The following is a 57,671-nucleotide window of genomic DNA, read 5'->3' on the forward strand; positions in this document are numbered from 1 at the left end:
TTCTTTGGATGTTGGAACACAGGACTGAATTCATATGTACAGGTTGACAGAAAGGAAAGCTGCAGGTATATTTTATTGAGAATAGTTATCATTTTCATTCTATAATGAATATCTAGTCGTTGTACCTGTGAAGGAGGATTTACGTGACAAAGCATACCTTTAGTGAACATGTCATAGATGTAATTCAGGAACGCCGGACGATTAAACGATTTAAACCTGACTCTATCCCGGTAGATACGATTAAAGAACTACTGAACGTCGCTGTATGGGCTCCTAATCATAAAATGCGTGAGCCGTGGCGTTTTCTGTTGTTTGCTGGTGAGGGACGGAAAAAGCTTGCAAAAGCCATTGCAGCCGATATTGGTAAAGACAACAAGTTTGAGAGTGGAATTCTGCACAACCCGATTCAGCTTTTAGTGGTGATGGAAGAAGATCCGCGTCAAGCGGTTTGGGATGAGGATCTTGCAGCAGTCAGTGCGCTTGTTCAAAACTTTATGCTTGCTGCATGGAGCAAAGGGATCGGAACGTTTTGGGTGACAAAACCATTTCTGTATTCGCCTAAATTCCGTGATTGCTTGGGAATTCAACCAGGTGAGAAGGTAATTGGAATGATATATGCAGGCTATCCTGAAGTTATCCCGGAATCAAGACCACGTACTCCAGTAGCCGATAAGCTAACCTTAATTGACAAATAATCTGTCGGCAGATAAGCTTAGTTGAGGATTTGAAATTAGGGTTGAGAGCTAATTTAGAACATTATATTTGCAATAAATGAAGATTTGGAAGCACCTTTTTTCATATAGGCAATGATTCCCGAGAGGGACATTTCAATATGAGGAGAGGTGCTTTTTTGATATGTATGGAAAATTACATGAAGCTTGTCTATATGGATAGATGGCGTTCTGACCGGACGGCCAAGCGACCAATCAAAATTGTACTGCCAATGAACAAGTCATAATCCATTCCTATGACCATTATCCCAAGCAGAGCATATACCGTTGCGTGAGCAAGAAGCGCTGATCAGTAATAATGGAGGATTACAGCGATGTATTGGGTCAGCTACACGCCAAACGTGCGTTAGTTATCGCTGCAGCAAGAATGCATAATATTCTGCTGATCCATAAAAGCGTCAAATTTACGGTCAGCGGATCTTCTCCAATCGTGCAGCTCTCGGTAATTCTATTCGTTCTCACGGAGTTCCTTGATCTTCATTTGTAGCGTGGCAATCCGCTTGAGCAGCTCTCCGTCGTTTTTCGTTCGCTCACTTCAATCAAGTTTTAGACCATAGCCCTGACATCGCGGGGCTTTTTTTATTGCCTAGTGATAAAGATAGTCACTTTTTCCAATCCGTTTGTCTGTTTCGATTCTATAAAAACTAGCATATTCTATATTATCAAAAAAGAAGGGAAGTTGATTCGAATGGGAAAAGTAAATTCTTCTAGAAAAATTCTGAAACCTACGCGTCGCCTAAGAACTAAAGCAGGTACCGCATTCATTTTTAATATCAGCAATGTAGGTCCGTTTTTATTCCAAAGGCGCTTGAACCTGACTGGGTTTGTTAATTCCTCAAGTAGGGTACTTGTCTCGATCTCGGAAATTGGCATTTTTAGCGGTCAAGTTAAACCGTTTCAGGGAGATGCTACCATGACGATCCATAACGTCGTTCCGAACGACGACGGTATAGTAATTGTACGTGGGAATACTGGCTGGGGTAGTCCCCTCAATATACGACTTTCAGTCGTGGTTTTCTAATCGTTCAGACCTGCCAAACGCACTTCTCACGGGTGAAAACTGAGAACTCCCACCACTACGCGGAAATAAAATGTTGAATTCGCGGCAGCGCACAGAGCAAAAAAAGTCCTGACATCTCAGGATTTTTTTTGTTTCTTCAATTTCTCATCAGACTTACATAGCCTTCGGCTTCTTCTCTTCTTTTTAGAGTTACATCATCGTGGAAAGTAAACTCGACAATACATCGTTCCTGATAAATTTAAAATTGATAGTATTTATGAAATTATAAGAAAATCACAAATGTGTTTAATAGAGCCTAAAAGAAAAAAGCAATCTCCCGCCGAAAGAAAAACCGCTTAGTATTGTCAAACCCTTGATATTACTTGGTTTTTCAATGCGTGACAATGTATCATAATATCCTTCTTATGGGACCGCCGGGTGCTGGAAAAACGATGCTCTCCAGGAGAGCCCTTAGAACCTTCTTCTCCTTCCATGAAGAAGGCGGTCGCCCTTAAATATACGCCTGGTGAGAGCGAAGCGCCGATCGTCGTTGCCAAGGGGAGCGGCCCATTGCGGATAGCATTTTAGAAAAAGCCAAAGAACATGGTGTTCCTGTTCAGGAGGATGCTGCGCTAGTTAAAGTGCTGTCCAAGCTGGATTTGGGCGAGTCCCGGAATCAAGACCAGGTACCCCAGCAGTCGATAAGCTAACCTTAATTGACAAATAATCTGTCGTCAGATAAGCTTAGTTGAGGATTTGAAATTAGGGTTGAGAGCTAAATTTAGAATATTATATATGCAATAAATGAAAATTTGGAAGCACCTTTTTTCATATAGGCAATGATTCCCGAGAGGGACATTTCAATATGAGGAGAGGTGCTTTTTTGATATGTATGGAAAATTACATGGAGCTTGTCTATATGGGATAGATGGCGTTCTGATCGAAGTTGAGACTGATTTGTCCAATGGCTTGCCTCAGACCGCGATTATCGGATTACCGGATTCAGCGATTCGAGAGGCAGTAGAGCGTGTGAGAGCAGCAATCAAAAACTGCGGTTTCAAATATCCGTCCCAGCGTGTCACGATTAACTTAGCTCCTGCAGATTTGCGTAAGGAAGGCTCATCTTTCGATCTTGCTATCGCTTTAGGCTTGCTGACAACCAGTGGACAGGTTGTCTTACCAGTAGGGGAACGAACGCTGTTTATTGGCGAGCTGGCACTAGATGGCAGCATTCGTCCTGTAAATGGGGTGTTGTCTATGGTTGATCTGGCCAAGCGAGAAGGATTCGATTCCGTGCTGCTTCCTCAAGAAAACGCAAGCGAGGCTCGTCTAATTGCGGATATACGTATTTACGCTATACGCCATCTGGTGGATCTTATCCCGGTTAATGATCATGCACAAGCCACCCCGGACGGCCAAGTGACCAATCAAAATTGTACTGCCAGTGAACAAGTCATAATCCATTCCTATGACCATTTACCCCGAGCAGAGCATATACCGTTGTGTGAGCAAGAAGCGCTAATCAGTAATATGGAAGATTACAGCGATGTATTGGGTCAGCTACACGCCAAACGTGCGTTAGTTATCGCTGCAGCAGGAATGCATAATATTCTTCTTATGGGACCGCCGGGTGCTGGAAAAACGATGCTCATCCGCAGGTTGCCCTCGATCCTGCCGCCTTTGACTGAAAAGGAGTCGCTAGAAGTGACCAAGGTATACAGCGCAGCAGGAAAATGGAAGGACTCATCGCCCCATCTCATGCATGTTCGTCCCTTCCGTGCGCCTCATCATACGATCTCTGCTGCTGGATTGGTGGGCGGAGGAGGCATACCCAAACCAGGAGAAATCAGTCTTGCACACCGAGGGATTTTATTTCTCGATGAGCTGCCTGAGTTTAGCCGTCATGTACTAGAAGTGCTGCGGCAGCCTCTGGAAGACCACCATGTTACAATCAGTCGTTCACGTGCAGTGTTTAAGTATCCGGCGCATTTTTTACTTGCAGCTTCTTTGAATCCGTGTCACTGTGGCTTTTTCGGCAATAACACGGAACATCAGCGCTGTACCTGTTCACCTGCAGCAGTAGCTCGATACCGCTCACGTATTTCCGGTCCATTGCTGGATCGAATTGATCTTCAGCTTGAGGTATCACAACCGAAGGATTGGCGGGAGGAAAAAGAATCACTGTCGTCTGCTGATATGAGAAAGCAGGTGTTGGCTGCTCGAGTAATACAAATCCGCAGATACAGCAAGCTTCCTTTTTCATGGAATAGTGAGCTGTCCGGTCAGATGCTGCGTAAATATGCGGTTTTAGAACAAAATGCAGCGGAGTTGCTTGACCAGACGATGGATGCACTTGGTTTAAGCATGCGTGCGTATGATCGAATTCTCAAGCTGTCCCGCACCATTGCAGACTTACAGGAGTCAGAGAAAATTACGACTTCACATGTGGCTGAAGCTATTCAATACCGCCAGATGGATAGAGCAAATTCCAATTTTCCCGAAATGTAAAAAGGCGATAAAATAGCAGATACAGTACATCATTTTTATGAAAAAGTTTTTCCAAAGGGTATGTATACGAGAGAAAACGGAAATAAGGACAAAAAAAAGCTCCAGGCAAAAAGACCTGGAGAAGCAAAAAAGATTATGACAATAGTGATTATACTATGAGTATATCAATTTCGTATATACGATTATGCATCATCTCCCATGTTACTTGATGGAAAAACAACAAGCCCCTCGACCAATATGGTTGAGGGGCTTGTTGTGAAATTCATTCTAACTCTATGTTACAAAACGTTCAGCTTCACTTCAATATTACCGCGGGTAGCGCGGGAGTATGGACATTGTTCATGTGCGCCTTCCACCAGTTTTACCGCAGTTTCATGATCAACGCCTTTGACCAGAACGTCGAGGTTTACTCCGATTCCGAAGCCGCCGTCTTCGACTTTGCCAAAATGGACCGTAGCTGTGACTTCGGTACCTTCATGTTTAACACGTTGCATGCGAGCGACCATATTTAAAGCACTGTCAAAGCAAGCAGAATAGCCTGCTGCGAATAGCTGCTCTGGATTCGTACCTGTACCGCCGGCGCCACCCATTTCTTTTGGAGTATCAATATCTAAACGAAGTTCAGGGGAAGAAGACTCGATATAACCGTTACGTCCACCAACTGCTTTTACTGTTGTTTCATACATTTTTTGTTGAATGGTCATCATAATCCAATCACTGCCTCTCGCTCAATTTGTATTTTACACAATTTAATTTATCAAAATAATTATTTTTTGTAAAGTATTTTATGCAATTAGAATGTACTTTGCTATATAATGTGCTAAAATAATGACGAAAGTAGGTGACTAGACAGCATGGAAAACAATTCTAATGAACACGCGGCGTTGAAACTTGATAATCAGTTATGCTTTGCCATATATGCATGCTCCAGAGAGATTACAAAGCTGTACCAGCCTTATCTAGAAAAGCTTGGTGTAACGTACTCACAATATTTGGTACTTATCGTGCTCTGGGAGCGTGAAGAGTGTACAGTGAAGGAATTGGGTGAGGCGTTATATTTGGATTCCGGCACACTAACTCCACTATTAAAGAGGTTGCAGAATGCCGGGCTGATCGATCGAAAGCGTTCCACTCAAGATGAGCGTAAGGTGCTGATTTCTTTAACGACAGAGGGAAGAGCGTTGCGGGATAAAGCCCTGTCTGTACCAGGATGCATACAGGAAAAAACAAGTATGACTCATGATCAATTTGGGTCGCTTCTGCTTCAGTTTAATGATCTGCTCGATCGTGTTCATCAAGCGAATGTACAAATTGAAAAATCATAACAGGTACTTTCGGTTGCTCTTGTGAATTTATGACATGAGTTGTTCTTAACTGAAAGAAAAAATGCTATTTAAAGTCTAATGAAATAAAGTGCCTCTCATTGCGGATTAGGTAATCCCATTTTGTGGAGGTGCTTTTTTGTGTGAATTTGTATTAAAAAGCAAAATCCAATAATATCCAAACATTCGATTTTGGGAATGATAATGATATCAAAATACTGTAATTCATGAGGTTGAATTATAAGGAAAGCGTTTTAAAAACATGTTACAATGATGTAGGTTTAGTATAGATTTCCTTGTGAACCGCCCTTGTTGCAGTCATGTTGATAGGAGGATTCCAGAATGAATATCCATGAATATCAGGGTAAAGAAGTATTAAAGCAGTACGGAGTGGCTGTACCGAACGGCAAGGTTGCCTACACGGTGGAAGAAGCCGTTGCTGCGGCAGAATCGCTTGGAAGCGCTGTTACGGTCGTAAAAGCACAAATTCATGCTGGTGGACGCGGTAAAGCGGGTGGCGTAAAAGTTGCCAAAGGCTTGGATGAGGTGCGGACTATTGCTTCTGAAATTTTGGGTAAGGTGCTAGTGACACATCAGACCGGAGCTGAAGGTAAAGAGGTCAAACGTCTTTTGATTGAGGAAGGCTGTGATATTCGCAAAGAATATTACGTAGGCGTTGTCGTGGATCGCGCGACTGGACGCATCGTATTGATGGCCTCCGAAGAAGGCGGTACGGAAATCGAAGAGGTGGCTGCGGCTACTCCGGAGAAGATTTTTAAAGCAGTTGTTGATCCAGCAATTGGGCTTCAGGTGCATCAAGCTCGTAAGCTGGCGTATGAGATTAATATTCCCAATGAGCTGGTGAATAAAGCGGTCAAGTTTATGCTGGCGCTTTACGAAGCTTTTGTGGACAAGGACTGTTCGATTGCAGAAATTAATCCCCTAGTCGTTACGGGTGATGGGAATGTACTGGCGCTGGATGCCAAATTGAATTTCGATTCTAATGCGTTGTTCCGTCACAAGGATATTTTGGAATTACGTGATTTGGATGAAGAAGATGAGAAGGAAATTGAGGCATCTAAATATGATCTAAGCTATATCGCTCTGGACGGAAATATTGGCTGTATGGTCAATGGTGCGGGGTTGGCAATGGCCACGATGGATATTATCAAATATTACGGTGGTGATCCGGCCAATTTCCTGGACGTTGGTGGCGGTGCAACGACGGAAAAAGTAACCGAAGCGTTCAAAATCATTTTGTCCGATCCGAAGGTAGAAGGTATTTTCGTCAACATTTTCGGCGGGATTATGCAGTGCGACATCATTGCGAACGGCGTCGTGGAGGCTGCCAAACAGTTGGGGCTGACTCGTCCGCTTGTTGTCCGTCTTGAAGGGACAAATGTTGAGCTCGGCAAACAGATTTTAGCGGAATCCGGTTTGAATATTGTGGCAGCCGATTCCATGGCCGATGGTGCCCAAAAAATCGTTGAACTTGTTCAATAGCCTGTTTGCATTCCGATATGCCGAATAAACGATAGGGGATGTGAAGATCGTGAGTATTTTGGTCGATAAGCATACAAAGGTGATTACACAGGGGATTACGGGAAAAACGGCGTTGTTCCATGCCAAAGGTGCACTTGATTACGGTACACAGATGGTAGGTGGCACCTCTCCAGGTAAGGGAGGCACCGAGGTAGAAATTACACTGGAAAACGGACAACAGGTCAAACTGCCAGTGTTTAACACAGTAAGCGAAGCCAAGGAAGCTACGGGCGCAACTGCTAGCGTCATTTATGTGCCGCCGGCTTTCGCAGCGGATTCCATTTTGGAGGCTGTGGATGCGGAACTGGACCTCGTGATTTGTATCACAGAGGGGATTCCGGTACTTGATATGATCAAGGTCAAACGTTTTATGGAAGGTAAAAAGACCGTTCTGATTGGCCCTAACTGTCCGGGCGTTATTACGCCAGGAGAGTGTAAGATTGGTATCATGCCAGGTTACATTCATCTGCCTGGTCATGTAGGCGTTGTGTCACGTAGTGGTACTTTGACCTATGAGGCAGTGCATCAGTTAACCACTCGAGGTATAGGTCAATCTTCAGCGGTTGGTATTGGCGGTGACCCAGTTAAAGGTTCGGAATTCATCGATATTTTACATCGCTTCAATGAGGACCCCAACACTCACGCTGTCATTATGATCGGAGAAATCGGTGGTACAGCTGAGGAAGAGGCTGCCGAGTGGATCAGGGATAATATGACGAAGCCAGTCGTTGGTTTTATCGGTGGTGTGACTGCGCCTCCAGGCAAACGGATGGGGCATGCAGGCGCCATTATTTCTGGCGGAAAAGGAACGGCAAAAGAGAAGATTGCAACGCTTGAAGCCTGCGGGATCAAGGTGGCACCGACTCCTTCCGAAATGGGCTCGACACTGGTAAGTGTGTTGGAAGCACGTGGTATTTTGAACTTGTGTACAACACATTAAATCGTGTTTCTTCATTAATATACAGGCTGTAAATCAACATCGAAATTTGCTGCTGGCTAGTGTATAATGAAAGAAAGGTAAGCAACCTTTTTATCTTCTGAAACAGGGGATGAAAAGGTTGCTTTTTTTTTGCGTTGATACAGGCTTATCAGGGAAACGCTTGCAAAATGATCCGTTGTGCCACAAAATAAGGAAGGGTTCACTCTTCCATGAATGGGGGAACCACAGTTTGGAAGAAAGATGGCTTTTATTAGGTCTACATGAGTTAGAGGGAATCGGAAGAAGAACTATTCAGCGTATTTGGTCGAGTGATTATCGATTGCATGAGCTACTGCATTTTAGCGAACAAAAGTGGATTGAGATAGGCTTAAGTCCCACACAGGCACGCATTGCGGCACAGTGTTACGATGAAGAATGGGTGCATGAACGATATCAGCGAATTCAATCCAGTGATATTGGTACGGTAACTTATGTGGACAAAGATTACCCCTTATTAATGAAGGAAACAGTTGACCCTCCTTGGGTGATGTATACAAAAGGGGATAAATCACTTTTGCACACATGTTCTGTAGCCATGGTAGGAACTCGCGTTCCTACTGCGTATGGTCGTAGAGCAGCGGAGATACTAACTGAGGAATTATGTAATGCAGGGATTACAGTGGTTAGTGGATTGGCGAGAGGGATTGACAGTATTTGTCACGAAACAGCCCTGCGCCAGGGAGGCAACACGATTGGTGTACTTGGAACAGCAATTGACCAAATTTATCCTCCCCAAAATGCCTCTTTGTTTGCAGAGATGGCTAGTAAAGGTCTAATCGTATCGGAGTATCCTCCAGGTACGAGGTCTCATCCGGGGATGTTTCCACAACGTAATCGCATTATTGCCGGTTTAACGAAGGGGACGCTCGTTGTAGAAGCAGACGCTAGAAGCGGTTCCTTGATTACAGCGGATGCTGCGCTGGAGGCAAATCGAGATGTGTTTGCTGTTCCTGGACCCATTACGTCACCGAAGAGTAAAGGCACGCTGAACTTGATTAAGCAAGGAGCCAAAACGGTCACTGAAGCTTCGGATATTATTGAGGAGTATGAAGCAGATTTGCGTACAAGGCAGGTTTCTTCATACAATAGAGAACAGAGTCTTAATCTTAAGAAAGTCTCCAAAGCATCAGAAAGTGAGACTTCTGAGGAAAAGCGCGTAGTGCTGCTGCTGGAACAAGGAACCATGACACTGGATGAACTGCTTGATGCTACGGCATGGGATTTTGGACTTTTACACGCAGTTCTGTTATCGTTAATCATAAAAAAAAGGATCGCTCAGCTAGCGGGCACAAAATACAAGCTTATTTAGTCATTGTTTTTGTCAAATCCTTAGTTAGTAAATGCGTAAAATTCAATTTTAAACATAGGTGGAGGGAAATTAGCGTTTATTCGCATCGCGGATTCCTACTCCTTCCCCACTTCCTGAAATGTGTTGAATTTATAGCTCGTATTAACGAACTATAGCTCACCACATTTCAGGAAGTTTATCATATTCATGTGTGTAATTGAGAGGAGGAAGAGCCTATGGCGGATTCACTCGTCATCGTGGAATCGCCTTCCAAGGCGAAGACGATCGGCAAATACTTAGGCAGCAAATATATCGTCAAGGCTTCCATGGGTCATATCAGGGATTTACCTAAGAGCCAGATCGGTGTAGAGGTTGAAAATGATTTTAATCCCAAATATATTACCATTCGAGGTAAAGGCTCAATACTAAAAGAGTTAAAGGATGCCCGAAAAAAAGTAAAAAAAGTATATCTGGCGGCTGACCCGGATCGCGAAGGCGAGGCTATTGCTTGGCATCTGGCGCATGCGCTGGAACTGGACGATACGGCGGATTGTCGTGTGGTGTTTAATGAAATAACGAAGCAGGCTGTCAAAGATGCTTTTAAAACCCCCCGCAAGATCAACATGGATTTGGTCAATGCGCAGCAGGCACGACGGATATTGGATCGGCTTGTCGGTTATAAAATAAGTCCATTGCTCTGGAAAAAGGTAAAGAAGGGTCTGTCTGCTGGGCGTGTACAGTCGGTTGCAGTGAAAATTATTCTGGACCGGGAAAACGAGATCAATGAGTTTGTACCGGAAGAATACTGGACGATCACAGCTAAATTAGCTATTAAAGACAGCACTTTTGAAGCGAAATTCCATAAGCTACACGGCGAAAAGAAAGAGCTCTCTAGCGAAGCGGATGTACAAGAAGTGTTAGAAGCTATCGGAAAATCGTCTTACAAGGTGCGCGATGTGAAAGAGAAGGAGCGTTTACGCAATCCGTCTCCTCCATTCACAACAAGTTCCTTGCAGCAAGAGGCGGCTCGAAAGCTCAACTTCCGGGCATCTAAAACGATGTCTGTAGCGCAGCAGCTGTATGAGGGTGTGGATTTAGGAAAAGAAGGGACTGTGGGTCTGATTACGTATATGCGTACGGATTCCACACGGATCGCCACTTCGGCTCAAGAGGAAGCGAAAGAGGTCATCGTTCAAAAATATGGCGAAGATTTTGTGCCTGAAAGTCCTCGTCAGTATTCAAAAAAGTCGGCTAATGCTCAGGATGCGCATGAAGCGATTCGTCCAACCTCCGCCTTGCGTGATCCGGAAACTGTTAAGCCTTTTATGAGTAGAGATCAGTTCCGATTGTACAAACTGATATGGGAACGTTTTATGGCGAGTCAGATGGCTTCCGCTATTATGGATACTTTGTCCGTTGATATTGAAGCAGGCGAGGCGATATTCCGAGCAGCCGGTTCAAAGGTTCGCTTTCCAGGCTTCATGAAAGTGTATGTGGAGGGGAATGACGACGGTAAAACCGAAGAAGATAAGCTGTTGCCGCCACTCCAACCCGGCGATAAGCTGAAAAAGGAATCGGTTGAACCAAAGCAGCATTTTACACAACCGCCTCCTCGCTATACGGAAGCACGACTGGTGAAGACGCTGGAGGAACTGGGTATAGGACGCCCGAGTACGTATGCACCGACGCTGGAAACCATTCAGAAGCGCGGTTACGTCGCTATTGAGGAGAAGAAATTCTTCCCTACCGAGCTGGGAGAGTTGGTCATCGAGCAGATGGAAGAATTTTTTCCAGAGATTCTGAATGTAGAATTTACAGCCAATATGGAAGGTGATCTTGACCACGTCGAAGAAGGCGAAGGTGATTGGGTCAAGGTGTTGAGTGACTTTTACGAGTCATTCGAGAAGCGTCTCGAAGTGGCTGAAGAAGAAATGAAAGAAATTGAAATTAAGGATGAAGTATCCGACGTCATCTGTGACAAGTGTGGCAGCCCCATGGTGTATAAGCTGGGCCGCTTTGGTAAATTTCTGGCCTGCTCTGCTTTCCCGGATTGCCGTAACACCAAGCCAATTGTCAAGGATATCGGGATGAATTGTCCTACATGCGGTGAGGGACATGTCGTCGAACGACGAAGTAAAAAAGGACGTGTCTTTTACGGATGTGACCGTTACCCAGAATGTGATTTTGTATCCTGGGATAAACCGTCCATCAAGCCTTGTCCAAGTTGCAGTGGCCTAATGGTCGAAAAACGTACTAAACAGGGAACGAAGCTCAACTGTACCGTCTGCGATCACAGCGAAATGCTGGAGGAGAGCGATGAGAGTGTAGAGACTTCTTAAGAACAAAGATAGCAGGGGGATTTAAAAGTGAGTGAACTACAAAAGGTAACGGTCATCGGAGCAGGTTTGGCGGGCAGCGAAGCTGCCTGGCAAATTGCAAGCCGTGGAGTGCCAGTTAAGTTATATGAAATGAGACCGGTTGTAAAAACACCCGCGCATCATACGGATAAATTTGCCGAATTAGTATGTAGTAATTCCTTGCGCGCGAACGGTCTGACGAATGCAGTAGGCGTACTGAAGGAAGAGATGAGAATACTAAACTCTTTGGTTCTGAGTGCGGCAGATCGCCATGCTGTTCCGGCTGGTGGGGCATTGGCAGTGGATCGTGATGGATTTTCCGGTCATATTACAGATACGCTTCATCAACATCCTTTGATCGAGGTCGTTAATGAAGAACTCCAGGAACTCCCGCAGGACGGTATCGTGGTCGTTGCAACGGGACCATTAACTTCTCCAGCTTTGTCAGAACAGATCAAAACGCTGATGGGAGAGGAGTATTTTTATTTCTACGATGCGGCAGCTCCGATTGTAGAGAAGGACTCCATCGATATGAGCAAGGTCTATCTGGCTTCCCGTTATGATAAAGGAGAAGCAGCTTACTTAAATTGTCCGATGAACGAAGCGGAATTTGATGCTTTCTATGAGGCTTTGATTACTGCTGAGGTGGCACAAGTCAAGGAGTTCGAAAAAGAAATCTACTTCGAAGGATGTATGCCTATCGAAGTAATGATGCAACGTGGGAAACAAACGGCATTGTTTGGACCGATGAAACCTGTAGGCCTCGTAAATCCACATACAGGAGAACTACCCTATGCAGTTGTTCAGCTTCGACAAGACAACGCTGCAGGTACGCTATATAATCTGGTTGGTTTCCAGACTCACCTCAAATGGGGGGAGCAAAAGCGTGTGTTTTCAATGATTCCGGGACTTGAAGAGGCAGAGTTTGTACGTTATGGCGTGATGCATCGCAATACCTTCATTAATTCTCCACAGCAGCTTCACCCAACTTATCAGTTCAAGGGAAGAAGTAATCTGTTCTTTGCCGGACAAATGACTGGTGTAGAGGGTTATGTAGAGTCGGCGGCCTCAGGTCTGCTGGCTGGTATAAATGCGGCACGAGCAGCACGTGGGCAGGAAATGTTCGTATTTCCTGCGGAAACGACACTAGGCAGCATGGCACGATATATTACAACTGCTGATTTCAAACATTTCCAACCGATGAATGCAAACTTTGGTCTGCTCCCAAAGCTGGAGACACGCATTCGTAACAAAAAGGAAAAAAATGAAGCTCTCGCTAATCGCGCGTTGGAAAGTTTGCGCGGTTATATCAACCAAACGGGAGTTATGTCAACAGAAGTACAGGCATAAGGATGAAGGAAAAGGAGGAGCGCGTTATGGATATGTCCTTTCATGCTACCACCATCTGTGCTGTACGCCATAATGGCAAAGGAGCTATTGCGGGTGATGGGCAGGTAACGTTCGGCAACAGTGTTGTGATGAAGCAAACGGCTAAAAAAGTGCGCAGATTGTATCGTGGGCAGGTCGTTGCGGGATTTGCGGGTTCGGTGGCCGATGCTATCACATTGTTTGAAAAGTTTGAAAATAAGCTGGAGGAACATCACGGCAATCTTCAAAGGGCTGCTGTAGAACTGGCCAAAGACTGGCGGCAGGATCGTGTACTACGCAAGCTGGAAGCGCTGATGATTGTGATGGACTCATCCGGGATGCTGCTCATTTCTGGAGGCGGAGAAATTATTGAACCTGACGATGATGTGTTGGCCATTGGCTCAGGTGGTAATTTTGCATTGGCAGCTGCCCGTGCTTTCAAACGTCATGGCTCTGGTATGGAAGCAAAGGACATGGCACGGGAAGCGTTAGAGGTTGCTTCGGAAATATGTGTGTATACGAACAGTCAGATTATCGTGGAAGAATTGTAAGTCGGCTCTGAGTATTCAAGGGTGGAGGAGTGCAAAATGAATAATCAATCGTTGACGCCCAGACAAGTGGTATCCGAGCTGGATAAGTATATTGTCGGACAAAAGGAAGCTAAAAAATCAGTTGCTGTTGCCTTGCGTAATCGTTATCGGCGTAGTAAACTGCCGGATGATATTCGGGATGAAATTGTGCCTAAAAATATTTTGATGATCGGACCGACAGGTGTGGGTAAAACTGAAATTGCACGTAGACTTGCACGGCTCGTGGGAGCTCCTTTTGTCAAGGTAGAGGCCACCAAATTTACAGAAGTGGGTTACGTCGGTCGTGATGTAGAATCCATGGTGCGGGATCTAATGGAAACCTCTATCCGTATCGTCAAGTCGGAACGAACAGAGAATGTGAAAGACAAAGCGGAGGACATGGCAAATGAACGGATTGTCAATATCCTTGTACCTGCAGAAAAGTCAAATAAATCGCAACGTAATCCTTTTGAAATGCTGTTTGGCAATAACACAGGGACTTCGGTAGAAGAAGAACCACCACAACAGGACGGAACCTTAGCAGAGAAGCGACGCAAGGCTAAATTTGATCTGTTGTCCGGTAAACTTGAGGATGATGTCATAGAGATTGATGTGGAGGATACCGCACCCAATATGCTCGATATGTTTGCTGGGCAAGGGAATGAACAAATGGGTATGAATATGCAGGAGATGTTCGGAAGTTTCCTTCCTAAGCGGACGAAGAAGCGCAAGCTACCAATCAAGGAAGCCCGCAAGGTACTGATTCAAGATGAAGCAGCCAAGTTGATCGATATGGATGATGTGATTCAGGAGTCTGTGAAGCGTGCTGAGCAATCCGGTATTATTTTTATTGATGAAATAGATAAGATTGCCAGCCAAGGCAAGGGAAGTGGCCCTGATGTGTCGAGAGAAGGAGTCCAACGCGATATTTTACCTATTGTCGAGGGCTCTACCATTATGACCAAATACGGCCCGGTAAGAACAGACTACATTCTGTTTATTGCCGCTGGGGCTTTTCATGTGGCTAAACCGTCAGACCTGATCCCAGAGCTTCAAGGTCGTTTTCCAATCCGTGTGGAGCTAAGTAGTCTGACCTTGGATGAGTTTGTGTCGATATTGACGGAGCCTAAAAATGCGCTGACCAAGCAATACACCGAGTTGCTCCGCACCGAGGAAATAGAAGTCGAATTTTCTGCGGAAGCGATCCGTGAGATCGCTAGTATTGCCGAGTCCGTTAATCGCAACACCGAAAATATCGGCGCACGGCGTTTGCATACCATCTTAGAGAAGCTGCTGGAGGATCTGTCATTTGAAGCCCCAGAGCTTACATTGGATCGTATGATCATCACCCCGGAATATGTGCGTGAGAAGCTGGGAGATATTGCCCAAAACAGGGACCTTAGTCAGTATATTTTATGAACAGGGTGTCTAAAAATAGGGTGTGTGGTCCAGAATAACACTATCTTGCACCGTCGTTTAGTCCTAGACACAGGTTAAGTTGATGATTTTTCTGTCTATTCCAAAAGTAGGACGTATAATCTTTTACAGGTGTAAAGTGCTAAGAAAACATTCTTTTTCTTGAAAAAAACCTGAAAAATTTAACATTTTATGCATCTAAAGCCCTCTTTTTTAAAAAAGATAGGGCTTTTTTCTTATTGTAATTAGGTCCCAACTCTACGAAACTTAGAATATATGACAGAAAGTTAAGATTTTCTACTTAAGACCTAAAAGAAATGTATAATTATGAAATTTTATTGTCGAAAAAAAGTGAAAAATCTTGTTTTATTGAATCTTACTTTGGAGTAGACGCTGGAGGGAGGAGCTAAATGAATCTGCTGGGTGATGTAAGCTTTCAAAAGCTTCAGGCAGGTGTACAGGCGGCCAATACGAGACAACGTGTGATGGCCGATAATATTTCCAATGCGGATACCCCGTATTTCAAGCGTTCGGAGGTTTCATTTGAAGAACTGCTTCAGCAGCAAATGGACGGTGATGTTACGCCATTGCGTGGAAAAGTAACCAATTCAAGACATTTTCAAATAGGACCTGTGAACTCCATTCCTGATGCCACGGTCATCAAAGATGGGTACTCAGTCATGAATAACAACATGAACAACGTAGATATAGACAGGGAAATGAGTCTTATGGCTGAAAATCAACTAAGATATAATACCTACATCCAAGAAATTAATGAGCGCATCAAAATGATGAGAACAGCGGTAGAAGGGAGATAGGACGAGGTGAAGATTAACAACGGCTTTGATATTAGTGCATCTGCTCTTACGGCCCAACGGTTGCGGATGGACGTTATATCGAGCAACATTGCCAACGCAGAGACAACTCGGGCGAAGGTGGAGAATGGACAAGCAATTCCATATCGGAGAAAAACGGTTGTTTTGGAGCCTAACCAATCTGGCTTTGCCGATGTTTTGAAGGCTCAAATGGAAGGAAGTAGTACAAGCGCCGCTGGCGTTAAAGTTTCGCAAATTCAGGAAGATCAGTCACCTTTGAAACCAGTGTACAATCCGGGTCATCCGGACGCTGATAAAGATGGCTATGTATATATGCCTAATGTAGACATAATGAAAGAAATGGTCGACATGATTTCCGCAACACGCTCATACGAAGCCAATGTAACAGCTCTGAATGCTTCAAAGGCGATGGTTTCCAAAGCGCTTGAAATCGGTCGCTAAGTTCCAGGACTACTAACTACTTAATAGGGAGAGTAAAACATGATTCAGAACGCCATGTTTAACGTACAGACACCGGTAATACAGCAGATTCAATCGCCTAACAATGAGTTGACGAAAGCGACGCCTTCCGAATCCTTGAAGGATTTTGGCTCCTTCTTAAAGGATGCTCTCAATGAAGTAGGGCAGCAGGAAGCCGCTACACACCAGATGTCCGACCAATTCATGGCAGGCAAAGTTGATGTAGATCAGGTCATGATCACTTCACAACAAGCGCTGCTTTCCCTGCAGCTTACTACACAGGTCCGAAACAAAGCGATCGAAGCCTATCAGGAGATCATGCGTACACAGATGTAAAGTGAGGGTTTAGCAAAGTTTCGGATGGGGTGACGGAGTGAACGAGAGAATCGCCCAATACCGGGATAAAATTTCCGGATATTGGAATAATTTCAGCAAAAAACAGAAGATATTACTTGTTTCGACATTAGCATTCATCATTATCGCCATTGTAGTGCTAACGATGCAGTTTACCAAAACTGAGTATGAAGTGGCCTTCCAGGATCTAAATGCAAATGATGCCGCTGGGGTCATTAAATATCTCGATTCTGCGGGTATACCGTATCAGCTTAATGCTGGTGGGACACAAATTTCAGTCCCAACCGCAAATGCAGATAAGGCGAAGGTAGATGTTGGGTCTCAAGGCCTGATACAGAAAGGGTCAATCGGCATGAGCGCCTTTGACCAGTCCTCCTCGGCCATAGGTATGACGGAGAACGAGTTCAATGTGAAGTACAATAACGCATTGAACGGCGAAGTACAGCAACTGTTGGAACGGATGGATGGTGTCCAAAGCTCCAAAGCCGTCATTAATATGCCAAAGGAAAATATCTTTGCCGGACTTGAAGAAAAGGACAAAGCATCTGCTTCGGTTCAAATGGAATTTGAACCTGGCTTTACTCCCAATCAACAAGCGATCGACGGATATTTTAACCTGGTAAAAACGGCTGTACCGAATTTGCCAGTAGAAAATATTACGATCACGAATAAGGAATATGAGTTGATTCCAACGGCCAAGGGCGGCCAAGGTGGACTCACAAGTGGTGTTCAGGAAAACATGGCTCTACAGAAGAAGTTTGAGAGCGATGTAAGGAATAATGTTCAACAATTTTTGTCGAAAATTGTTGGAGACGACAAGGTAAACGTGCTGGTTATGTCCCAGCTAAATTTCGACAAAGTAACATCAAAGGAACAAATGGTCACACCTGTTGACCAAACGAAAATGAAGGGTATTGAAATTAGTGCCCAACAAATCCAGGAAAGTTATACGGGCAGTAGTGGACAAACCGGAGGAGTTGCAGGGACAGGAACGCAGGATGTCCCGGGTTACCCTGGAGGAGCCAATTCCGGCAATACCAGCTCGGATAAGAGCTCAAGTACGATTAACTACGAAGTTAACCGAATTGCAAGGGATATTATCCAAAGTCCATACACTGTAAAAGATTTAACCATTAATGTAGCAGTTGAACCACCAACAGGTCAGCAAACGTTGGATACTGCAACTCAGACAGCAATTCAAAATATCTTGGTTAATATTGTAAGAGCATCACTGGCGAATTCCGGTACTACTTTTACAGACGCTGATTTGGCTAAAAAGGTTTCAGTGTTCTCGCAAGCTGCTCCGGCGCCTACGAGTACCAATACATTCTTCTCAGCTTCCAACCCGTGGATGTGGGGCATCGGAGCTGCAGTTCTGGCACTGTTGGCGGGTGTAATCTTCTTCATCGTACGCAGTCGTCGTAATCAGGAAGAAGAGTTGGATGAAGAATTGCAACTCATGCCAACGCCGACGGAATTCCCGTCCATTACCATGGAAAGTGTGACAAATGAAAGTCAAGTGCGTAAACAGCTTGAAAGTCTGGCGAAAAAGAAACCCGACGAATTCGTCAATCTGCTTCGTACATGGCTGGCTGACGAATAGAGGTGAGTTCATTGGCAAAGGCAAGCAGTCAAGGTTTAACGGGAAGACAGAAAGCAGCTATTCTTTTGATCACAATGGGGCCAGAAGTATCTGCTCAAATATTCAAGCATTTGCGTGATGAAGAGATCGAGCAACTTACATTGGAAATTGCCAATGTACGGAAGGTCGATGCCATTGAAAAGGACTCCATTATGGCCGAGTTTCATCAAATTTGTCTGGCTCAGGAGTACATTTCCCAAGGCGGTATTAATTACGCTAAAGAAATATTGGAAAAAGCGCTTGGATCGCAAAAAGCAGTTGAGGTCATTAACCGTTTGACAGCGACATTACAGGTGAGACCTTTCGATTTTGCTCGTAAGGCTGATCCGAACCAAATATTGAATTTTATACAAAATGAGAATCCGCAAACCATTGCTCTCGTGCTTTCATACTTGCAGTTTGAGCAAGCGGCGGCAATTCTATCGTCCTTACCACAAGAAAAGCAGGCAGATGTGGCCCGGCGTGTTGCTGTCATGGACAGTACATCTCCGGAAGTCATCTCTCAAGTGGAGAGAGTATTGGAGCAAAAGCTCTCGGCAACTGCGACGCAGGATTACACGAATGCAGGCGGTATCGAGTCTATCGTTCAGATTTTGAATGGCGTAGACCGCGGAACCGAGCGTACAATTCTCGACTCGCTTGAAATTCAAGACCCTGAACTGGCTGAGGAAATCAAGAAAAGAATGTTCGTATTCGAGGATATTGTCAACGTGGACAACCGGTCCATTCAACGCATTATCCGCGATATCGACAATGCAGACTTGCAATTGGCACTTAAAGTGTCCAGTGAAGAAGTACGCGATGTGATTTTCCGAAATATGTCGAAACGTATGGCAGAAACCTTCAAAGAGGAAATGGAGTACATGGGACCGGTGCGGCTGCGTGATGTGGAAGAAGCACAAACACGTATCGTTTCAACGATCCGCAGATTGGAAGAGGCCGGTGAGATTATAATCGCACGCGGCGGAGGAGATGACATCATTGTCTAACTTGATTAAATCTTTCCAATATGTGCCTGTAGAGGCTTTGAAAACGATTGATGTGGCACATACGTACGTGCCAGAAACGACGGATGAAGAAATTACAACTGAATATACGGAGCCAGAGCCTCAGCGAGATTATGAGGCAGAACGGCTCCGAGATGAAATGTTGAATGATGCTAAGGACTTTGCCGAACGTCAGGTACGCGAGGCGGCTGAAGAAGCGGAACGAATGCTTCAGGAAGCACAGCAGCAGATTGAAGATTGGTGGCAGGAACGACGCGAGCATGACGATCAGTTGATTCAGTCGATAAAAGCAGATGGATTTCAACAAGGATATGAAGAAGGCCAGAAGCTGGCTGAGGCTGAGCTTCAGACGAAATCGGAGCAGATGATGGAAGAAGCACAAGATATTCTGCGTCAGGCCTATGAGATTAAGGAACAACTGATTCAGGAAGCAGAGCCTTTTTTGGTTGAACTGAGTAGTGCGATTGCCGAGAAGGTCATTGAAAAACAGCTTAGTCTTGAACCGGAATATACAATTGAGTTAATTCGCAAAAATTTGGCTCGTAAGCGAGAAAAAGGAATCATTACATTGTGTGTGTCGCCTCAGCATTTCGCATTTGTGCAAGGTGCGCGGGAAGAATTGTCATTAACTGTCGATTCGCAGGCAGAACTGCAAATTATTCCGGATGGTACCGTAAAGGATCGCGGTTGCGTCATCCGTTCTTCCTTTGGAAGCGTGGACGCCCGGATCGATACGCAATTAGCTGAGATTAAAAAGGAACTACTGCGTCTGGCACATGAAAATGAGGAGCGAAGACATGAAGGGGCTTAATGCACAGCGCTACATGGATCATTTGCGACAGCTGGACCCAGTTCGGGTGAATGGCAAGGTTACACAGGTTATCGGCTTGATGGTTGAGTCGGAAGGTCCAGACGCGAGTATCGGGGATGTTTGTTATATTTATCCGGGCAAAGCGGCAAAGCCATTGCAGGCAGAGGTTGTTGGCTTCAGAGACAATAAAGTGCTTCTGATGCCACTTGGAGAACTACAATCCATTGGTCCTGGTTGTGATGTCGTAGGAACAGGGAAGCCGCTGAATGTGCAGGTTGGTTCGGAACTGTTAGGCAAAGTGCTCGATGGTTTGGGTCAGCCTTTGGACGGATCACTGATTCCCTCGCGAATGGCGAGATATTCAACCTTCAATATACCGTCCAATCCGCTGAATCGTCCGCGTGTGCAGGAACCCATTAGTATCGGAGTACGTGCAATTGACGGGTTGCTTACGATTGGCAAAGGACAACGGGTTGGTATTTTTGCGGGTTCGGGTGTAGGTAAGAGTACTTTGATGGGTATGATTGCCCGTAATACGGAAGCAGATGTGAACGTAATTGCCTTGATCGGAGAACGTGGACGCGAGGTGCTGGACTTTATTGAACGGGATTTGGGTCCTGAGGGACTAGAACGCTCTGTAGTCATTGTGGCCACTTCCGACCAACCTGCGTTGATCCGCATTAAGGGTGCACTTATTGCAACGACGATAGCGGAATATTTTCGGGATCGCGGGTTGAATGTCATGTTAATGATGGATTCAGTTACCCGATATGCGATGGCCCAGCGTGAAGTCGGTCTAGCGGTGGGTGAGCCACCAGCAATGAGAGGATACACTCCATCTGTGTTTGCTAGTCTGCCTAAGCTTCTGGAACGCGCAGGGACAGGTCCTACTGGCTCCATAACCGCTTTTTATACAGTGCTGGTTGATGGTGACGACATGAACGAACCCATCGCGGATGCGGTGCGCGGGATATTGGATGGACACATTGTCTTGAACCGCGGGATTGCGAACAAAGGACATTTTCCCGCAATTGATGTTTTAGCAAGTATTAGCCGGGTCATGAAGGACATTGCAACACGAGATCAGATAGACGCTGCCGAAAACATTAAGCGCTTGATGGCCATTTACAAAGATTCAGAGGACCTGATTAACATTGGGGCTTATCAACAGGGTTCGAATGCAGAAATTGACGAATCTATGGAGCGCATACGGGATATATGGGATTTTACAAGACAAAGAACCGATGAAAAGGCTGAGCTGGACGAAGTACGAGAACGTTTGATTTCTGAATTTACGAGGAGATGAAGGTTGAACGATGAGATTTCAGTATTCCTTTCAAAAAGTTGTAGACTTGAAAACGAACGAAAAGTCACAGGCCGAATGGCTGCTTTCCAGTGCTGTTGGACAATTGCAGGTTGAGGAGCAGACATTAACACAGCTTATAGGCGAAAGGAATCGGGTCATATCAGCCATTCAAAAGGCTGCCGAAGATTGCGCGCCACTCTCTAGCATTCAGGAATTACAAGCTTATGTCAATCATCTGGACCAATGTATTACACGCAAGCATAGGGATGTTCAATATGCGCAGCAAAATGTGCAAAGCAAACAAACCGTTTTGACCGATAAAATGCTGGATGAACAAGTTTGGCTGAAAGCAAGAGAGAAGGCCAACGTGAAATTCCAACAGGAAATGCTCCTGCGCGAGCAGAATGAGCTGGATGAAATGGCTTCCGTGCGATTTGCCATGAAAGCCCGGTAAGCGGAACGTCATAGGATACGCATATCAGCTGCCTGAGGAGGAAGACGATGGCACAGAAGTTAGCAGAAAATGAACTGGATATGGATTTAGGAAAAGAATCAGGCGGGGGATTTGAGCGGTTTATGTTTTTCCTGATTCCGATTGTTTTCACAATCGTTCTGGTCGGGGTCTTGCTTACACTGTTCAATATGGACTTCAGAAGCGAAATGATCTCATTAGGGAACAAAATACCAATTGTTAAAAATTGGATTCCTGAACCGAAGGATAAGGCAACCCAGACAAAAGAAGCGGATCAGAAGGCACAGTCTGAAAGTTCTGAAGCAACCATTCAACAGTTAAAAGCGGATTTAGCTAAGCAGACGGAAGAACTCAAAAAGGCTACCGCTGCTAAGACGACACAAGATAAAAAGGTTACTGAACTTCAGAATCAGGTCAATACACTGCAAACGCAACAGGAACAACAGTCGCAGACGGGTCAACAGGGACAGGCCGGGCAGCAGGGACAAGCAGGTACGCAAACTACAGACGGAACAACAAATGAAGATCCTTATGTAAAACAGACCAGAGAACTTGCCAGCATGTATGAAGGAATGACGGCAAGTAAAGCTGCACCGATCATGGAGAATCTGACCACGGAAGAGACCGTACAGCTCTTAAGCTACATGGACCCTGCCAACAGTGCGAAGATTTTGCAAAAGATGGACGCTAAAAAAGCAGCAGATATTACGATGGCTCTGAAAAACGTAACGCCATCTACGGATTTATCGGTAGCTGCGTTGCAGTCTCGTCTGAAGAAGGATCAAGGTACTACAGCCGGAACGACGAGTAAAAGTCTGCAAAGCACTCAAATCAGTAGCACATTTGCTTCCATGGACAAGAAAAGCGGTGCCGAACTTATTTTACAAACTTACAAAATCAGTCCGGATAAGGCATTAAACATATTAAATACAGTAGATGATTCGACACGTGCTTCTTTACTGCAATATATGTCTGCCAAGGATGCAGGTCAGACCGCGAAAATTTTGAATAAATTGATGGGTAGTAAGTAATTTGAATTGAAGGGAGGTGAAAAATATATGACCCTTATTTCTCAAAGTGTATCTCTTAGCTCTAGTCAAACAGCTAACAGTACGACAGCATCAACAACAAGTACAGCCACGGCTGCTGGAGCAACCACGGGTGCCTTTAATCAAACACTGACGCAAATGATGACAGGCGGGCAAACGGACTCAGCAGGAACAGATGCAAATGGTTCTCCATTAGTTATGGTACTACCACTTATTGCAAGCGGAGAATCTGCGGAAGCTCCAACCGAGCCGCTGGTTGAAACATTAGCTCCTTTGCTGCAAAATCTCGAGAAGTTGGATGATCAGGTAGTTGCCGATCCTGCGCTGCTTGCAACTCTGCAATCGTGGATTCAGCAAGTACAACAGTTTTTGCAAGGCAATGGAACAAATCAACAGGCAGATGGTGGGGAAACGGCAGAGACTACAGGCTTGACAGCTTTGGCAGCTAATCCGGCAACTCTTCGTTTTGCATTGCAGGACGCTTTGTCACAACTTGCCAATGTAGCAGAACAGGCTTCGGGAGACCAAAAGACTAAGGTGACACAGTTACTACAATCGCTGCAAAGCGCAACGGCTGGGACGGGAGCTATTTCCGATGAGCAGTGGCATGGAGTATTGAAAGCTGTGGAACTTGCTGATAGTGGAGATTCACAAGCAGCCCAGCCTTCTGCACAACGAGCAAATGGTGCTCAGACGTTAACTGCAGCATCTACAAACAAACAGGTTACTCCTCAGCAGCAAGCAAGTCAGGGTGAAACTAGCCAGCAAGGCTCAGAAGGACAGCGTTCATCAACGAATCTTCTCGTTCAGTCCGCAGTTAAACCTACTGTAACGGATGAAGCAGGTACATTCGTAGATGCAGCTGAGCAAGCGGATCCGGCATCAACTGATAATCAGACTCCAGTGATCACGACTGCGGGGCAGCTTTCAGTACAAGCGCAGGGAACAACACCTTCGGCTCCAGCTCAACCAGTCGTACATGTACGGCAATTTGCCAAGGAGATGACTGAGTTTGTAGTACAAAAACTTGATATTGTAAAACACACTGGTTTGACAGAAGCGACCATCATGCTTCGTCCAGATCATCTGGGCCAGCTGGAGGTTAAGCTAACGATGCAAAATGGTCATCTGGTTGCCCAGTTCATGACTGAGCATAGCGGAGCGAAGGATTTGCTGGAACAGCAAATGTCGCAGTTGCGCACGAGTCTTCAGAGCCAAGGTATTCAAGTGGATAAAGTAGAAGTTACGCACAATGAGTCGCTATCCTCCCATATGTATCAGGATGGACGTGGATCTGGGGCTAATCAGCAGCAGCAATCCAACCAACGTTCTAAAGCTCGAGGTAGAGAAGAGAGCGAGGATGCTGTGAAGGTAGCTGAAATGACAGAAGAGCTTCGTAACTGGACAGTAGAACAACGCGCAGATGACATGAATCGGACAGGCTCCTTTACAGCACAAGCGTAATGATGGAGGTGAGAACACAATGACGACTACAGACAACAATGTATCCACCAGTAACGTCTGGCCGAATTACAATGTGAATAATGTCAAAACAGCAAGTGCCAAGGATACTAAAACGATGGGTAAAGATCAATTTTTAAAAATCTTGATCACTCAACTACAAAATCAGGATCCAATGCAGCCTTTGGAGGATAAAGAATTCATCGCCCAAATGGCACAGTTTTCCTCAGTGGAACAACTGATGAACATTTCTACGCAGTTGAATGCATTGGGACAGTCTTTGGGTACAGCTTCTGGTTTGATAGGAAAAGAAGTCAGTTGGATTGAGCCGGGGAAAAAAGATTCTATTACAGGTGAGACAGGCGCAGGTACGGTGAAAAGTGGAATCGTAGATTCCATCGTTATTCGCGACGGTGTGCAGTATGCCAAAATGGGAGCGGCTGAGGTGGCATTAAAAGATGTAACATCAGTAAGCCAGGCTAATACAACGGCTCCTGTTACAGAGACGTCAGATACTTCATCTTCTTCCTCTACTGGAAGCGGTGAGAACTCATGAATGACAGGATAACGGTCGGACGCCTTTTTCCTACCAACGTTCCCCCGGCAGCGATTTCTCAAAACCGATTAAATTCGGTAACAAAGGATACCAAACCATTTGGTCAGGTGTTGCAGGAACAGGTGCTCAAGCTCAGCAACCATGCAGCCAAGCGACTGGAGCAGCGAGGAATAGAGTTGAGAAGTGACCAAATGGCGAAAATTAACTCTGCTGTGGATAAGGCTGCTGCCAAAGGCGCTAAAGAATCTTTAATTTTAATGCAGGATATGGCTTTGATTGTTAGTGTGCCTAATCGAACGGTTGTTACTGCGATGGACAAGCAGTCCATGGAGGATAACGTATTTACGCAGATAGATAGTGCTGTAATTATTTCATAAAAAAATATACGAAGTGGCTGGCCCGAATAGGAAAGCCATGAAAAAGCCGCGGATCGACTGATGCGGTCAACTAAGCAACCAATCAGAGGAGGATTTATACTCAATGTTGAGATCAATGTATTCAGGTGTATCGGGCATGAAGGGCTTTCAAACAAAGCTGGACGTTATCGGTAACAACATTGCAAACGTAAATACTACAGGCTTCAAGTCCAGCCGAGTAATGTTCAAGGATATTTTGAGCCAAACAAGCTCGGGCGCAAGTGCGTCTGGAGAAGAAACGGCAGGAAGTAACGCAAAGCAAATTGGTTTGGGTTCGACTGTGTCCTCCATTGACACGCTCCATTTGCCAGGAAGTGCCATGACAACAAATAATCCAACAGATTTACGCCTTAATGGTGATGGTTTCTTTTTGGTTAAAATGAATGCGGATCAAGAGGCTCCATACTTGACTAGAGCAGGAGATTTTCATATTGACGGAAATAGGCATTTGGTAACTTCGGACGGTTTTTTTGTTGCTGATTCAGGTGGTGGAGTTCCCATTACGTTAGCAGACGATGTTACTGCTTTCTCAATTTCTCAGGATGGAACCATTGTACAAACTTTGGCATCTGGTGAAACAGATAATGCTACCAAAATTGGAGTAACTAAAGTAATCAATCCTGAAGGATTGGAAAAAATCGGAGGTAGTCTGTATCGTGCTACAGTTAACTCTGGAAACGAGGGTGAAATCACTGCTATGGAAGCAAACAGCGCTGATGATGGCACCGGTGCTATCATCTCGGGTCAGCTGGAAATGTCCAACGTTGATCTGACAGGCGAATTTACCGAAATGATCGTAGCTCAGCGCGGATTCCAAGCGAACTCGCGTATCATTACGACTTCGGATGAAGTGCTTCAGGAAGTTGTAAACTTGAAACGATAATCTCATTTAAACGCGGAGGAGTAGAGGCTCCTCCGCACCTATCAGGAGGTTGGTGTTACGATGATCCCGTTAACGCGGCTGAACGGCTCGCCTATGTGGCTTAATGCGCTGCTCATTGAGACTGTGGAGGAAACACCGGATACATACGTCACTTTGGTGACGGGGAAACGGTTGATTGTATTGGAAAAAGCGGCAGATGTCGTCTCCTTGATCAAGAGTTACAGCCGTGAAATCGGCATGCATGCCGCCACGATAAAAGTGCAACAAATGGAGGAAGACGAATGAAGAAGATGCTGCCATGGCTCATTACAATTTTACTCGCGATTACTTTGATTGCAGGCGCGGCCTTTGTACTTATACCAGCGCTTAGCGGGAAGAAGTCGGAAGTCATACCGAATGCGCAAGCCGCTCAAGCAGAACAACTTCCAAGATTGTCAGCAGATGAATTGGTGGAAGTAAGCTCTGAAATTACCGGTATCAAAACAAATTTGGCAGACGCAGATTACATTGTGCAGATGAATCTTGCTTTTCAATTGAACGATGCCAAAGCCAAAGAAGCTTTTGAAAAAATCAAGGACATTAGTATTAAGCCTATCGTTATTCAATTACTTGCAGACACCAAACCTGATGAGCTCAGAACGGCTAAAGGCCGGGATCAGTTCAGTGACAAGCTGACGGATCTCATCAATAAGTCGCTCCCTGAAGGTCACCTGGGGAACGCCAAAATTACAGACTTTTTGCTGGCAGCCATTTGATTCCAGGTGATCTTGTCAGGAACACGTAAGGGGGTGAATAACATTGGTGGATGTACTGTCACAAGGGGAAATTGATGCCCTTTTAGCAGCTCTCTCGTCCGGTGAAATGGATGCGGAAGAACTCAAAAAGGAAGAAACCCAAAAGAAAGTTCGCGCTTATGATTTCAAGAGGGCGCTTAGGTTTTCCAAGGACCATATACGAAGTCTGACGCGGATACACGAGAACTTTGCACGGTATCTGACCACTTATTTTTCAGCACAGCTTCGTACTTTTGTCCAGATTAATGTCGTTCAGGTGGAGCAGCTTCCATATGATGAATTCATTCGCTCCATTCCGAAAATGACCATTCTAAACATTTTTGAAGCTGAACCACTGGAAGGCCGAATGGTGCTTGAGGTTCACCCGAACGTAGCTTATGCCATGCTGGACAGGCTTCTCGGAGGAACAGGTTCGGCACCAACTAAGGTTACCGCGTTGACCGAAATCGAGACGACGATCATGGAGCGAATTTTCAGCCGTACCTTTGATAGCCTGCAAGAGGCTTGGAAAACGGTACTGGACATTGAACCACGTCTAGAGGCTATGGAAACAAATCCGCAGTTCATGCAGATTGTTTCGCCGAATGAGACGATTGCTCTGATTTCGCTTAGCACCAAAATTGGTGATACCACAGGGATGATTAATCTCTGTATCCCGCACGTGGTATTGGAACCTATTATGGCCAGACTGTCCACGCACCAGTGGTTTACATCCGAAAAGAAATCAAGGGCGCCTGAAGAGATAGACGCCTTGAGATTACGGGTCACCAAAGCAGAGCTTCCTATTATTGCGGAGTTGGGTGAATCCCGGATAAATGTAGCTGAGTTTTTGGGCCTTTCGGTAGGGGATGTCATTTCATTGAACAAGCCAGTCAAAGAAGGACTATCCATCCGGGTAGGCGAGAAGTTGAAGTTTATGGGAAGTCCCGGCATGGTAAGAGATCGTGTTGCCGTACAAATTGATGAAATTGTCAACGAAGGAGTTGAAGAAATTGACGAGTAAAGACTATTTGTCCCAGGAGGAAATTGATGCCTTGCTGAAACAGTCTGAAGCGGGGACGGATTCTACTCCCGCAGGCAAGACCGTTGACGATTTTCTGACTTCTCTGGAGCAGGATGCTCTCGGGGAAATCGGTAATATAACGTTCGGCAGCGCAGCTACGGCTCTTTCCACACTGCTCGGTCAAAAGGTGGATATTACGACACCTAAAGTTTCAATTATTACACGTTCTGAATTTGAAACTGCATTTCCAAAGCCGCACGTAGCCGTACATGTAAATTATGTCGATGGATTTGAAGGCATTAACTCGCTTGTAATTAAAAAGCGTGATGCGCAGGTTATAGCGGATTTAATGCTTGGTGGTGAAGGAAATCCGGCAGATGAAGAATTGAATGAAATTCACATCAGTGCCGTGCAGGAAGCGATGAACCAGATGATGGGATCGTCTGCGACCTCTATGTCTACCATGTTTAATCGTTTTGTTAATATCTCTCCACCAGGGATTGATATTTTGGATCCTCTGCACGGTGATGGAGTATCCAGCCTGCCAGATGAAGAGACGCTGATTACAGTATCCTTCCGGTTATTGATTGGAGATCTGATTGACTCTACACTGATGCAACTGTTACCTGTTAATTTCGCCAAAAAGATGGTGAGCATCTTAATGAATGGCGGAGAGGATGACGAGCAACCGCAAGCGTCCGCACAGCAGGCAGCTGCAACAGCTGCTCCCGAAGCGCCGACACAAGCTAGTACTCCGCAGCCACCGTCTGCACCAGCCTACCAACAGCCGCCTGCAGCCGCGCAGGCGCCGCAAGATGCAGGCTATGGGCAACAACCGCCAATGTATCCTCAAGATCCGGGATATGGGCAGCAGGGCGCTCCAGGGTATGGAACGCCGGGGTATGGAATGCCAGCAGGTGTGCCGCCGCAAGTGCCTTATGGAACACCTCATCATTATGGGGCTGTACCACCGGGACGTAATGTAAATGTGCAGCCTGTACAATTTTCTAACTTGCAGTCCGGTGGATTTCCGCAAGTGGATGAAAACAATTTAAATTTATTGATGGACATTCCCCTTAGAGTCACCGTAGAATTAGGAAGGACCCAAAAGCAAATTAAAGATATTCTGGAGCTCTCACAAGGTTCAATTATTGAACTGGACAAGCTTGCCGGGGAGCCGGTGGACATTATGGTTAACAACAAACTGATTGCCAAGGGCGAGGTTGTCGTAATCGACGAGAACTTTGGCGTGCGTGTAACGGATATTGTAAGCCAATGGGACCGAATTCAAAAATTACAATAAAAGCATAATTTAGGGAGGATTTATTTCAGATGGCAAACCGTATTTTGATCGTGGACGATGCTGCATTTATGAGAATGATGATTCGGGACATCCTGTCCAAAAATGGATTTGAAGTAGTAGGAGAGGCCCAGGATGGATCACAGGCCATTGAAAAATTCAAGGAGCTTCGTCCTGACCTGATTACGATGGATATCACGATGCCTGAGATGGACGGCATTGCCGCTCTGAAGGAAATCAAACAAATTGACCCGAACGCAAAGGTTATCATGTGTTCCGCGATGGGTCAGCAAGCTATGGTAATTGATGCCATTCAAGCTGGCGCAAAAGATTTTATCGTTAAGCCATTCCAATCGGATCGGGTTATCGAAGCCATCAACAAGACACTGGGTGTGTAAGGCGCATCCAGTATGGATACACAACAGGGTGCCTCTGACGCTTTGAGTACATCCAGCAATATAGGAAACATTGCTTGGGTCCTTTTCGTGCTAATCTTTATCATCGTACTGATCGTGTACTTGATACGGTTTTTGAGTAAAAGAAATCAGAGCTGGTTCAGCAACCGCTCCGTTCGCATACTGGGAGGCGTGGGGCTTGGCCCCAATAAATCCCTTCAGCTTGTTGAAGTTGGTAGCAGTGTGTACCTCATTGGTGTGGGAGAAGATATCCGGCTTGTTGACAAAGTATCCGATCCTGAAGAAGTGGAGCAAATTTTGGCCGCACTGGAGCAGGAAGCTTCTCTGCAGCGCGGCCCAATTGCCCCGCTATTCGCTAAAATTGCGGATAAGCTTCGCCGGAACAACGCGGCACAGCAGCAGCAACCTGAAGAGGAAACATCTTTTCATGAGATGTTTGAATCCAAGCTTCGGCAGATGCCGAATCGCAAGGATAAACTTGAAAAGTTGCGCAATGAGGAGAATACTACAGATCGGTCGGGAGATTCATGAGAAAAAAGATTATACTAGCATGTTTGCTGCTTGTCTTGTTCAGCTTCATTTCGGTGACGGCGGCCTCTGCGGAACCGATTCCGAACATTGATATTCAAGTCGGCAATTCGGACAAAGGACAGCCCGGTGCCACCTCGCTGTCTATTATTTTACTTATTACTGTCATTAGTGTAGCGCCCGCGTTGCTTGTACTTATGACAAGTTTTACGCGTATCGTGATTGTACTTGGCTTTGTGCGAACTTCACTGGGAACTCAGCAGATGCCGCCTAATCAGGTGCTTGTTGGACTGGCCTTGTTTCTCACCTTATTTATTATGGCGCCGACCTTCTCAGCTATGAACGAAACTGCGCTTCAGCCGTATCTCAAGGGGGATATAACACAGTCTCAGGCACTAGATAAGGCATCGGTACCGATTAAGACTTTTATGTTCTCTCATACACGTGAGAAGGATCTACTGCTCTTTATGAAATACACCAAGATGGAAAAACCAAAAAACTATCAAGATATTCCACTAACGGTGATGGTTCCGGCATATGCAATCAGTGAGTTGAAAACAGCATTTCAGATGGGCTTTATGATTTTTATACCCTTTTTAGTTATAGACATTGTAGTGTCCAGTACACTCATGGCTATGGGGATGATGATGCTACCACCGGTAATGATCTCGCTTCCTTTTAAAATACTACTTTTCGTACTTGTAGATGGTTGGTATTTGGTCGTCAAATCATTACTTCTGAGTTTTAATACATGAATACTTTTCTGCAAGGACAGCAATCAAGGAGGACGGCAATGACTTCGGAGTTTATTATTTCCCTGGCTGGGCAAGCGGTATACATTGTACTCAAGGTGAGTGCTCCGATGCTGATTTTGGGGCTAGTCGTGGGTTTGATCATCAGTATTTTTCAAGCGACAACTCAAATTCAGGAGCAGACACTGGCCTTTGTTCCGAAGATTGTCGCCGTATTGCTGGCATTGCTTTTGTTCGGGCCCTGGATATTGACCACATTAGTGGACTTTACGTATAACATTCTGGACAATTTGTACAAATATATAGGTTAGGCTGAAAGTTATGAACATATTGTTGCAGAGTTTTCCTGTTTTTTTGCTGATTTTTTGTCGGATTACCTCGTTTTTTGTAGTAGCGCCTATTTTTTCAACCCGAGGGGTACCTAATATCTTTAAGGTGGGAATTTCAGGATTTCTAGCTTTGGTCGTGTATCTTACTTATGGTACGCATCAACAGGTGCCGACCGATGTAGCGTATGTGCTGTTAGTAGGGCGTGAGGTGCTGATTGGGTTGTTGCTGGGGTTTACTGCATATTTGTTCATGACAGCGATCCAAACCGCAGGTTCATTTATAGACCTACAGGTGGGGTTCGGAATGGCCAGTGTATTTGATCCCATGACAGGGGCTTCAACGCCTCTTACGGGTAATTTCAAGTTCGCCATAGCTGTATTGTTCTTTTTGAGCATAAACGGGCATCATCATCTGCTAAACGCTATTTTATACAGTTATGATTGGGTACCACTGACCAATGATTTTTTTATAAAGCTGTATGGTGGCAGTGTAACTGAATTTCTGGTGCGTTCTTTTGCGGAATCATTTATGTTGGCCTTTCAAATTGCTGCTCCCATTGTAGTAGCGACCTTTTTAACGGATGTGGGACTCGGCTTTTTAGCTAAAACAGCACCGCAATTTAACATTTTTGTCATTGGTGTGCCGCTTAAAATTATTGTGGGATTGTTCATGTTATTGCTTCTCATGCCAAGTTTTGCTTTTATATTCGAAAGATTGTTTTCTGTGATGTTCGAATCCATGCGCAACTTGTTGGATATTATGGGTAATCGTCCTTAATGTCTGGTCTGGAGGAACGTAGTTTGTCATTTAAATATGCTATGAACCTGCAGTTGTTCTCAGGGGAAAAAACGGAAAAAGCTACACCCAAGAAGAAACAGGATGCAAGACAAAAAGGGCAGGTTGCCAAGAGCATGGAGTTGCCCGCTGCTGGTGTCTTGCTGGTTACGTTTTTTTGCCTCATGATTTTCGGCGGGTATTTTAAGGATCATGCGGTCCGCTTGTTTCGGGATATTTTTGTGAATCGGCTGTCTATGGAAGTAACACCGAATACAACGCTGCTGATGATGGGTGAGTATGGTGTGCAAATCTTGATTATGCTGGCTCCTATTTTTGTTGGTGCCATTGTCATCGGGATAGCAGCGAATTACATGCAGATCGGTTTTTTATTAACCGGAGAGGGCATTACACCCAAGTTTAGCAAGATTGATCCGATTAAAGGCTTTAAAAATATTTTTTCCATGAGGTCATTGGTTGAATTCCTGAAATCTGTTTTAAAAATGACTGTAATTGGTTATCTGGTGTACAGCGTACTTTGGAAAACAAAGGCTGACCTACCCAAACTAGCTGAGATGTCCGGCGACCAGATGTTGAGTTTTACGGCTTCATTAACAATGGAACTGGGACTCAAAATTGGTGTGGTGCTGTTCATTTTAGCGATATTGGATTATATGTATCAACGTTATGAGCATGAGAAAAATCTGAAAATGTCCAAACAGGACATCAAGGATGAGTACAAGAAAATGGAGGGTGACCCACTGATCAAAGGGAAAATTCGCGAGCGACAGCGCCGTATGGCTATGCAGCGCATGATGCAGGAGGTTCCTAATGCAGATGTCATCATCACCAACCCTACGCACTTTGCTGTGGCTTTGAAATATGACGGTTCGGAGATGGAAGCGCCGCAGATTATTGCGAAAGGACAAGATTATGTCGCGCTCCGAATTAAGGAAATTGCCAAGCAAAGCGGCGTTATAACGATGGAAAACAAGCCGCTGGCGCGGGCGCTGTTTCAAAGAGCCGAAATCGGGGATGCGATACCAGCTGATCTTTTTCAGGCCGTTGCCGAAGTGCTGGCGTATGTATATAAATTAAAAGGTAAAGTGAAATAAAGGGATCGGAGGCCAAGAGACCCGTGAAAATAAAAGATATAACCGTCCTTGCAGGCGTCATCGGTATCGTTCTTATGATGATTCTCCCGATCCCTTCATGGCTGCTGGATGTCCTACTCGTCATTAATATTTCTATTGCTTTAATGATTTTGCTCGTATCAATGAACACGAAGGAAGCTTTACAATTTTCTATCTTTCCTTCATTGCTGCTCATTACAACGTTGTTTCGTTTGGCACTCAACATTTCTACGACCAAACTTATTTTAGGTGAGGGTCATGCCGGCGAAGTAGTTGCTACATTCGGTAGCTGGATTGCAGGCGGCCAAATTGCCGTCGGCTTTGTTGTCTTCCTCATTCTTGTGGTCGTACAGTTCATTGTTATCACCAAAGGATCGGAGCGGGTAGCAGAAGTGGGCGCCCGGTTTACATTGGATGCGATGCCAGGTAAACAAATGAGTATTGATGCTGATTTGAATGCAGGTCTGATTAATGAGCAACAAGCCCGTGAACGACGTAGTAAAATCGAACGGGAAGCGGATTTTTACGGAGCTATGGATGGTGCGAGTAAATTCGTTAAAGGCGATGCGATCGCCAGTATTATCATTTTGATCATTAACCTGGTGGGCGGCTTTATTATCGGTATGGCCGTTCAGGGAAAAGGATTTCAAGAAGCGCTGTCAACGTATTCTGTACTCACGATCGGTGATGGATTGGTTAGCCAGATTCCCGCGCTGCTCATATCCACGGCATCAGGCTTGATTGTTACGCGGGCTACGTCGGATGGCAACTTAGCAGAAGATTTAACCGGACAGCTCTTTTCATATCCAAAATTGATCTACATAGTGGCTGCCACCATTGCATTATTGGGCCTTTTCACGCCTATTCATATCATTACAACTCTTCCACTTGCGATTCTATTATTTTTTGCAGCGCGAAGAATGCAGAGCAATATGGAACGCAAGCAAATTGCTGATGAACAGCTGGAGGAGGAGCAACAAATCGAAGAGGTGCGTAGTCCGGAAAGTGTCATTAACTTGCTTCAAGTAGATCCGATTGAATTTGAATTTGGGTACGGGTTGATTCCGTTGGCGGATACACAGCAAGGCGGTGATTTACTGGATCGGATTATTATGATTCGCCGTCAATGCGCCTTGGAGCTGGGGTTGGTTGTGCCGGTCATTCGTATTCGGGACAACATTCAGCTCAAGCCTAACGAATATGTAATTAAAATTAAAGGCAATACGGTAGGCGGCGGAGAACTGTTGTTGAATCATTATCTGGCTATGAGTCCGGGATACGACGACGACTCTATTACAGGGATTGAAACGACAGAACCGGCTTTCGGATTGCCTGCACTCTGGATTGACGAGAACACCAAGGATGTTGCTGAGCTGTCAGGTTATACGGTAGTTGATCCACCTTCAGTTGTAGCTACTCATCTAACAGAGACGATCAAGAAACATGCCCATGAGTTGCTTGGCAGACAGGAAACACGTTCGCTGGTTGACAATCTCAAGGAGAATTACCCAGTGCTGGTGGACGACCTTATTCCTTCTGTGCTTGCGATTGGGGACGTACAAAAAGTGTTGGCCAAGCTGTTGAAAGAAAAAATCTCTATACGCGATATGGTGACTATATTCGAGACACTGGCTGACTATGGTACTTATACAAAAGATCCAGACGTGCTGACTGAATATGTTCGTCAAGCGTTATCACGTCAGATTACGCAGCAATTTGCACAGCAGGGAGAAACGTTGCGCGTTATTACTGTGGGACCAGGATTGGAGAAGAAAATTGCTGAGAGCGTGCAGCAGTCGGAGCAAGGTAGCTATTTGGCTCTTGATCCGGTGTCAACGCAAACGGTGTATCAAAGGATGATGGAGCAAATCAACCGCCTCATTCAATCTGGACAGCAGCCTATTGTGTTAACGTCACCGACAATACGTATGTATTTGCGGCAAGTGATGGAGCGGACGATGCAGGATGTCCCGGTGCTGTCGTACAGTGAGCTGGAGCCGAACGTTGAAATTCAAAGTGTCGGGGTGGTGAACTTATGAGGGTGAAACGATATGTAGTGGATACCATGCCAGAAGCCATGCTGCAAATCAGGGGTGACTTAGGAACAGATGCCGTCATTTTAAGTACAAAGGAAGTGAAGGTCGGCGGTTTTATGGGGATGTTCAGTAAAAAGAAAATTGAAGTGGTTGCTGCAGTTGAGGAGCAGCAACCTCCAAAGCCTCGGCGGGCTGAACGCTCGTCACACCAGCTTGCCCAGGCTTCTTCGCCTCTAATGAACACCCCTGAGAAGCCGGAAAAACCATTAGTCCCTGTGGTCCCCAGACAAGCAGCTCCAGAAGCTTATCGACGGGTTACACAACAGATAGCCGGTAGTTCCAAAGAAGGACAAGCTGAATTAACGGTTAATACAGAACAAGCTGCATCAGCAACTGAGCATTTGTCGCCTAGGTCTGCTAATAACCTGGAGACTATATCTCAGGCATTTGATCAAGAAATATTGCTTTCGAACCTGAAATCATCCAGTGAGCTGCATAAACGGCCAATCGAAGCAAGTGTTCCAGACAAGAGTGGAGCTGAGGAAAATCAGGCTTTGCTTAATGAATTACGGGAAATGAAAGCGATGATGACTCGGTTTTCCAGAAACTCTTCGATGGAAAGTACTTGGCCGGAGGCGCTGCAAGAGATTTGTGAGCATGTGTTGGAACAGGAAGTGGAACGTGATTTACTGGAATATTGGATCGAACAGGTATATGTCCGTCGAAGTGAGCACCCTTTTGCACCTGAAACTTTTGATTGGGAACAAGCCTTTCGTGAGGAAGTGACCAGTTTTATACAGACAAGACTGGATAAAGGAATTTCCCAAGATACCAAAATTGTGTATGTTGCAGGCCCTACCGGAGTAGGAAAAACGACAACCATTGCGAAGTTGGCTGCGGAACAGTTGTTCAAGCATCATCGCAAAGTTGGATTTATTACATCTGACACGTACCGAATTTCAGCCGTCGAGCAACTGCGTACATATGCAACGATTTTAAATGTACCGCTTGAAGTTGTGCAATCTCCCGGTGACGTCCAAAGAGCTATTCAACGTCTGGAGCATTGTGACTTGATCCTCATGGATACTGCAGGGCGAAATTATCGTAATGAACTGCTTGTATCAGAACTGCAAAGTCTGCTTTCACCTATTAATGAAAGTGAGACGTATCTGGTACTCAGCCTGACATCCAAAAGCAGGGATATGCTCAATATAACTGGACATTTCAGTAAGTTTGGCCTTGGTAAGGTTGTATTTACCAAGATGGATGAGACAGGCAGTTGTGGCGGAATGTTTAATCTTTTGCACCAGTTTCCGATGCAGTTGGCCTATATTACTAATGGACAAAATGTTCCTGACGACCTGCTTCATCCCGATGCAGAAATGGTGACAAATATGCTGCTTGGAGCCAAAGGATCATCAGGAGTTAACGGAGATTCCATATGAGTGATCAAGCCCAATCACTTAGACAAATGGCTTCATCCTTGGATAAGTATCGATTACCCCCACGTAATCGTCACGCAAAAATTATAACGATTACCAGTGGTAAAGGCGGGGTGGGCAAATCCAATTTTACGCTGAACTTTGCTTTGGCCCTGCAATCTCTTGGTCGAAAAGTACTTGTGTTTGATGCTGACATCGGTATGGCTAATATTGATGTGTTGATGGGGGCCCACTCACAATACAATCTTCTTCATCTGTTAAAACGTGAAAAATCCATTGATGAAATTATTCAAACGGGTATAGGTGGTTTGCCTTATATTGCTGGAGGCTCAGGCTTAAGCGAACTGTTTGCATTATCAGATGAGAATCTGAATTATTTTGCTGAAGAAGTAGAAAAAATGGCAGCTGACATGGATTATATTCTTTTTGATACAGGTGCAGGTTTATCCAAAGAAAATCTTAAATTCATCACTTCAGCTGACGAATGTATGGTAGTAACCACCCCAGAACCGACGTCCTTAACAGATGCGTATGCATTAATTAAAGTCGTCAACGGGTTGCAGAAAGATACGGTATTCAAAATTATAGTCAATCGTGCCGATAACGATAATGAGGCCCGTCAAGTTGCTGATAAGATCGCACTTGTTGCGAAACGCTTTTTGGAGATCGAAATCCCGCTGCTTGGACATATCAGTGATGATACTCATGTCATGCAGGCAGTCAAAAGACAAGTACCTTTTATGGTTGCTTTTCCGGGATGTACGGCTTCAAGAGATGTACTGAATCTGGCACACCGTTTTGCAGCAATGCCACAGGTTCCACAATCAGGTGCATTGAGTGGAATTAAAGGATTTATGCAAAAATGGTTGCGGCGTTCTATGCATTGATTTTTGATGAGAGGAAACAGGGGTGTTTAACATGTGTGCTTACCGGGTGCTGGTTGTAGATGATTCGGCCTTTATGCGCAAAATTATTACAGATCTAATTGTAAGGGATGAGTCGTTCAACATCGTAGGTACAGCCGCCAATGGCAGAGAGGCTGTAGAGAAAGTGAAAGAATTGCAGCCTGATTTGGTCACCATGGATGTCGAAATGCCTGAAATGAATGGTCTTGAAGCGTTGCCACTGATTATGGCAGCCCATCCGCTACCTGTCATTATGCTGTCAGGCATCAATGAACAAGGCATGAAGGAGACCATCATGGCTTTGGAGGCAGGGGCTTTTGATTTTATAAGAAAGCCTTCCATTGCTCATGCGCAAGATATTGAGCAGGTGAGCAAGGCATTGCTCGAACAGATGCATACTGCTATGCAAGCAGTACGCAGCCGCTTGGAGCGCAAGGAAGCTAATGAACGCAAAGCTGCATTGGAACAAGCGAAAAAAACGCCAATGGAAAAGCCACCTGGACAGGCTGTGACTGAGAAACGAGCTGGAAGTCAAGCTTCGGCAGACAAGCCTCCTGTTGTTCCGCTTGCTTCTCCACCTGCTGCATCGGCTCAGCCAAAGAAAGATGCTGGGAAGTCCGTCCCAACAGCTGCCAAGCAGGAAACTAAAAAACAGCTGTCTGGAACAGCTGCTACAGCTGATCGCATAGACAAGCCAGCTGTTCAGCCAAGGAAACCAGTGCAAGCACCTCATGTGCAGAAGAAAGAAGACTTGTCCATGGGTACGGGAATAACGTCGGGACAACTGAAGAGCTCTGAGCCGACCGCTGGCAAATCGATGCAGGGTAAGGATAAAGCAGGGTTGGTCAAGCCGGAATCACGGAAGACGGTAACTTCATCAGCTTCTTCCACTCCTGCGGCTACAACGCCTCCAGTAACAGCACCTACAGTTCCAGCCGCACCAAAGGGATTGTCACTTAAAAAAGGTGTACACACGTCCAGCTTTCGAAAACTGGTGGCGGTCGGATGTTCTACGGGCGGACCACGGGCGCTGAAGACGCTGTTGGAGCGCATCCCTGGGGATTTTCCAGCTCCAATCGTTATCGTTCAGCATATGCCGCCAAACTTCACTCGTTCGCTAGCCCAACGGTTGAATACGTTGAGTCCACTACGAGTGGTGGAGGCTGAGCAGGGGATGACGCTGGAGACGGGAACAGCCTACATCGCTCCAGGGGGATATCAGCTAAGAATTGTGCCTGGAGCCGGTGGTAAATACACTGTGTCACTGAAGATGGAGGAGGCTCGCAATGGTCACCGTCCTTCCGTAGATACGATGTTCGAATCACTGCTCTCGTTAACCTCGCTGGAAAGACATCTAGTATTGCTTACTGGAATGGGGAGCGACGGGGCTAAAATGATGAAAAAGCTTTATGACGCTGGGGTTCAATCCACATTTGCTGAAAATGAGGAGACTTGTGTAGTGTACGGAATGCCCCGCTCAGCAGTTGAATTAAAATGTGTGCGCCACCTTCTGCCAATGCAGGAGATCGCCCCCAAGCTTGTACAAGTTGTGAAATAATCGGAGTGTAACTCATGGAGGAGGTGTCTCACAATGGACATGAACCAATATTTAAACATGTTTATTGATGAGTCGAATGATCATCTGCAATCTCTTAACGAAAATATGCTTCAACTGGAAAGCAACCCAACCGATCTAGGCATCGTTCAGGTGATTTTCCGTTCTGCCCATACCCTCAAAGGAATGGCTGCTACGATGGGGTTTGAAGACCTGGCATCGCTCACTCACCAAATGGAAAACGTTCTTGATCTGGTACGTAACAACAAGCTGGCGATGCATGAATTTATATTCGATACCTTATTTAAAGGTTTGGATGCCCTGGAATCCATGGTGCAGCACATTACAGAGGGAGGCGATGGAAAAGCGGATGTCTCCTCTATTGTATCTTCATTACAATCCATCGTGAGCGGGGATTTCCTAAAGTCCGGCTCAAATGCCGCCGCTGAGGAGTCTCCTTCTGCAAAAGCGGGCACTAACGATAGTGCTGGATTGGTTTTGGACCAATTCCAGTATTCTGTACTGGAGCAATCGATTTCAGAAGGGCATCGTGTTCACTATATACAGGTAACAATTAGTTCAGAGAGCCAGCTGAAGGCAGCACGTGCCTTTATGGTATTTAACACATTGGAAAACTCTGGTGAAATTGTCAAGGCCTATCCATCCGTACAGGATATCGAGCAGGAAAAATTCGAACAAAGCTTCTCGTTATATTACATAACGCAGAAAGAAGTTGGGGAGCTGGAAAAGGAAATCGCGGGTATCTCTGAAATTGACACTGTCTCAGTGGTACAACTGGATCAGGAATCCCTTAAACAAATGAGCGAAGTTACTGCTGGACTCGCTGAGACAGCGGCGGTACAGGAAGCACCTGTTGCCGTGCAGCCAACCGCTCCATCCCAGCCGCAGTCTCCAGCTGCGGCCTCTGTCGCCAAGCCAGCCGCAGGTAAAGCGCCAGTAGCCAAGACGGCTGCTCCTACGCACAACCGTACGATTCGCGTAGATATTGAACGTCTGGATGTACTTATGAATTTATTCAGCGAGTTGCTCATTGACCGTGTGCGTTTAGAACAGTTAGCCAGTGAGGCTTCCAATCCAGCACTGACAGAAACGGTTGAGCATATGAGTCGTGTGAGCAGTGATTTGCAAAATGTTGTTCTTAAATTGCGGATGGTACCTGTAGATACTGTTTTCAACCGTTTCCCGCGTATGGTTCGCGATCTGGCCAAGTCGCTGGATAAAAAACTGGAATTGGTTATTACTGGAGCAGAGACTGAAATGGATCGGACTGTTATCGACGAAATTGGCGATCCTCTGGTGCATTTGCTTCGTAACTCCGTGGATCATGGCATCGAGTCAGTGGCCGACCGGATTGCAGCTGGCAAACCAGAAACTGGAACGGTTCAACTGCGTGCTTTTCATAGCGGTAATAACGTATTTATCGAGATTGAGGATGATGGGAACGGGATTAACCGTGAAAAGGTACTAAACAGTGCTATTTCCAAAGGGATTATGACAGCAGAACAAGCAGCTTCAATGACCGACGAGGAAGCTTATCAAGTATTGTTTGCTCCAGGCTTTAGTACAGCTGCAGTCATTTCAGACGTATCAGGACGCGGTGTCGGTCTGGATGTTGTTAAATCCAAAATCACTGCTTTGGGTGGTAATGTTACGGTTCACTCCACATTGGGCCAGGGCACTAATTTCTCTGTACAATTGCCGCTGACTCTATCCATTATTGCAGCCATGATGATACAGATCGGTTCTGAAAAATATGCGATTCCTTTGTCTTCCATTGTGGAAACTGCGATCGTCAAACGTAAGCAAATCCGTTCTGTGCATGGCAATAAGATGATTGCTTTCCGCGATTCTCATATCCCGCTTATCTCCTTGAGTCAGCTGTTTGAGGTACCGGACTTCAACGAAGATGAAGAAGAAGAGACAGAGGTCGTGGTCATCCGTAAGGGAGACCGTCTGGCAGCTCTTTCCGTACAGGACTTTTTGGGACAAAGTGAAATCGTCCTTAAAAATCTGGGCAAGTATCTTCCAAACATCCAAGGAATTTCAGGTGCTACGATTCTGGGTGACGGTCAGGTTGCTTTGATCATTGACCCGAATGTTTTCATTAAATAATGTCTTCATTAAAAATGAAAGAAATGTGAGATTGCTGACATCAATAAGGAGGGTTTTTAGACATGGGAGAAGAAATTAAAGTTATCGTATTTAAGCTTGGTGAAGAAGAATACGGTGTTGAAGTAGAAAAAGTCCAATCTATTGAACGCATGGTGCCGATTACACGAGTTCCGAGAACTTACGATTTTGTTAAAGGCGTATTCAACATGAGAGGCGTGGTTATTCCGGTTATTGATCTTCGTGGCCGTTTTGGATTACCTGAAGCTGAATATACCGATCAAACCCGTATTATTATCGTTGCTGTGGGCGAAATGCAAGTCGGCTTTATCGTGGATTCAGCGAATGATGTAATTGACCTGAATACTGACAACATTGAGACACCACCGGAAGTGGTTGGCGGAGTTAAGGCGAAATACCTTCGCGGAGTTGCTAAAATTGGTGAAGAACGCCTGTTGATTATGCTGAACTTGTCCGAAGTTTTGAACCGTAGCGAAATGAACCAACTGGAAGGTTTAGAGGATTAATATATGGAAAATCTAGGAAATCTTGAAGACTTCAAGTTGGATGTATTGAAAGAAGTCGGCAACATTGGCTCGGGGAACGCTGCTACAGCGCTCTCCCGGCTTCTCAATAAACCAGTCGATATGGGTGTACCCAAAGTGCAAATGCTGCCCTTTGAGGAAATTGCGGACAAAGTCGGCGGAAATGAACAACTTGTTGTTGCAATATTTTTTAGAGTCGAAGGGGAAGCCCCTGGTAATCTATTCTTCATATTGCAACCTCAGGCGGCGAAAAGCTTACTTTCCCGTTTGGCGAATATTCCTTCGGATGACGAGGATAGCTTTAACGAAATGGAGCATTCAGCTCTGTCGGAGATCGGTAACATTTTAGCAGGCTCCTACCTTTCTTCGTTGGCGGATTTCACACGTTTATCCATGTATCCAACAGTCCCTGCGCTGGCACTGGATATGGCAGGAGCCATTCTCAGCTACGGACTGCTGCAGTTTGGGCAGATGGGGGATGCTGCTTTATTGATTGACACATCGTTTCTGGAAGGGCAGAATCATATTGAGGGTCAATTTTTCCTGATTCCTGATCCAGAATCGTTCGGGAAAATCTTTAGGTCGTTAGGAGTCCCGATGAACGATGATTGAGGATAAAAGCATCATTAAAGTCGGCATGGCAGATTTAAATGTTACCAGCAACCCGAACTCGATTCGCACGACAGGACTTGGCTCCTGCGTCGGATTGACCCTCTATGATCCTCATTTGAAACTGGCAGGCATGGCACATGTGATGTTACCGTCCTCGGATATTGCGCGTGAAGGGCAGTTGAATATTGCCAAATATGCAGATACAGCACTGCCAGAGTTGTTGGAGCGAATGTTGAAACTGGGTGCTGAACGGCGCAGACTGATTGCCAAAATGGCAGGAGGAGCGCAAATGTTTGCCTTTGCGGGTAGCGGAGACACCATGCGGATTGGCCCGCGCAATGTAGAATCGTGCAAGGAAATGCTTGTAGATCTGGGCATTCCTTTAATTGCGGAAGATACGGGTGGCAATTATGGACGAACGATTGAGTTAAACTCTGAAACTGGCGTTTTGAATATTCGAAGCGTACAAAAAGGTGTAAAGGAATTATAAACATGTTATTTGGTAGCTTACGCATTAATCTTTGGTCTGGAGTAGTCGGATTTATTCTGACTTTTGTGTTGTCCGTTGGCAGCAATCTGCTGACCACGAGCTTAATTCGTGGCTTAATCGCCTTCGTTTTTTGGTTCCTACTTGCATTTGTGCTGCGCTGGACACTGGGTGTGGTAGCGCGGCCAGATCTGGGTAATGCCCAAGACCGGGCAAGCTCTCAGGTAGATGGCGTAGGGGGAAATCTGGACCTGACGACACCAGACGAAAATGAAAACCTGAATGAATTGCTGAAACCGAAACCAGAGCAGACGGACGAGGGGAATAATGGTTTTGCACCTTTAAACCCACCCAAGCTGGTTTCCAACAAGGACCCTGAAGAATTGGCCAAGGCCGTTCGTCACCTGACAGACAAATAAGGAGGGTGAAGCCGATGAACGAGCGAAAAGCCGCTCATTTGAACCATTCCGACCTGTGGGAGCAATGGAAAGAATACGGTGACAAGGAAGCGAAGAAACAGTTAATTGAAAAGTATCTTCATATTGTGGAGTATGTGTCGGGCCGTCTTGCAGTAGGCTTACCTAAAAATGTATCCAAGGATGATCTGGCGAGCAACGGTGTTATGGGTTTGATTGATGCTTTAGAGAAATTTGATTATGAGCGTGGTTTGCAGTTTGAGACGTATGCTTCTTGGCGTGTTCGTGGAGCAATTTTGGATGGCCTTCGTCAAGGAGATTGGGTTCCTCGTTCAGTTAGGGAAAAAGCGAAAAAAATCGAAGACGCCTACCAACATCTAGAACAAAGATATTTACGCACAGTAAGCGACGAAGAGATGAGTCATTATTTGGACGTCTCCGAGAAAGAGTTTCAAAGTATGATCCAGGAGGTCGCCGTGATGTCGATTGTTTCACTGGAGGACCCGATCCGCGAAGAAGAGTCGGAAACACGGCTTTCCCTGTTGGTGGACGAAAAGGCGAAAAATCCGGACCATAAGGTCAATGAATTCACACTTCGTGATGCCTTGGCACAAGGCATTGATAAATTAACTGAAAAAGAGCGTATCGTTGTTTCTTTATTGTATTACGAGGATCTGTCACTCAGCGAAATTGCTGAGGTCATGTCACTTTCTCCTTCGCGAATTTCTCAGTTGCATTCCAAAGCAATATTACGTCTGAGAGCGACACTGGACAAACAACGGGATTTGCTAATGCGTAAAGATTAACGTACGGGAGGTTACAGTAACAGTTAGACGGAAGGAGCACCCATGTGGAGAAGCAGTATGCTTTGGATCAGTTTTTAAAAGTGGTTGTCTCACCTGACAAACAATCCGCCTACTTGGAGTTTGCCAAACGTGAAGAAGGCTTTGCCTGTTCTGTGCAAGAATTAGAACGTTTTCTAAGCAACCAAAAAATATCCTACGGTGTAATTACCGATGCAATTCGCACATTTGCGGCAAATCCGGAAGATCATTTCTTCGGGAAATTACTGATTGCTCAGGGAAAGCAGCCGATTCATGGTACAGATGGGAAAATAAATCTGGCCGATATTGTGACCGGTGAAGATGCACATAAGCCACTTGAAACTGTGGATGGACGGGTGGATTATAAAGAATTAACTCGTTTAAGAAATGTAAAACGTGGACAACTGATTGCCGAACGGGTGGATCCTCTGCCGGGTGTACCAGGGATTGCTGTAACCGGAGAGGAAATTCCTTTTCTTCCAGGTAAAGAGGCGCGTTTTAAAGTTGGCAAAAATGTAGTGATCCATCCGGAAGGCGTTGCGATGTATGCGGCTATTGATGGTTTAGTGACTACAACTGAAAAGGGCAAGCTTAATGTATTCCCTGTGTATGAAGTGAACGGGGATGTCGATTATAGCGTCGGTAACATTGATTTTGTTGGAACCGTCGTCATTCGCGGGAATGTCTTGACAGGTTTTCGCGTTCGGGCGGCTGGTGACATTCGTGTCATTGGCGGTGTGGAAGGCGCTGAAATTGAGGCGGATGGCTCAGTGGAAATCAGCGGGGGTATTATCGGATACCATAAAGGATTCGTGAAAGCTGCACAAAATGTGAAATGCTCGTTTATACAAGATGGTAACGTGATCGCGGGAGCCGATGTACTTGTATCCCAGAGTATCATGCATTCCCAGATCAAAGCGAGTAATAATGTAATCTGCGAAGGGACAAAAGGGCTTATCGTAGGTGGCAGTGTACAAGCTGGTAAAAAGGTAGTGGCTCGTACCGTCGGTAATACGATGTCCACAGCTACCAATATCGAAGTGGGTGTGCTTCCCGAACTGCGTGATGAGCTGACAGAACTCCGCGCACGATTGAAGCAGCAGACAGACAGCCAGGATAAAACGAACAAGGCTCTCACAATATTGGATCAGCTAGCGGCTGTCGGTCAGCTCGCACCTGATAGAATGGCTATGCGAATCAAGCTGACATCTACTAAAAAATCCAATGAACAGGAACTTTTGGAAACCAAGTCCAGAATGCTTGAAATAGAACGAACTTTAGAAGATACGAGCCGCGCCCGGGTAGAAGTGAAAAATGTGATTTATGGTGGCTCTAAGATAGTTATCGGCAGATATACAAAATTTATTAAAGATTCTTTGGAAAGAATGGCGTTTTATTACCATGAGGGAGATATCAGCATGTCCTCCTACATGTAATTCATTACACTGATAATAATTCAATTTATTATATTTCTTGGTAGTCTGATACGGATGCCCAATCGGAAAGGGTGTGGTCCAATGAGCTTGAAGGCTGTTGAATTGCAAATTGCTGTACCTCGCACTAGTGAAGCAGGGAAATACCATAGTGAGTCTCAGCAGCGACCGATGAATGACCAGGCATTACTTGGACAAAAGACTGCGCTGGAGACGGAGAACACGCGTCAGCGAAGCGGTGCCATAGACCAGTCTGCAGAAACATTCGTCGGTGAGAGGCAAACAGGTGAGCAGAGTAGAGATTCTTCCCAGCAGAGTCGCTCCCGCTCAGATGAGACTGAGCTGCCTAAGGAGCATCCGGCAGAGCATCCGTATAAGGGACATCATATTGATTTTTCGCTCTGATCCGATGGGTGGAGTAGCGTTATAAAAGGAGACGATGGGCAGTGGATCAACCATGGATTTATATTGTTCTGCTGGGAGCCGCAGCTGTTGTCTACGCCTGGCTTATGCCAAAGCGCCAGCCAAGCCGGGGAACAGAAGAGGCCGTCGTTCAAAAGGTTGAGGCTACATTGGAGCAATATATGGCCGATATTGAAAACGACAATGACGAGTTGATTGAACTCGTATCTGGTATGAAGCAGGAGCACGCGGTTAAGCAGGCAGCATTACAGGAGCAAGTAACTGAGCTTCGGAATCGTATTGTGGAGCTTGAGCGTCAGGCAATGCTTGCTACCGTCTCTATGCCAATCTCAGATTCAGAAGCTTCTATCGTAACTTTGGAGGAGCAAACGGCATTGCAAGAGCCTCAAACTGAGCAGGAACAAGAGTCCATCCGAGATCGTTATCAAGAGTTGTTCGCGATGCATGAGCAAGGCAAGTCGGTGGATTATATAGCCAAGCAATCAGGCATCCAGCGGGGCGAAGTACAGCTCATATTACAACTCGCGGAACGGGAGGATGTGACATGATCAAAAACCGCTCATTTATGTTAGGCATGGGTACGGGTCTTATAATGGGGGCATTGTTGTTGCAACTGGCAATAATTGGTCAGGGGCAGTCGCAGCAATCTTCGACAGACCCGAAAAACATGACGCGAGAACAACTAGAGAAGGCAGCAGCCGAGTTAAATCTTCAGATCAGTGACAGTTCTGATCCGAAAATGACAGAAGAGGAATGGCGTAATAAGCTGATCAAGGAAGGCAACAAGACTCCCGTTGCACCTCAAAAGGCTAAACCAGCTCAAACGCCTTCAACACCAAAGGTACCTGCAAACAGCACATCCTCGGCTGCTTCTAAGCCTTCGACTAGCACGTCGGTACCACAAAGTCCGAACAAGCCACAAACTCAAAGAGCTGGCACTATAACCACTCCCGATATTCCCAAGCAGCCTGCCACCCCACAAGTGCAATATAGCATTGCATCGGGGAGTAATTTAAGAAGTGTGGCATCTGGATTGGAACGGGCTGGAGTCGTATCGGATGCTAGTGCATTTGAGGCAGCAGCTAAGGCTAAAAAAATCAATACCAAAATTCGTACAGGCACCTATCAGTTTGCTAAAGGTGAGGATTTCAGTTCTATTATTACTAAAATAACGAAGAAGCCGTCCAACTGACCTAATCGGGAAGAGGACGGCTTTTTATTTTTTTCGATGCGAATAAAGAATTTTCTTAGTGTTTAGTTCAAAAGCGGGGATCCCCCCCTATAATAGCTTACAACATAGCCTATTGTAATTCAGAGCTAGTGGATATAAAAAAAGACCCCTGAAGGATTCTAAGGTCATCTCATGGCGGCTTACACCACGATGTATTGTTAAAACTGCCCTCAATCCGGATCAATGCAGCTCTACCGAGAGGGGGCATTATCGCCTTAATTCTCGGGTATAAATATTTGCCGAAATCCGGCCGTCATCGGCGTGTGCCTCGCGCCGATCGCCTTCTCCATCCTGGCGTATGGTGTAAGCGAAGGCGGCACCAGTTGGTCCAAGACTTAGACGATCATGGGCTTGACCATCGGCGGCATTGCGCTCATCCTTTTCATCTTCGTGGAACTGGCACAGAAGCAGCCGCTGCTGGAGCTGAAGGCGTTCAAATCGTCTGATTTTACACGCAGCATCATCTTGACGTGGATCGTACAGCTCGCGTTGTTCGGCGCAATGCTGATCGTACCGCTGTACCTGCAAGGCGTCATGCACTACACCGCCCTTGAAACCGGCTGGATCGTGATACCTTATGCGTTATGCGCCGGAATCGGCAACCCGATCAGCGGCGGGCTGTTCGACAAAATCGGCGCGCGTCCGCTCGCCTTCGCCGGTCTTGCCGTCCTATCCATTTCTCTATTCATCTTGTCCAATATATCTGTGGATCCTTCGCTCTGGGTTATTATCTTATGCATCTGCACCATGGGTCTCGGAATGGGCTTCTCCATGATGCCGCTCAACACGCATGTTCTGAACTCTGCACCTCGCCGCCTGGTGAGCCGAGTCACACCATTGACAACAGCAGCTCAGCAAGTTGTTCTCTCGTTGCGGTCGTGGGTCTGACGAGTTATCTGACGTCGCAAATCACTTCCCACACCGCAAATGCGGGAGCGGACGCGAATCCGCTGAATGCTGTCGTTACGGGTTATGGCGATACGTTTTTCCTATCCGCGTGCCTTACGACTGCGGGTGTAGCTCTGTCGCTCCTTTTGCGTAAACCGCAGCAGCAGGAAGAAGGTACCGCCGACGGGGACAACCCGGACCCGGCGATGATGGGTCACTAATCGCGAATCGGTACGATTTTATTCGTGTGCAAAAAGCCTTGGCCGTTAGTCGGTCAAGGCTTTTTGCTGGTACGCCCAGCATGGCGTCATCTATATATAAAAGACTAGCACAGATTCGGCTAATAGGGCACATATTGGAACTATCCTGCCCGTTCAATGCAGTGCGAGAGTCTAACACTTTATTTTCACAAACATTTTGCTAAGAAGCCAGGCAGATGGAAGTGTACAGGACGTTTTTCACACGGTTTCGACTATTGTCGAAAAGCTGGTTGCAACGCTGCAAGTGTTATGGTATATTAATTGACGGTGTTAAAAACGCACGTCGGTTAATTTTATAGAGGGTGCTTCCAATAGGAAGTCTTTATAAAAAATGATGTCGGCGGAGGACACACAAAAAAACCAAACTTAGGAGGTGCGTGAAGATGGCAGTAATCTCCATGAAACAGCTTTTGGAAGCTGGGGTTCACTTTGGTCACCAAACACGTCGCTGGAACCCGAAAATGGATCGTTATATCTTCACTGAAAGAAACGGTATTTACATCATTGACTTGCAAAAGACAGTGAAAAAGGTTGAGGAAGCTTACAACTTCGTAAAAAGCATTGCAGCTGAGAATGGTACAATCCTGTTCGTAGGCACTAAGAAACAAGCACAAGATTCCGTTAAAGAAGAAGCAGCTCGCGCTGGTCAATTCTACATCAACCAACGCTGGTTGGGTGGTACACTGACTAACTTCCAAACCATTCAAAAACGTATTGATCGTTTGAAACAATTGGAAGCTTGGGAAGAAGATGGTACATTTGCTGTTCTTCCTAAAAAAGAAGTTATCATTCTTCGCAAAGAAAAAGATCGTCTTGAAAAATTCTTGGGTGGTATCAAAAACATGAAGGGCCTTCCAAGTGCTCTGTTCATCATTGATCCGCGCAAAGAACGTATCGCGGTTGCTGAAGCTCGCAAATTGGGTATCCCAATCGTAGGTATCGTTGATACAAACTGCGATCCAGACGAAATCGACTATGTTATCCCAGGTAATGACGACGCGATCCGCGCTGTTAAATTGCTGACAGGTAAAATGGCTGATGCAGTTATGGAAGCTAACCAAGGCGAAGAAACTACAGCATAATATTTCCGATCGGAAATACCTATACGAATTAAATGAAAAGGGTGGTTGGTAGGTGGAAAACCTCTCACTACCCTTTTTTTAAGGAATAAAGCTCGTATATACCACTGAAAATTAAATTTGGAGGGAAATAATATGGCAGTTAATGCTAGCGCAGTAAAAGAGCTTCGTGAAAAAACAGGCGCAGGAATGCTGGATTGTAAAAAAGCGCTTGAAGAAGCAAATGGTGATTTGACAAAAGCGGTTGAAGTTCTGCGTGAAAAAGGACTTGCAGCTGCAGCCAACAAAGCAGGCCGTATTGCTACTGAAGGCGTTGTTGAATCCTACATCCATGCTGGCGGCCGTATCGGCGTGCTGGTAGAAGTAAACTGCGAAACAGACTTCGTAGCGAAAACTGACCAGTTCAAAGATTTTGTTCGTGACATTGCAATGCATATCGCTGCATCGAACCCTCGTTATGTTCGTCGCGAAGAAGTGCCACAGGAAGAGATTGAAAAAGAAAAAGAAATCCTGAAAGCACAAGCTTTGAACGAAGGTAAACCAGAAAAAATCGTTGAAAAAATGGTTGAAGGCCGCATCGGTAAATTCTACGAAGAATTCTGCTTGCTGGAGCAATCTTTCATTAAAGATCCAGACAAAACAATCTCCACACTGATCAACGAGAAAATCAGTACGATTGGTGAAAACATCTCCGTACGCCGCTTTGTTCGTTTCGAACTGGGTGAAGGTCTGGAGAAAAAAGAAGACAACTTCTACGAAGAAGTTATGTCTCAAGTGAAACAATAATTACCAACGATCGGTAAATGCATATGAATAAACAGAAATGGAACACATCAGTGTTCCATTTCTTGCAACAGGACACCTATCCTGTTACATAAATAATATATGAAATTGGAGGGTGATCATTTGGAAAAACCTGTATTTAAACGTGTTGTTCTGAAAGTTAGTGGGGAGTCGCTGTCAGGTCCTAACGGTTACGGTATTGATGCGGATACAATTGCGTCGATTGCTGAACAAGTTAAGGACGTGGTGGAACTAGGAGTAGAAGTTGCTATTGTGTGCGGAGGCGGTAATATCTGGCGTGGTATTGCTGGAAGTGCCAATGGGATTGACCGGGCAACGGCAGATTACATGGGTATGCTTGCAACCGTGATGAACTCATTGGCTCTACAGGATGCTTTGGAACAGATTGAAGTGCCTACGCGTGTACAAACGTCCATCGCAATGCAACAGATTGCAGAACCTTACATTCGCCGTAGAGCTATTCGTCATCTGGAAAAAGGTCGGGTCGTAATTTTTGCTGCAGGTACGGGTAATCCGTTCTTCTCGACTGATACTACAGCTGCTTTGCGTGCTGCAGAGATCGAAGCAGAAGTAATTCTGATGGCTAAAAATAAAGTAGATGGTGTGTACTCCGCCGATCCGTTTAAAGATAGCACAGCTGAAAAATATGAGCAGCTCACGTATTTGGATGTGCTTAACAAAAATCTTGGTGTCATGGATTCTACAGCTTCCTCGCTGTGCATGGATAACAATATTCCGTTGATTGTCTTTGCTATTACAGAGCAAGGTAACATTAAACGTGTCGTACTGGGTGAAAAAATTGGTACGATCGTCAAAGGGAGTGTAAATTAATGCCACAATCTGTGAAAAAGAGCGCTGAAGAGCGCATGCAAAAAGCAATCCAGGCATTGCAACGTGATCTTGCATCATTGCGTGCAGGACGGGCAACACCAGCATTACTGGACCGTGTGCAGGTTGAATATTACGGCGCAATGACTCCAGTCAATCAGCTGGCGAATATCAATACACCTGACAGTCGGACTTTGATGATTCAGCCTTGGGACAAATCTTCTTTGGCTGATATCGAACGCGCTATCCAAAAATCCGATTTAGGTTTGACACCTTCGAATGATGGTAACACCATTCGTCTGAGTATTCCTGCTTTAACGGAGGAGCGCAGAACTGATTTGGTGAAGCTGACGAAAAAGAGCGGTGAAGAAGCGAAAATCGCTATTCGTAACATTCGTCGTGATGCAAACGATGATATTAAAAAAATGGAGAAAAGTGATATTTCCGAGGACGAATCTCGTAAGCATCAGGAAGATATCCAGAAGACGACTGATAAGTTTATCGCTGAAGTGGATAAAGTTTTAGCTGCAAAAGAAAAAGAAATTATGGAAGTTTAAAAAGATTGGCAGCCCCTCCCTTACGGTGGGGTTTGTCTCTTTTCAAGCCTGAGGCACATTTTCAGAGAATGCTGGAGGAACTGGAATGATCAAACGGGTTCGGTCTTGGTGGAACGGGGAACAAAAACAGCAAACACCGGCCATTTCAAAAGACAATATTCCGCAGCATGTTGCTGTCATCATGGATGGGAACGGCAGATGGGCCAAACGGATTGGAATGCCGCGGATTGTAGGGCATCAAAATGGAATGAAGGCAGTGAAACGCACAGCAATTGCAGCGGATGAACTGGGTATTAAGTATTTAACTTTATTTGCTTTTTCAACTGAGAATTGGACGCGTCCAAAGGACGAAGTTGATTTTCTAATGAAACTGCCTCAAGAATTTTTGGCAATTGAGCTGGATGAGCTGATTGAAAAAAATGTGCAAGTGCGTATGATGGGGAACAAGGAACATTTACCTTCCCATACCGTTGAAGCGCTGACTGAAGCGACTCGACGTACTGAAAATAATACCGGACTTGTACTTAATTTTGCATTAAATTATGGAAGTCGGTTGGAAATCACAGAGTGCATGCAAGCATTGGGCCGACAAATTGAGGATGGAAAGCTGAAGCCGGAAGATATAACATCTGAGCTAATTGGCAACACGTTGCTTTCTACTGGTATGCCAGATCCTGATTTATTGATTCGAACAAGCGGGGAACTTAGACTCAGTAATTTTATGCTTTGGCAGCTTGCATATAGTGAGTTGTGGTTTACTGATATTTATTGGCCCGAGTTTAAAAAAGAGCATTTATACGAAGCAGTGATCGAATATCAGAAAAGATCACGACGGTATGGCGGACTGAAGTAAATGGAGGATGAAAGCCGTTGAGACAGAGATTAATTACCGGTATTCTGGCAGGCATATTCTTTTTGGCAATGGTCCTGTGGGGCGGCTTGGCCTACCATTTGCTTATATTGGTGATGGCCCTAATCGGATTTTATGAGTTCGCACGAATGACGCAGGTATCTCCTTTTGGAGGTACGGCAATGCTTGGCTACGTAAGCATATTAGCATTTGTATTCCCATATCAATCTCTGGGTTTACACTCACCGCTATCCTTTGCCAGTTTGCTTTGGTTGGTAATGATAGTGTTTATGATGATCACGGTAGGAACGAAAAATAAAATCCCAATTCAAACGGTAGCTATACTATTTCTTGGTACTGTATATATAGGATTTGGATTTTCGTATATTGCGGAATCACGTCATATGGAACATGGACTGTTATGGACTTTTTTGTTGTTCTCTTGTATTTGGGCAAGTGATGCAGGGGCATATTTTGTAGGCAAAATGGTAGGAAAGACGAAGCTATGGCCTGCGATTAGTCCAAACAAAACGGTCGAAGGGTCCATTGGCGGAGTTGTTTTAGCTTTGGTTATAGCTCTGGTATTCGCTGGATTATCAGGTGGACTGCTGCCCTGGGGTAAAGCCTTCGGCATCGGTTTGTCATGTGCTGTTGTGGGACAACTGGGCGATTTGGTACAATCTGCATACAAACGAGTGTACGGCATTAAAGATTCTGGTAATCTGCTGCCAGGACACGGTGGTATACTAGACCGCTGCGACAGCTGGATTGTCGTTTTTCCATTTGTACATATGCTGATGCTGCTTCCATGAGTCTGGTATTACAACTTATGCTCAGGATCAACCTTTATGTTGTTCATCCTGCGCTATTAGAAGGATGGTAGCAGTTGCATAGTTGCCTGGGTAACAAACAATGAGCTCCTGATAAAAGTGATTTTCAGGATAGGAAGGTGCATCATGAAAAGAATTACGGTACTTGGTTCAACCGGCTCTATTGGAACTCAAACGCTGGATGTGGTGTCCATGCACCCAGATCAGTTCACTGTTGAGGCTTTAGCAGGCGGCTCCAATATAAAGTTACTTGCTGAGCAAGCACATCTCTATCAACCTAAAAAAGTGTCTGTTGGTACTCAGCAGTTAGCAGATGAAATTCGTCCTTTACTGCCTTCTGGAATCGAACTACACTGGGGAAATGAAGGACTCGTTGAGCTGGCCGCGAACACAGAGGCGGATATGGTTGTGACGGCTGTAATGGGCAGTGTCGGATTGCACTCCACGCTGGCCGCGATTGAGGCTGGAAAACAGATCGGTTTGGCCAACAAAGAAACACTGGTTACTGCTGGTCATCTGGTCACTGCGCGAGCTCGGGCGAAAGGAGTGCCGTTGCTGCCGATTGACAGTGAGCATTCAGCTATTTTCCAATGCTTGAATGGTGAGCGTATGAAAGATGTGGCACATATTACCCTCACAGCATCAGGCGGTTCTTTTCGAGATTTGACAAGAGAACAGCTGCGTGAAGTTACCGTGGAAGATGCACTTAAGCATCCTAATTGGTCAATGGGGGCCAAAATTACAATTGATTCAGCAACGATGGTAAACAAAGGGCTGGAAGTCATTGAGGCACATTGGCTGTTCGGACTTAGCTATGAGCAGATCCATGTGCTGCTTCATCCGGAAAGCATTATTCACTCCTACGTCGAGTTTCAGGATACAAGCATTGTTGCTCAACTTGGGAACCCGGACATGAGAGTACCCATTCAATATGCATTGACTTATCCTGAGCGGATGAAGTCTCCGGCAAAGCCTCTGTCACTGGCTGAAGTGGGAAAACTCCACTTTAAGGAAATGGATTTTAATCGTTTTCCTTGTTTAAGGCTTGCCTTCGAATGTGGTAAAATGGGTGGTACAGCACCGACCGCATTTAATGCTGCTAATGAGATTGCTGTTGCCCGTTTCTTGCGTGGAGAAATTTCTTTTCTGCATATTGAAGCTATTATTGAACAGGTGCTCGAACAGCATGTCAATATGGCTGATCCTGATTTGTCTGCGATTGAAACCTGTGACCGCGAAACTCGTAGTATAGCTGCGAGGTTGTAGGCTAATGTTGGGGTCAAGAACGAATTGTGATTCTCTTGTGCGGGTTCGGAGAATAATGATAATCTAGGAAGACAAACTTGATCTCATTGAAAGGGGGACGGAAACGATTGGAAACGATTCAAATAGTGTTGATGACGGTGCTCATGTTTTTCGTCATAGTGACGGTGCATGAATGGGGGCATTATTATTTTGCCAAACGCGCCGGGATTCTGGTACGGGAGTTTGCGATCGGTTTCGGTCCGAAACTGTTCTCTTATAAAAGAAACGAGACACGATTTACACTACGGTTGCTGCCGTTCGGTGGTTTTGCCCGCATGGCGGGAGAGGATCCGGAGGTCAATGAAATTGAAACCGGACAAACGATTGCTGTACGCGTAACAGATGGCGTCGTTAAGACCATCTATTTGGACCAACTGGATAACCGCAAGAATGTTGTGCGCGGTGAAGTGTTGGATATTGATCTGGAACAAGCGCTAACTGTAAAATTAGATGTGGATGGCGAAGATCAGCAATATACTGTGCACCCACAAGCGATGATGGTAACCAAAGGACAATCCATTCAAATTGCACCGAAGGATCGACAGTATGGGAGTAAAACAGTGGGACAGCGTGCGATGGCTATATTTGCTGGACCACTGATGAATTTTATTCTTGCCTTTATTCTGTTTGGTCTGCATATCCAGATGGTCGGCATACAAGTGGACAACCCAACTTATGTTCAAATTAGTGAAATTACAGCGGGTATGCCTGCTGCTGAAGCTGATTTGCATAAGGGAGATATCATTGAATCGGTGAACGGAGTTGCAATTGGTGCGAATGTTGAAAACATGATCAAGCTGATTGCAGATTCTCAAAACAAGCCGATGAAGTGGACAGTTCGCCGTGATGATAAAACCTTTGATCTTACCATTACACCTCGTGCAATGGAAGGACAAAAGGGTGGCAAGGTGGGCATTGTGCCTGAACTTCCAAAACGCCAAGCAGGTGTTGGGGAAACATTCAAATTTGCCGGACAATCCATGGTCAGAACGACAGATATTATTTTTCAAGGATTTAGCCAGCTTATCCAACGTTTTTCTATCAATGACCTGGGAGGCCCCGTACGTACTTTTGAAGTGACGGGACAAATTGCTAAGCAAGGCATTGAGCAGTTGACATATTGGACTGCGATCATGAGTCTTTATCTGGGGATATTCAATCTATTGCCTATTCCGGCTTTGGATGGAAGTAGACTTGTTTTCCTTGGGGTTGAGGCGGTAAGAGGACGTCCTGTTGATCCGAGCAGGGAAGGAATGGTCCATTTCGTTGGTTTTGCTATGCTATTCCTACTTATGATTGCGGTCACGTATAACGATATTTTACGCTTAATTAATGGTTAATTAGAGACGGACATTATAAAAATGGTCTGTATGGGAGGACATGCATTTCTATGTCGAACGATAAACAGTTTGTCGAGGAAATCACGCCGCAGAGCGAAGATTTTTCCCGATGGTATATTGATGTTATTAAAAAAGCAGAACTGATGGATTACTCGCCGGTTCGCGGGTGTATTGTATTCCGTCCCGATGGTTTTGAGATTTGGGAGCACATTAAGGAAGCTATGGACGTACGTTTCAGAGAAACGGGACATCGCAATGCTTATTTTCCAATGTTTATCCCAGAAAGCTTTTTCCAAAAAGAAAAAGAGCATGTGGAGGGATTTAATCCTGAACTGCCATGGGTGACTGAGGCTGGTGGGGAAAAGCTGGAAGAACGTCTCGCAATCCGTCCAACTTCGGAAACCATGATCGGTCATATGTACTCCAAATGGATTCAATCCTATCGTGATCTGCCTGTGCTCATTAACCAATGGGCTAATGTGGTGCGTTGGGAAAAACGTACGCTGCCTTTCTTGCGAACAAGTGAATTTTTGTGGCAAGAAGGTCACACAGCTCATGAAACAGAAGAAGAAGCACGTGAAGAAACGATGAAAATGCTGGAAGTTTATCGTGAGGTCATCGAGGAAGTTCTAGCTATTCCGGTTATAACTGGACAGAAAACACCTTCTGAAAAGTTCGCAGGTGCGAAGGATACATTTTCACTGGAAGCGATGATGAGAGATGGACGTGCGGTACAAGCTGGAACATCCCACTATATGGGAACTAACTTTGCCGTAGCATTTGACATTAAATATTTGAGTCGTGAAAACAACCTGGAATTCGCGCATACGACATCTTGGGGAACAAGTACACGTTTGATCGGTGCATTAATTATGGTCCATGGAGATGACCGTGGTCTTGCACTGCCTCCTAAAGTGGCACCTACTCAGGTTATTATGGTTCCTATTGGACCACCTAAGAAACGTGATGCAGTTATCGCTCGTGCAGATGAATTGTTTGCTGAGTTGAAACAAGCGGGTGTCCGTGTTAAAATGGACGACCGCAGTGATGTAAGTCCAGGCTGGAAATTTAATGAATATGAAATGCGCGGTGTACCGGTTCGTCTGGAGATCGGACCTCGTGATATGGAAAACGGTGTCTGTGTTCTTGTATCCCGTATCAGCGGTGAGAAAAAAATTGTACAACAGGACAATCTGCTTGAAGAAGTACACGCGATGCTCGCACAGGTACAACAAGAGATGTTTGACCGTGCGAAGAACTTCATGGAAGAAAACTTCTATTCCGTCGATACGTTGGATGAAATGAAGACTCTCATGGAAGAAAAACGTGGCTTTACTTTGGCTGGTTGGTGCGGATCTGAAGAATGTGAAGACAAAGTTAAAGAAGTGACAGGCGCTACAAGCCGTAACATACCGTTTAAAACAACTGAGCAAAAGACCACATGTTTGTGCTGTGGCAAACCAGCCAAGCATACAGTAGTGTTCGCACGGGCGTACTAATATAGAAGAGCAATACCCTATACTTACTTC

Annotated in this window: 59 protein-coding genes and 2 pseudogenes; 60 read left to right on the forward strand and 1 reads right to left on the reverse strand. The window is 45.4% G+C overall.

Annotated features, from left to right (window positions below):
- Positions 1-143: 143 nt before the first annotated feature.
- The 5 genes and pseudogenes from PPM_RS09775 to PPM_RS09790 all read left to right on the forward strand — a co-directional run bounded on the left by PPM_RS09775 (position 144) and on the right by PPM_RS09790 (position 4,239).
- Positions 144-695: a nitroreductase family protein gene (locus tag PPM_RS09775; protein ID WP_013370657.1), complete on the forward strand. Its 552-nt coding sequence runs from the start codon at positions 144-146 to the stop codon at positions 693-695.
- A 211-nt stretch (positions 696-906) separates the two neighbouring features.
- Positions 907-1,119: pseudogene (locus PPM_RS30490) on the forward strand (ATP-binding protein); the annotation flags it as partial.
- A 1,037-nt stretch (positions 1,120-2,156) separates the two neighbouring features.
- Entirely contained in the window at positions 2,157-2,246 is a 90-nt protein-coding gene (locus PPM_RS30610; protein ID WP_412534815.1) for a hypothetical protein, read from the forward strand.
- Positions 2,224-2,441, forward strand: a pseudogene (locus PPM_RS29960) (EscU/YscU/HrcU family type III secretion system export apparatus switch protein). Before PPM_RS30610 ends, PPM_RS29960 begins: the two are co-directional and overlap by 23 nt.
- 178 nt (positions 2,442-2,619) lie before the next feature.
- Positions 2,620-4,239 carry a YifB family Mg chelatase-like AAA ATPase gene (locus PPM_RS09790; RefSeq protein ID WP_013370661.1) on the forward strand — a complete coding sequence of 540 codons (1,620 nt, stop codon included), beginning with the start codon at positions 2,620-2,622 and terminating at the stop codon, positions 4,237-4,239.
- 278 nt (positions 4,240-4,517) lie between these two features.
- Here the strand turns inward: PPM_RS09790 and PPM_RS09795 are convergent, their stop codons facing one another.
- Positions 4,518-4,946, reverse strand: coding sequence for an organic hydroperoxide resistance protein (locus PPM_RS09795; RefSeq protein ID WP_013370662.1), 429 nt, complete (start codon positions 4,944-4,946; stop codon positions 4,518-4,520).
- A 147-nt stretch (positions 4,947-5,093) separates the two neighbouring features.
- Here PPM_RS09795 and PPM_RS09800 point away from each other — a divergent pair, with 147 nt between their 5' ends.
- The 55 genes from PPM_RS09800 (at position 5,094) to proS (ending at position 57,641) form a co-directional block, all read left to right on the forward strand.
- Complete coding sequence (locus tag PPM_RS09800; RefSeq protein ID WP_013370663.1) at positions 5,094-5,564, forward strand: MarR family winged helix-turn-helix transcriptional regulator; 471 nt, start codon at positions 5,094-5,096, stop codon at positions 5,562-5,564.
- 339 nt (positions 5,565-5,903) lie between these two features.
- Positions 5,904-7,064, forward strand: coding sequence for an ADP-forming succinate--CoA ligase subunit beta (sucC, locus tag PPM_RS09805; protein ID WP_013370664.1), 1,161 nt, complete (start codon positions 5,904-5,906; stop codon positions 7,062-7,064).
- Between the two features lie 49 nt (positions 7,065-7,113).
- Complete coding sequence (gene sucD / locus PPM_RS09810) at positions 7,114-8,043, forward strand: succinate--CoA ligase subunit alpha (RefSeq protein ID WP_013370665.1); 930 nt, start codon at positions 7,114-7,116, stop codon at positions 8,041-8,043.
- 229 nt (positions 8,044-8,272) lie between these two features.
- Complete coding sequence (gene dprA / locus PPM_RS09815; protein ID WP_043885927.1) at positions 8,273-9,391, forward strand: DNA-processing protein DprA; 1,119 nt, start codon at positions 8,273-8,275, stop codon at positions 9,389-9,391.
- A 215-nt stretch (positions 9,392-9,606) separates the two neighbouring features.
- Positions 9,607-11,709, forward strand: a complete 2,103-nt coding sequence (topA, locus tag PPM_RS09820; protein ID WP_013370667.1) for a type I DNA topoisomerase — start codon at positions 9,607-9,609, stop codon at positions 11,707-11,709.
- A gap of 27 nt (positions 11,710-11,736) precedes the next feature.
- On the forward strand, positions 11,737-13,077 hold the full coding sequence (trmFO, locus tag PPM_RS09825) for an FADH(2)-oxidizing methylenetetrahydrofolate--tRNA-(uracil(54)-C(5))-methyltransferase TrmFO (protein WP_013370668.1): 1,341 nt from the start codon (positions 11,737-11,739) through the stop codon (positions 13,075-13,077).
- A 26-nt stretch (positions 13,078-13,103) separates the two neighbouring features.
- Positions 13,104-13,646 carry an ATP-dependent protease subunit HslV gene (gene hslV / locus PPM_RS09830; RefSeq protein WP_013370669.1) on the forward strand — a complete coding sequence of 181 codons (543 nt, stop codon included), beginning with the start codon at positions 13,104-13,106 and terminating at the stop codon, positions 13,644-13,646.
- Between the two features lie 36 nt (positions 13,647-13,682).
- Positions 13,683-15,083 (forward strand): ATP-dependent protease ATPase subunit HslU, encoded by a 1,401-nt coding sequence (gene hslU, locus PPM_RS09835; RefSeq protein ID WP_013370670.1) that lies wholly within the window; start codon positions 13,683-13,685, stop codon positions 15,081-15,083.
- Between the two features lie 407 nt (positions 15,084-15,490).
- Positions 15,491-15,898 carry a flagellar basal body rod protein FlgB gene (flgB, locus tag PPM_RS09840; protein WP_013370671.1) on the forward strand — a complete coding sequence of 136 codons (408 nt, stop codon included), beginning with the start codon at positions 15,491-15,493 and terminating at the stop codon, positions 15,896-15,898.
- A gap of 6 nt (positions 15,899-15,904) precedes the next feature.
- A complete protein-coding gene (flgC, locus tag PPM_RS09845; protein ID WP_013370672.1) occupies positions 15,905-16,357 on the forward strand; it encodes a flagellar basal body rod protein FlgC in 453 nt (150 codons plus the stop codon).
- Positions 16,358-16,396: 39 nt separating this feature from the next.
- Positions 16,397-16,711: a flagellar hook-basal body complex protein FliE gene (gene fliE, locus PPM_RS09850; RefSeq protein ID WP_007430020.1), complete on the forward strand. Its 315-nt coding sequence runs from the start codon at positions 16,397-16,399 to the stop codon at positions 16,709-16,711.
- A 37-nt stretch (positions 16,712-16,748) separates the two neighbouring features.
- Positions 16,749-18,332: a flagellar basal-body MS-ring/collar protein FliF gene (gene fliF, locus PPM_RS09855; protein ID WP_013370673.1), complete on the forward strand. Its 1,584-nt coding sequence runs from the start codon at positions 16,749-16,751 to the stop codon at positions 18,330-18,332.
- An 11-nt stretch (positions 18,333-18,343) separates the two neighbouring features.
- On the forward strand, positions 18,344-19,360 hold the full coding sequence (gene fliG / locus PPM_RS09860; RefSeq protein WP_013370674.1) for a flagellar motor switch protein FliG: 1,017 nt from the start codon (positions 18,344-18,346) through the stop codon (positions 19,358-19,360).
- A complete protein-coding gene (locus tag PPM_RS09865; RefSeq protein ID WP_013370675.1) occupies positions 19,353-20,189 on the forward strand; it encodes a FliH/SctL family protein in 837 nt (278 codons plus the stop codon). The genes fliG and PPM_RS09865 overlap by 8 nt, the downstream gene beginning before the upstream one ends.
- Positions 20,176-21,495: a flagellar protein export ATPase FliI gene (gene fliI / locus PPM_RS09870; RefSeq protein WP_013370676.1), complete on the forward strand. Its 1,320-nt coding sequence runs from the start codon at positions 20,176-20,178 to the stop codon at positions 21,493-21,495. The genes PPM_RS09865 and fliI overlap by 14 nt, the downstream gene beginning before the upstream one ends.
- 10 nt (positions 21,496-21,505) lie before the next feature.
- On the forward strand, positions 21,506-21,949 hold the full coding sequence (gene fliJ, locus PPM_RS09875; protein ID WP_013370677.1) for a flagellar export protein FliJ: 444 nt from the start codon (positions 21,506-21,508) through the stop codon (positions 21,947-21,949).
- Positions 21,950-21,996: 47 nt separating this feature from the next.
- Entirely contained in the window at positions 21,997-22,998 is a 1,002-nt protein-coding gene (locus PPM_RS09880; RefSeq protein ID WP_013370678.1) for a magnesium transporter MgtE N-terminal domain-containing protein, read from the forward strand.
- Positions 22,999-23,025: 27 nt separating this feature from the next.
- Entirely contained in the window at positions 23,026-24,480 is a 1,455-nt protein-coding gene (locus tag PPM_RS09885; RefSeq protein ID WP_013370679.1) for a flagellar hook-length control protein FliK, read from the forward strand.
- A 19-nt stretch (positions 24,481-24,499) separates the two neighbouring features.
- Complete coding sequence (locus PPM_RS09890; protein WP_013370680.1) at positions 24,500-25,033, forward strand: flagellar hook capping FlgD N-terminal domain-containing protein; 534 nt, start codon at positions 24,500-24,502, stop codon at positions 25,031-25,033.
- The gene (locus PPM_RS09895) at positions 25,030-25,410 is read left to right on the forward strand and encodes a TIGR02530 family flagellar biosynthesis protein (protein WP_013370681.1); all 381 of its coding nucleotides are present in this window, start codon (positions 25,030-25,032) and stop codon (positions 25,408-25,410) included. Before PPM_RS09890 ends, PPM_RS09895 begins: the two co-directional genes overlap by 4 nt.
- Positions 25,411-25,513: 103 nt before the next feature.
- Positions 25,514-26,332, forward strand: coding sequence for a flagellar basal body rod protein FlgG (gene flgG, locus PPM_RS09900; protein ID WP_013370682.1), 819 nt, complete (start codon positions 25,514-25,516; stop codon positions 26,330-26,332).
- Positions 26,333-26,392: 60 nt separating this feature from the next.
- Entirely contained in the window at positions 26,393-26,617 is a 225-nt protein-coding gene (locus PPM_RS09905; protein ID WP_013370683.1) for a flagellar FlbD family protein, read from the forward strand.
- On the forward strand, positions 26,614-27,087 hold the full coding sequence (locus tag PPM_RS09910; RefSeq protein WP_013370684.1) for a flagellar basal body-associated FliL family protein: 474 nt from the start codon (positions 26,614-26,616) through the stop codon (positions 27,085-27,087). The genes PPM_RS09905 and PPM_RS09910 overlap by 4 nt, the downstream gene beginning before the upstream one ends.
- A gap of 43 nt (positions 27,088-27,130) precedes the next feature.
- Entirely contained in the window at positions 27,131-28,129 is a 999-nt protein-coding gene (gene fliM / locus PPM_RS09915; RefSeq protein ID WP_013370685.1) for a flagellar motor switch protein FliM, read from the forward strand.
- Entirely contained in the window at positions 28,119-29,432 is a 1,314-nt protein-coding gene (gene fliY, locus PPM_RS09920; protein WP_013370686.1) for a flagellar motor switch phosphatase FliY, read from the forward strand. Before fliM ends, fliY begins: the two co-directional genes overlap by 11 nt.
- 29 nt (positions 29,433-29,461) lie before the next feature.
- Entirely contained in the window at positions 29,462-29,827 is a 366-nt protein-coding gene (locus PPM_RS09925; RefSeq protein ID WP_013370687.1) for a response regulator, read from the forward strand.
- Between the two features lie 12 nt (positions 29,828-29,839).
- Complete coding sequence (locus PPM_RS09930; RefSeq protein WP_013370688.1) at positions 29,840-30,376, forward strand: flagellar biosynthetic protein FliO; 537 nt, start codon at positions 29,840-29,842, stop codon at positions 30,374-30,376.
- On the forward strand, positions 30,373-31,128 hold the full coding sequence (gene fliP, locus PPM_RS09935) for a flagellar type III secretion system pore protein FliP (RefSeq protein ID WP_013309901.1): 756 nt from the start codon (positions 30,373-30,375) through the stop codon (positions 31,126-31,128). The genes PPM_RS09930 and fliP overlap by 4 nt, the downstream gene beginning before the upstream one ends.
- 38 nt (positions 31,129-31,166) lie before the next feature.
- Positions 31,167-31,436, forward strand: coding sequence for a flagellar biosynthesis protein FliQ (fliQ, locus tag PPM_RS09940; protein WP_007430038.1), 270 nt, complete (start codon positions 31,167-31,169; stop codon positions 31,434-31,436).
- A 10-nt stretch (positions 31,437-31,446) separates the two neighbouring features.
- Entirely contained in the window at positions 31,447-32,232 is a 786-nt protein-coding gene (fliR, locus tag PPM_RS09945) for a flagellar biosynthetic protein FliR (RefSeq protein WP_014599665.1), read from the forward strand.
- Positions 32,232-33,344 carry a flagellar biosynthesis protein FlhB gene (flhB, locus tag PPM_RS09950; protein ID WP_013370690.1) on the forward strand — a complete coding sequence of 371 codons (1,113 nt, stop codon included), beginning with the start codon at positions 32,232-32,234 and terminating at the stop codon, positions 33,342-33,344. Before fliR ends, flhB begins: the two co-directional genes overlap by 1 nt.
- Before the next feature lie 23 nt (positions 33,345-33,367).
- Positions 33,368-35,401, forward strand: coding sequence for a flagellar biosynthesis protein FlhA (gene flhA, locus PPM_RS09955; protein WP_013370691.1), 2,034 nt, complete (start codon positions 33,368-33,370; stop codon positions 35,399-35,401).
- Positions 35,398-36,843, forward strand: coding sequence for a flagellar biosynthesis protein FlhF (gene flhF / locus PPM_RS09960; protein WP_013370692.1), 1,446 nt, complete (start codon positions 35,398-35,400; stop codon positions 36,841-36,843). Before flhA ends, flhF begins: the two co-directional genes overlap by 4 nt.
- Complete coding sequence (locus PPM_RS09965) at positions 36,840-37,727, forward strand: MinD/ParA family protein (RefSeq protein ID WP_013370693.1); 888 nt, start codon at positions 36,840-36,842, stop codon at positions 37,725-37,727. The genes flhF and PPM_RS09965 overlap by 4 nt, the downstream gene beginning before the upstream one ends.
- Positions 37,728-37,758: 31 nt before the next feature.
- Positions 37,759-39,303, forward strand: coding sequence for a chemotaxis protein CheB (locus PPM_RS09970; protein WP_014599666.1), 1,545 nt, complete (start codon positions 37,759-37,761; stop codon positions 39,301-39,303).
- Positions 39,304-39,336: 33 nt separating this feature from the next.
- Positions 39,337-41,433: a chemotaxis protein CheA gene (locus tag PPM_RS09975; RefSeq protein WP_013370695.1), complete on the forward strand. Its 2,097-nt coding sequence runs from the start codon at positions 39,337-39,339 to the stop codon at positions 41,431-41,433.
- A 62-nt stretch (positions 41,434-41,495) separates the two neighbouring features.
- A complete protein-coding gene (locus tag PPM_RS09980) occupies positions 41,496-41,957 on the forward strand; it encodes a chemotaxis protein CheW (RefSeq protein ID WP_013370696.1) in 462 nt (153 codons plus the stop codon).
- Between the two features lie 3 nt (positions 41,958-41,960).
- Complete coding sequence (locus PPM_RS09985) at positions 41,961-42,587, forward strand: chemotaxis protein CheC (RefSeq protein ID WP_013370697.1); 627 nt, start codon at positions 41,961-41,963, stop codon at positions 42,585-42,587.
- Positions 42,580-43,077, forward strand: a complete 498-nt coding sequence (locus PPM_RS09990) for a chemotaxis protein CheD (RefSeq protein WP_013370698.1) — start codon at positions 42,580-42,582, stop codon at positions 43,075-43,077. The genes PPM_RS09985 and PPM_RS09990 overlap by 8 nt, the downstream gene beginning before the upstream one ends.
- Before the next feature lie 2 nt (positions 43,078-43,079).
- On the forward strand, positions 43,080-43,493 hold the full coding sequence (locus PPM_RS09995) for a hypothetical protein (protein ID WP_013370699.1): 414 nt from the start codon (positions 43,080-43,082) through the stop codon (positions 43,491-43,493).
- A 14-nt stretch (positions 43,494-43,507) separates the two neighbouring features.
- A complete protein-coding gene (locus tag PPM_RS10000) occupies positions 43,508-44,296 on the forward strand; it encodes a FliA/WhiG family RNA polymerase sigma factor (RefSeq protein WP_013370700.1) in 789 nt (262 codons plus the stop codon).
- 44 nt (positions 44,297-44,340) lie between these two features.
- Positions 44,341-45,750 carry a DUF342 domain-containing protein gene (locus tag PPM_RS10005; protein ID WP_013370701.1) on the forward strand — a complete coding sequence of 470 codons (1,410 nt, stop codon included), beginning with the start codon at positions 44,341-44,343 and terminating at the stop codon, positions 45,748-45,750.
- An 81-nt stretch (positions 45,751-45,831) separates the two neighbouring features.
- Positions 45,832-46,152, forward strand: coding sequence for a hypothetical protein (locus PPM_RS10010; protein WP_043885928.1), 321 nt, complete (start codon positions 45,832-45,834; stop codon positions 46,150-46,152).
- A gap of 41 nt (positions 46,153-46,193) precedes the next feature.
- The gene (locus PPM_RS10015; protein ID WP_013370703.1) at positions 46,194-46,718 is read left to right on the forward strand and encodes a DUF6115 domain-containing protein; all 525 of its coding nucleotides are present in this window, start codon (positions 46,194-46,196) and stop codon (positions 46,716-46,718) included.
- A complete protein-coding gene (locus PPM_RS10020; protein ID WP_013370704.1) occupies positions 46,715-47,362 on the forward strand; it encodes an endolytic transglycosylase MltG in 648 nt (215 codons plus the stop codon). The genes PPM_RS10015 and PPM_RS10020 overlap by 4 nt, the downstream gene beginning before the upstream one ends.
- A 384-nt stretch (positions 47,363-47,746) precedes the next feature.
- On the forward strand, positions 47,747-48,289 hold the full coding sequence (locus PPM_RS27985; protein ID WP_014599668.1) for an MFS transporter: 543 nt from the start codon (positions 47,747-47,749) through the stop codon (positions 48,287-48,289).
- Between the two features lie 643 nt (positions 48,290-48,932).
- Entirely contained in the window at positions 48,933-49,631 is a 699-nt protein-coding gene (gene rpsB, locus PPM_RS10030; protein ID WP_013309916.1) for a 30S ribosomal protein S2, read from the forward strand.
- Positions 49,632-49,763: 132 nt separating this feature from the next.
- The gene (gene tsf, locus PPM_RS10035) at positions 49,764-50,414 is read left to right on the forward strand and encodes a translation elongation factor Ts (RefSeq protein ID WP_013370709.1); all 651 of its coding nucleotides are present in this window, start codon (positions 49,764-49,766) and stop codon (positions 50,412-50,414) included.
- Positions 50,415-50,534: 120 nt separating this feature from the next.
- Entirely contained in the window at positions 50,535-51,263 is a 729-nt protein-coding gene (gene pyrH / locus PPM_RS10040; protein ID WP_013309918.1) for a UMP kinase, read from the forward strand.
- A complete protein-coding gene (frr, locus tag PPM_RS10045) occupies positions 51,263-51,817 on the forward strand; it encodes a ribosome recycling factor (protein WP_014599669.1) in 555 nt (184 codons plus the stop codon). Before pyrH ends, frr begins: the two co-directional genes overlap by 1 nt.
- Before the next feature lie 85 nt (positions 51,818-51,902).
- On the forward strand, positions 51,903-52,670 hold the full coding sequence (locus PPM_RS10050) for an isoprenyl transferase (protein ID WP_013370712.1): 768 nt from the start codon (positions 51,903-51,905) through the stop codon (positions 52,668-52,670).
- Between the two features lie 17 nt (positions 52,671-52,687).
- Positions 52,688-53,479 carry a phosphatidate cytidylyltransferase gene (locus PPM_RS10055; RefSeq protein WP_014599670.1) on the forward strand — a complete coding sequence of 264 codons (792 nt, stop codon included), beginning with the start codon at positions 52,688-52,690 and terminating at the stop codon, positions 53,477-53,479.
- Positions 53,480-53,623: 144 nt separating this feature from the next.
- A complete protein-coding gene (locus PPM_RS10060) occupies positions 53,624-54,763 on the forward strand; it encodes a 1-deoxy-D-xylulose-5-phosphate reductoisomerase (RefSeq protein ID WP_014599671.1) in 1,140 nt (379 codons plus the stop codon).
- 107 nt (positions 54,764-54,870) lie between these two features.
- The gene (gene rseP / locus PPM_RS10065; protein WP_014599672.1) at positions 54,871-56,142 is read left to right on the forward strand and encodes an RIP metalloprotease RseP; all 1,272 of its coding nucleotides are present in this window, start codon (positions 54,871-54,873) and stop codon (positions 56,140-56,142) included.
- A gap of 50 nt (positions 56,143-56,192) precedes the next feature.
- The gene (proS, locus tag PPM_RS10070) at positions 56,193-57,641 is read left to right on the forward strand and encodes a proline--tRNA ligase (RefSeq protein ID WP_013370716.1); all 1,449 of its coding nucleotides are present in this window, start codon (positions 56,193-56,195) and stop codon (positions 57,639-57,641) included.
- Positions 57,642-57,671: the final 30 nt, after the last annotated feature.

Origin of the sequence: Paenibacillus polymyxa M1 (assembly GCF_000237325.1) — a bacterium.
GTDB classification, from domain to species: Bacteria; Bacillota; Bacilli; order Paenibacillales; family Paenibacillaceae; genus Paenibacillus; species Paenibacillus polymyxa_C.

What these genes read in the sequence shown, in the direction of transcription:
- PPM_RS09980 (WP_013370696.1), top strand. Translation starts at nt 41,496, where the DNA reads ATGGGAGAAGAAATTAAAGTTATCGTATTTAAGCTTGGTGAAGAAGAA.
- rpsB (WP_013309916.1), top strand. Translation starts at nt 48,933, where the DNA reads ATGGCAGTAATCTCCATGAAACAGCTTTTGGAAGCTGGGGTTCACTTT.
- PPM_RS10010 (WP_043885928.1), top strand. Translation starts at nt 45,832, where the DNA reads ATGAGCTTGAAGGCTGTTGAATTGCAAATTGCTGTACCTCGCACTAGT.
- PPM_RS09990 (WP_013370698.1), top strand. Translation starts at nt 42,580, where the DNA reads ATGATTGAGGATAAAAGCATCATTAAAGTCGGCATGGCAGATTTAAAT.
- PPM_RS30610 (WP_412534815.1), top strand. Translation starts at nt 2,157, where the DNA reads ATGGGACCGCCGGGTGCTGGAAAAACGATGCTCTCCAGGAGAGCCCTT.
- sucC (WP_013370664.1), top strand. Translation starts at nt 5,904, where the DNA reads ATGAATATCCATGAATATCAGGGTAAAGAAGTATTAAAGCAGTACGGA.
- fliI (WP_013370676.1), top strand. Translation starts at nt 20,176, where the DNA reads ATGAAGGGGCTTAATGCACAGCGCTACATGGATCATTTGCGACAGCTG.
- PPM_RS09995 (WP_013370699.1), top strand. Translation starts at nt 43,080, where the DNA reads ATGTTATTTGGTAGCTTACGCATTAATCTTTGGTCTGGAGTAGTCGGA.
- PPM_RS09905 (WP_013370683.1), top strand. Translation starts at nt 26,393, where the DNA reads ATGATCCCGTTAACGCGGCTGAACGGCTCGCCTATGTGGCTTAATGCG.
- PPM_RS09795 (WP_013370662.1), bottom strand. Translation starts at nt 4,946, where the DNA reads ATGATGACCATTCAACAAAAAATGTATGAAACAACAGTAAAAGCAGTT.
- PPM_RS09930 (WP_013370688.1), top strand. Translation starts at nt 29,840, where the DNA reads ATGGATACACAACAGGGTGCCTCTGACGCTTTGAGTACATCCAGCAAT.
- flhF (WP_013370692.1), top strand. Translation starts at nt 35,398, where the DNA reads ATGAGGGTGAAACGATATGTAGTGGATACCATGCCAGAAGCCATGCTG.
- PPM_RS09970 (WP_014599666.1), top strand. Translation starts at nt 37,759, where the DNA reads ATGTGTGCTTACCGGGTGCTGGTTGTAGATGATTCGGCCTTTATGCGC.
- hslU (WP_013370670.1), top strand. Translation starts at nt 13,683, where the DNA reads ATGAATAATCAATCGTTGACGCCCAGACAAGTGGTATCCGAGCTGGAT.
- fliJ (WP_013370677.1), top strand. Translation starts at nt 21,506, where the DNA reads ATGAGATTTCAGTATTCCTTTCAAAAAGTTGTAGACTTGAAAACGAAC.
- PPM_RS09910 (WP_013370684.1), top strand. Translation starts at nt 26,614, where the DNA reads ATGAAGAAGATGCTGCCATGGCTCATTACAATTTTACTCGCGATTACT.
- PPM_RS09985 (WP_013370697.1), top strand. Translation starts at nt 41,961, where the DNA reads ATGGAAAATCTAGGAAATCTTGAAGACTTCAAGTTGGATGTATTGAAA.
- frr (WP_014599669.1), top strand. Translation starts at nt 51,263, where the DNA reads ATGCCACAATCTGTGAAAAAGAGCGCTGAAGAGCGCATGCAAAAAGCA.
- PPM_RS09800 (WP_013370663.1), top strand. Translation starts at nt 5,094, where the DNA reads ATGGAAAACAATTCTAATGAACACGCGGCGTTGAAACTTGATAATCAG.
- proS (WP_013370716.1), top strand. Translation starts at nt 56,193, where the DNA reads ATGTCGAACGATAAACAGTTTGTCGAGGAAATCACGCCGCAGAGCGAA.
- fliP (WP_013309901.1), top strand. Translation starts at nt 30,373, where the DNA reads ATGAGAAAAAAGATTATACTAGCATGTTTGCTGCTTGTCTTGTTCAGC.
- hslV (WP_013370669.1), top strand. Translation starts at nt 13,104, where the DNA reads ATGGATATGTCCTTTCATGCTACCACCATCTGTGCTGTACGCCATAAT.
- topA (WP_013370667.1), top strand. Translation starts at nt 9,607, where the DNA reads ATGGCGGATTCACTCGTCATCGTGGAATCGCCTTCCAAGGCGAAGACG.
- PPM_RS09975 (WP_013370695.1), top strand. Translation starts at nt 39,337, where the DNA reads ATGGACATGAACCAATATTTAAACATGTTTATTGATGAGTCGAATGAT.
- PPM_RS09885 (WP_013370679.1), top strand. Translation starts at nt 23,026, where the DNA reads ATGACCCTTATTTCTCAAAGTGTATCTCTTAGCTCTAGTCAAACAGCT.
- PPM_RS27985 (WP_014599668.1), top strand. Translation starts at nt 47,747, where the DNA reads ATGGGCTTGACCATCGGCGGCATTGCGCTCATCCTTTTCATCTTCGTG.
- PPM_RS10060 (WP_014599671.1), top strand. Translation starts at nt 53,624, where the DNA reads ATGAAAAGAATTACGGTACTTGGTTCAACCGGCTCTATTGGAACTCAA.
- fliR (WP_014599665.1), top strand. Translation starts at nt 31,447, where the DNA reads ATGAACATATTGTTGCAGAGTTTTCCTGTTTTTTTGCTGATTTTTTGT.
- flgB (WP_013370671.1), top strand. Translation starts at nt 15,491, where the DNA reads ATGAATCTGCTGGGTGATGTAAGCTTTCAAAAGCTTCAGGCAGGTGTA.
- fliE (WP_007430020.1), top strand. Translation starts at nt 16,397, where the DNA reads ATGATTCAGAACGCCATGTTTAACGTACAGACACCGGTAATACAGCAG.
- PPM_RS09925 (WP_013370687.1), top strand. Translation starts at nt 29,462, where the DNA reads ATGGCAAACCGTATTTTGATCGTGGACGATGCTGCATTTATGAGAATG.
- PPM_RS10050 (WP_013370712.1), top strand. Translation starts at nt 51,903, where the DNA reads ATGATCAAACGGGTTCGGTCTTGGTGGAACGGGGAACAAAAACAGCAA.
- flhB (WP_013370690.1), top strand. Translation starts at nt 32,232, where the DNA reads ATGTCTGGTCTGGAGGAACGTAGTTTGTCATTTAAATATGCTATGAAC.
- tsf (WP_013370709.1), top strand. Translation starts at nt 49,764, where the DNA reads ATGGCAGTTAATGCTAGCGCAGTAAAAGAGCTTCGTGAAAAAACAGGC.
- PPM_RS09895 (WP_013370681.1), top strand. Translation starts at nt 25,030, where the DNA reads ATGAATGACAGGATAACGGTCGGACGCCTTTTTCCTACCAACGTTCCC.
- fliQ (WP_007430038.1), top strand. Translation starts at nt 31,167, where the DNA reads ATGACTTCGGAGTTTATTATTTCCCTGGCTGGGCAAGCGGTATACATT.
- PPM_RS09790 (WP_013370661.1), top strand. Translation starts at nt 2,620, where the DNA reads ATGTATGGAAAATTACATGGAGCTTGTCTATATGGGATAGATGGCGTT.
- PPM_RS09890 (WP_013370680.1), top strand. Translation starts at nt 24,500, where the DNA reads ATGACGACTACAGACAACAATGTATCCACCAGTAACGTCTGGCCGAAT.
- PPM_RS09965 (WP_013370693.1), top strand. Translation starts at nt 36,840, where the DNA reads ATGAGTGATCAAGCCCAATCACTTAGACAAATGGCTTCATCCTTGGAT.
- PPM_RS10020 (WP_013370704.1), top strand. Translation starts at nt 46,715, where the DNA reads ATGATCAAAAACCGCTCATTTATGTTAGGCATGGGTACGGGTCTTATA.
- flgG (WP_013370682.1), top strand. Translation starts at nt 25,514, where the DNA reads ATGTTGAGATCAATGTATTCAGGTGTATCGGGCATGAAGGGCTTTCAA.
- PPM_RS09880 (WP_013370678.1), top strand. Translation starts at nt 21,997, where the DNA reads ATGGCACAGAAGTTAGCAGAAAATGAACTGGATATGGATTTAGGAAAA.
- PPM_RS10000 (WP_013370700.1), top strand. Translation starts at nt 43,508, where the DNA reads ATGAACGAGCGAAAAGCCGCTCATTTGAACCATTCCGACCTGTGGGAG.